A 43,923-nucleotide genomic window follows, 5' to 3' on the forward strand; every position below is an offset into this window, starting at 1 on the left:
CTCATAACCTGAAGGCCGCAGGTTCAAATCCTGCCCCCGCAACCAAAATATCCACGCTAGATCAACAGCTTAAGAGCCGCCCTCTCGGGCGGCTTTTTGCGTTCTCCCACGCGGGTCAACAATAGGTCAACAAACGGACGGATTCCGCGTGCGAAAACAGTGGGATAGTGGCCACGCAGGATCAGCAACGCGCGAAAACCGCAGAAGAGCCCGCTCAATCGGCTTGAGGGTGGTAAATCCCTAAAAGGAATGTCTCGCCTCTGAGGTGATCACCGAGATCGGCATAGATGTCGGTTCAGGAAGCAAGAGCTGCTGGTCTAAAAGCTAGCAAGTCGCAGTCGGTTACCTCAGCAACTGGGCAAAATGCGTTAACGCCTCCAATGGCGTTGAATAGCAAGAGCCGGAGACTTGTCTGAGCTTCGGGCTCGTCGACGATCTTGCTGCTCACGACATCAGCGTGGGCGTTTCGATCTTCCAGCGGTGTGTCGACTATGCAGCAAACCTGTTCGAGACTTTCCTGTGGTCTTCTGACGGCGGCGGCAGTGAAGTCGACAACCCCGAGAACGCCGCCAAACTCGGCGTGCTCATGAAGCTGGTGTTCATACAAGAGTTGAGCGCTGAAGTTCAATTCAGCTCGGGAAGCATACCCAAGTCGACATGTTGACATGCCAGACTTGAAACACCTCTTGAAGATGCTCGACGTTATCGACTTCTTTGGAGACCGCTTAAGGTCGATATCCGACCGCGACACTGCAAAATAGCGGAGTCGCTCTTCGTCCTTAATTGGCCCAAAACCTCCAGGCGCGGCATCAGCCGACTCACATCCACATTGCGGAAAGGACGTTGCCATATGAGCGACGTCACCATTCTCTTTCCACCAGTCGAGATACGCTCTTTTCCGTTCGCCTTCTGTCACGAAAGCCTACGCAGCTAGAAAATTAAACTTTTGGAAAAACTGGATAACGTCTGTCGTTGAGGCAGTGTTCAGCTTTCCAGCTGCAACGATAGTGCTTCCATTGACGATAGAGAAGGCGGCGACGTGATCTTTACCGAGGAAATCAAGCGCTCCCACGGCCAAACCTTCTTCGCTAAGAACCTCTAAGCTGATTTTGCCATCGTCGTCGACTTCAACACATGGAGCAGACAACTCACTCGGCCAAGCCTGAGCCACCACAATCGCGTCGTCGATTGAAGCCGAAACGGACGCCGCGTGTTCGGCCGCAGTAAGAGGCAAAGCGCGGATACGAAGCGTCCGGAGATCTTTCAAGACCTCATCTCGCGCCTTTGCGAAAGAGTCGTCAGTGAGTAGCGCCTTTGCCGGCTCATTGCTTGCGACGGTAGGCGCTGGCTGGAAAGAACCGAAAAGGCTCTCAACGCTCACAGGGGCAGGTCTGTAGGTGCCCATGTCACCCCAAAGACCTGCGCGTTCTTGCCACTTCATTGAGTGGTCGTTCAAGAGATCAACAGCAGCGGGCGACACAGCAGCTAGGCCGGTCATGCCGCCGAATGCAATTGCTCTCCAGGGATCGACCAGACGGGTTGCAGTCGCTGTCATTGAAGATAATCCGCGAGATTGAGGCCGATGTTGTTTCTTTGCGCCTCGGCAAGCGACGACCCGAAGAGAGCAAGACTGCGACGATGCAGATGCTCAAGGGTGGTCTTGCAATTCTGCACGTTATCGATCGCTTTCGCTGCTCTAAGCTCGACAAGCGTGAAAATGTTACAGTGGCGCCGAGGTCCTTCTGCAGATGGTTCGTCGATTACGTCTATGTTGCGATTTACGAGAACTACGTTCTCGTTATGATTCTCAAACCATCCGGAGTGCGAATGCCAAAGCGCAGCGCCGGTAACCGCACTCTCGGGAATCACCGGGTCAACCGTTACCAAAAGATCACGAAGATTCGCGCTTGCAGGTTGGCCGTCGAAAACAAAACGATCCCAGTACTCGAGCTTTATGCTGCTGATGTCGACGCTATCTAGCGCGATCGATAGAGACGATTCAAAAACGTCCCAAAACCGAGTGGCGAGGTTTTCCCATCGACCATATTCTGTCGACATGTAACCAAAGACGCCATCACGAAATCCGGCCTCTTCGGTGAGTACCCCAGCGGAGCTTCTCTTCAAAACCCAACCGTTCTGAGCAATCTCAGGGACGATAGGTCCGGGCTGCACTGAGATCATGAAGCCTTGAATCGTGCTTTCCGCACGAAGAAGTTGCTCAAACCCAAGTTCTTGGAATTTTGAAGTCGCCGGTGCAGCAGCCTTTGTCAGAATCTTGTCGGTCAGAGGGCTGTTGAACTGCACAAGGATGCGCACACGGTCGATCGCGTGCGCTTCATGTATCGGCTTCCAACCCATCGGTCTGCTCTTCCAATCACTATTGTGGCTCTTGTGCCATCTCCGGCGACAGGTGTCACTCCTTTTCCTTGACAATTCAAGAAGGCACCGCTCCCAGCCGCTGCGCAGTGCAACCGAAACATGGTAGTTCGGGCAGGAATTTGCAAGGAAGTCACCATCTCTGGGGCTTCGAGGCTTGGCTGACTTGATTAGACCTGCTTGGTCTCCCTAACCACATACCCCGCCACGAAGTTCACCGCCCCCTGCGCCAGCGCAAGCCCGCCCGCGACGAGGGACGCCCCCACCTCCCCACCACAGGCCTCGGACAGCCCCGGCAGCCAGGGCGCGATGATCGCGGCCACGATCGGGCCGAGCAGGCTCGTCCAGCCAACTGCGGCCATCTTGCGGGTGGGGCGAAGAGTGGGCTGATTGATCAGGTTCATGATGGTCTCTCCTTGGGTGGTTTCAGGCGCGGTTGATCCAGGTGCGCACGACGAAGCCCGGGCAGGCTTTGGCGGCGTGGTCGTTGTGACCGGTGATGCGGGTGATGGCGGTCTCGGCGCGGATGGCCGCGATCAGGCCGCGCAGGGCCCGATCCTGGGCGTTGGTGAAGTTCCGATCGAAGGGATCGGTTGCGGCCGAACCGGCGCCGCCGATCAGGCAGATGTGGATCACGCCGCGATTGTGGCCTTCGACCCCGGCGCCGATCTCGGTCTCGGCGCGGCCTGGCAGGATGGCGCCGTCGCGATCGATCAGATGGTGGTAGCCGATCTTGCGCCAGCCGCGTTCTTCGCGGTGCCAGCGGTCGATCTCCTTGCGCTTCGCTGTGAAAGGCTGTCCCCGCATCCAGTCGGGGTGGGTGGCAGCGCAGTGGATGACGATCTCGTCGACGGGATAGCGGGCGCTGCCCTGGAAGATCATGGGCCCAATCGGCGCTGCGGCCGGAGGCTTCAGGTTGCGGATAGCACCGCCCTCGGCCGCTACGGCCTTAAGGGCGGCATCGGTGCGCGGGCCGAAGAGGCCGTCGATCGCACCGGTGTAATAGCCGAGGCGCGCCAGCGCCATTTGCAGCGCCTTCAGCGCATCGATCTGGTCGTTCATGGGTTTGGTCCTTTCGGGTAAAGAAAAACCCCGCCGGAAGGGCGGGGCGCGGGGTGGTCTGGGCGGGGTTCAACTGGCAGCTGGTGGGTCCGGTGGGGGGGGGTGCGCCTCCCGGGCGGCGGCCAGTTCGGCGGCGAGAAGGGCGCAGCGCTCGGAGAGGATCGCGATCTGCTGGCGCAGTTCGGCGACATAGGCGGTGGATGCGGCGGCGGACATGGAGGCTCCTTTCAGGGTCAGAAGTCGGTCTCGAGGTAGAGGCCGGTGCATTCAAAGGCGACGGCCGCGGCGGTTGCGCCGTTGTTCAGGAACAGGCGCGGGGCGAGGAAGGTCGCGGCCTGAGGCAAGTCCGTCGCGACTTCCTGTTCGAAGACGGCGCCGGTCAGCTCGTTCACCGCGCGCAGCCAGATCGAAGTGCCTGCGGCCGGGCACCAGATCGTCAAAGTCAGCAGGCCACCGGTTACGACCGGAAACCCAGCCCCGAGATCCACGAGGGTCGGCGCGCCCGTGGCGTCATTGCTGACCAGCTGCCAGTTCGTGTGCGTGCCGCGCTGGAAGCCGAGGCCGATCGCCTCGACCAACGCGGAAAGGGTTGTGGTCACGGCGAGGGCGGCGACTGACGACAACAGCCCGAAGAAGCCCATTCCGGTGGCCTGCAAGGTTGTCAGGCTGATCCGGGCGACAAGAGTGAACCCTCCGAGGCCCGCGGCATTGCCCCGCCAGCAGGTTGTGACGGCCGAGCGCTGATCACAGACGGAATCCACCACTGCGGCCGAGGTGACCCGCCAGCGCCGGGAACTGGACAGAAGCGATCCCGCCGCCAGAGCGGGGTGGCTGACCGTGCCGACGCTGGTCAAGGCGATGCCTTGGGCGGCGATGGTCGTAGCCGAGACCGGCGCCCAGGCCCCGATCCGGTTCAGGCCCATATGGGGCTGCAAGGGGAAGTCACGCCCGGAGGGCCGGACTACCTCCAGCCAGGGCGCGCCCGCGCGCTGCCGTCCGTAGAGGGCAAGCTTGCCTGCCGGGGGCGAGGCGGGCACGGCCGAAAGGCCGGGGATCACGATCGGCGCAGGGAACTCGGCCCGGCCTGTCGCACGATCAATCACAAAGGCATCGAAGAAGGCCGAGCCGTTGGGCGATACCTTCAACGTCACATCGTCGGTTCCCAAGAGCCCAAACAGGGCCCGTGCCGAGAAGCCGGTCTTCAGGGCAAGGCTGGCATCATTCCCAGCCGCGGCCTTGTTGATCGTGGTCTCATGCGACCCGCCCGCATTGTTCAGCAGCGTCGCTGCCGCGTTCACGCTGAGCCGGTTTGTGGCATCGGGCGAGGCACCGCCGAGGCCCAACCCCAGCGCGGTAACGTTCGCCGCGGCCGCGCCGATCGCCGTGACGCTGGCCGCAAAAGTGACGGTGGGCGTGTTGATGATGGTGCTGCCCAGCGCCCCGGCGGTGGTTGACCCGAGGTTGATGACGGTCGTCGACCCGGCCGCGCCGCCGGTGCCGAGGTTCACGGTCTTGGTGACGCCGTTGGTCGTGCCGCCGGTGCCGATGCCATAGGTTGCCGTCGTCGTTGCCGTGCCGATCGTCACGGCCGCGTTCGAGAACGTCGTCGCCCCCACAAAGGTCTGCGCCGCATTGCCGAGATGGGCGAGCGTGGCCGACAGGTTCGGTAGGGTGAAGGTGCGAGTCGTGCCCGTCGACAGGCTTGAAAGATCGAAGGCCGCGAGCCGCGTCGGATCGGCATCGTCGGCGAGGCGAAACAGGTTGTCCGGGAAGGGCAGTGCCGCCTGCCGCACCCAGGCGCCGCCAAGAAAGGTCAGGGCGGCATCTGTCGCGCGATCCCAGACGGACCAGCCTTCCGCGGGCGGATAGAAGGCCCAGGCGCCATCCTGCCAAGCGGCAATCGCGAAGGCTTGGCCTGCCCAAGCACCCGTGGGGCTGGGGCCCACGACATAGCGGGCGCCATCGACTGGCGATCCGGGAGGAGTGTTCAGCCCGTTGCTTTCGACGGCAGGTTGCACGAGGGCATCGAGGGCGCGGAAGGCCTCGTTGACGGTGATGTGCTTCTGCGCCTGGTTCGCCTCGAGGAAGGTGAGGCGGATGTTCGGGGTGTCGGCCATGGGGGCGCCTTACATCTGGGTGGGGGATCAAAGGGTGATGTCGAGTATCGAGCCGCGGCCCAGCGCGCCGGTTTGCGCGATGCGCACAGAAAGGGTGCCGGAAACCGGGGCGCCGAAGTCGGCAATTTGCATGGCGGCCATGTAGGTGAAGGCAGGGGTGCTGAGACCTGAAACGGTTCGCATCACCACCGCCCCATTCAGGATGTCGAGCTCGTAGCCCTCCGCCGCCTCGCCCAGCGGCACTTCGGTCAGGGCCCAGTTATCGCCCGTAAAGGCGCGGGTGCGGCGGGTCCAGCTAAGCGCGATATCGCCGCCGGGCAGGTTAATCCGCTTGGCGTGACAAGGCCGCCAGGGGCGCAAGCCGCGGGCCGTGGGCGCGAAACTGACCGCCAAGTTCGCCGGGTCGCCTGCTGGTTTGCTTGAGGCCCCGATCCGCCAGTTCCAGGCCGCGCCATAATCAGCGCTGCCGATCGGCAGGGGCTTGACCCCGCCGTCCAGCACGACGACACGCGCCCCGGCCGGGGCTGGGTTAGCAATCGCGTCCTCGGTGCCAAGTAGCCCGCGGAGCAATCGGGTCAGGCGCCAGCGCCCAGGCGATTGCAAGCTGGCGGTCGCAAAGCCAACGATCTCCCAGAGATCAGGCGCGGTTTCGATCGCGACCCAGTTCGTGCCGGAGAAGACGGCCGTATCGCTGACGCTGGCGAACTGGCCTGCAATCATATCGATCCATAGCTCGTTGCCGCGGTCAAAGCGGTTGGTGGGCCCGGCATAGAAGGGAAAAGCCAGGGTGCCGAACCAGCCCGGTCGCGAAATCGTCGTCAGGACCGCGAACCCGTCTGTCGTGGCCGATCGCCAGACCGCTGCCGTGCCATACCAAGGGGCGGCGTGGGCCGCGGCATAAGGCTGCCAGTCGGGGAAATCCTCCGACAGCTGTGGCAGGTTCACCAGCGCCACAAGCGGTGGGCCATAGACCGCCTTCGCGCCGGAGGTCGCGCCCCGATCAGCACCCGGCGCCAGATCGTAAATCGCCCGATCCGATCGGCGGGCTTCCACCCGCCGCCCAGCGCCGTCGGTGATCGAGGTCAGGGCGAATTCGATCAGGCGATTGTCGTGATCGAGCAGGATCACATCGGCCGGGTCCAGCGCCAAGCGCGATGGCGGCAGGGTGAAGCTCGCCTTCTCGCGGCCGACCCAAGCCTCGAAAAGGGCGCGACGTACCCCGCGTTCGGCGGTGCCACTGGTCGAGGCGATCGGCAGTTGTTCCGCCGAAATCCGTGCCGTGTCGACGGTGATCCGCCGGGCTTCGACCGTTATGCCTGCGAATTCCTCGTCGCGGGCCATCAGGCGCCATTTGAGGGCGAGGGGCAGTTCGGTCTCCTGCGCCCGGGTCAGTTCCAGATCCTCGGCCTCGCGACTGGCGGCGACGAGGCTGTCGAGGATGATCGTGGCCACCGGCCGTTGCCCCCGCATGCGAAAGCGGATTTTGCCCTCGGCCTCGAAGGCGTCGAAGCCGAAAAGCCGGGCAAGGGTCTCGATCGAGGCGCGGGGGCTTTCGATCGCATTGACCGCAAAGCCCGGCACCGACCCGGCGAGATCGATCACATCAAGGTCTGCTGGGGCCAGCCCAGCGCGGGCGCAAAGCTCAGCGACGAGCTCGGCGAGGCCCGTGGCCCCGGCGCGGCCGGTGAGCCAATGCCCCAGCCGCCAGTTCTCGGCATCGGACCAGACATCACTGCGGGCGGGGAAGGCCGGGAAGGGGCGTGCATCCCATGTCCAGAGCGCAATCTCGGCGGCCTCGATCATCCGGCCGGAGTAAAGGCTGGCGGCGGGGTTGTTGGCCGGGTTCGCCCAATATCCGATCAGGGCTTCGGCATAGCGGCGCTGGATGAACTCGTCGGGCCAACCGCGCGAGAAATGCGGCAGCAGGGATTCCGAGGATTTGGGATCGACAAAGACATTCGGCTGGTTGGTGCCGCGATCGACGCAAGGCGCACCGGCTTCGGTGAAGCGGATCGGCTTTGATCCGGGCACCCAGGCGGTGGGCCCGTCGCTTTCCGCGCCACCGGGTCGGTTGATGTGCGGCTGGCTCCACCAGTTCCGCAGATCCTTGGGTCGGAATACCCAAGGCTTGCCTGCGCCATCTGTGATCGGGGTGCGGACTTGCGCCAGGCGGTCTGCCGAGGAGGCATAGAACCAGTCGTAGCCCTCGCCGCCCTCCACGTTGGCTTGCAGATAGGCGGTCTGCTGCGGGCCTTGCCACCCGGCCAGGGCATCGAGGTGATTGTCGCCATCGCGCCAATCTGAAAGCGGCAGGTAATTGTCGATCGCAACGAAGTCGACGTGCGGTGAAGCCCAGAGCGGATCGAGGTGGAAGAACACGTCGCCCGAACCGTCGGCGGGCTGATGGCCGAAGTATTCCGACCAGTCAGCGGCATAGCTGACCTTGGTGGCAGGCCCGAGGATGGCGCTGACCTCGGCGGCCAGCTGCACGAAGGCGGTGACGGCCGGATAGGTCGAGGCGCCGGAGCGGATTTGCGTCAGCCCACGCATCTCGGTGCCGATCAGGAAGGCATCGACGCCCCCGGCCGCGGCGCAGAGGTGTGCATAGTGCAGGATCATCCGGCGCAGACCCCAATCGCTCGGGCTGCCCGTGAAACTCACCGTTGTGCCCGATACCGCGAACTGCCCCGGGGTGGCTGGGCCGAAGAAGGCAGCAACCTGCGTCCCTGCCGCCGCCGTCTTGTCGACAGTTCCGGCAAACCCTGCGGCCGGGGCGCAGGTGATCCGCCCGCGCCAGGGATAGACCGGCTGGCCGGGCGCGGTGCCGTTTGGCGAATAGGGGTTCGGCAGCGTATTGGTGGCGGGGATATCCATCAGGATGAAGGGGTAGAAGGTAACGCGCTTGCCGCGGGCCTTCAGTTCCTGAATGGCCTGCACGACGGCGGCATCAGTGGGCGTGCCGCCATAGGCTGGGCCGCCATCCACCGAAGAAACGACGTGCGCCGCGGCGCGGGTCACGCCATTTGCCCGCCAGATCATCGGGGTGGTGGTCTTGGTGGTGGATTCGACGCCCGGCTTGATCTGGCAGGACCCGGCGCGCAGGTCAGTGCCGAACCAGGACACGACGAGGGAGACGGCTTCGCACTCCGGTAGCGCGGCATCCAGCCGGTTCAGCGATGCCACCAGATCAGGCAAGCCCTCGACGCTGTTCTCGTTCTCCGGGGTGGAGGTGCCATTGCCACCTGAAGAGCCCCAAAGGCCCGGGGCCGCCGTGGTGCGGGTGACGGTCTCGGTCGCATAGACGAACTCGCCTGCCGACGGGATCAGGTTCACTGCCTTCACCAGTCGTTCCATGGCGCCCGGGTCCGGGGAAGGCCGGATCACCTCGAAGGAGAGCTGGGGCAGGCGGTTGCCGAAACTCTCGAGCGCCAGATCCTCGAAGACAACATAGGCCACGCCGCGATAGGCCGGGGCCTGCCCAGCGCCTTCCTTTGCCTCGATGAAGGGATCGGGCATTTGGGCCTCAGAGCCGAGATGCACCCGGATCACGGCGCCCGGCACATCGAAGGGTTTGCCGTCGGCCCAGATACGGCAGACGCCACCGATCGGGCCCTCACAAAGGGCCACGGCGAAGGAGGCATAGTAGCGATAGCCTTCGGTTACGACCTTGGGCCCGCCGCCTTTGCCGCCGCCTTGGGTCTGACGGAACTGTTCCTCGCGGAAATCCGTGGCCCAGATGATGTTCCCGCCCAGCCGCATTGTGCCGTAAAGCCGCGGGATCACGGCGCCCTCGGTGGCCGAGGTTAGGCGCAGATCGTCCAGCTTCGCGCCTTCGATGCGCTGGTCGGGGGCAAGCGAGCCGATGATCAGGCTGTCGATGACGGAGCCTGCGAACGACCCAATGGCGCCGCCGATCGTGGCGGCGCTGAAACCGAGAAAGGCACCACCGAAGGCGCTGCCGATCGCGGAACCGGCAGCGGCGAGGAGCATGGTTGCCATAGGGATCAGCCTGGAAAGAGGAAAGCCGCCACGGCGCGACGGCGCCATGGCAAGGTGAAGGGTTCGCGGGTGACGCCGGTGGTCTCGCGGGCGTGGATGAGGGCCAGCTGGTCGGCAGGCCCCGGCACGAGGATGCCGCAGTGCTTGGCTGGGCCGTTTGCCACCATGCGGAACAGGATCAGGGCGCCAGGTTCAGCCGCGCCCACCGGGATCTCGATCAGGAAGGCCCGGGCAGCATCCCACATCACTTCCCGGCCGCTGCTCTCGCCCCAGTCGCGGGTGTAGGGCGGCGGGGCGACGGGTTCCGCCCCATGCAGATTGCGCCAGATACCGCGGGCGAGGCCAAGGCAATCGGTTCCGAGACCCCGGGCAGAGGCTTGATGCAGGTAGGGTGTGCCGAGCCAGCTTTCCGCGATCGTCACCACGCGGGCGGGATCGGCCGGGGCGCGGACAGGCTCCTGCGAGGGCGCATCCCCACCGCCAAGCGCGCGATGTTTGCCCATTCTAGCCATCGGCGAGGGGGCGCAGCGGCGCGCCGGAGTTGGCGTCGGTCTCGTTCGGGTAGCGGGTGACCAGATCGTCGCCGGGGATTGAAGGGAAGCCGCGGAAGTTGATCGCATTGCCGAACCGGTCGCGGCAGGTGGCGTGGCGCTTGTCGCAGCCTGCGGTGATCGCAAAGGCGTCGCCCGGTGCGATCGGGCGCACCGGAGCTTCCATCAGGGTAATCGTGGCCGTGCCGCTGGCCAGCGTGTGGCTGGCCACCTCCGCCCGCCGCCCCGCATTGGCGCCGGAGGTCCATTCCACCACCCCGAAATCGAACCAGCCTGAAGCAAAGGCCCCAAGGCCTGTCGCGACGGTAAACCGCCGGTCGCCGATCGTGGCCATGACGGACCCTGTGCCGCGATAGACCGGGCCGGTCAGGTTCACGCCGCAGCGGGCATCGCCCAGCGTCGCGTCGCAGAAATACTGGAATGTCCGGCCGACAGGCTGGTTCAGAAGATGCGCCAGAGCCCGAACCTCGGCCGTGAAGGCGTGCCGCCCCCGCCTGATCTCGCCGATGCTGCCGCGGCGCATCAGGACGCGCTGGCTGACCGCCTGCCAGTTCACCAGCCAAACCTCGACCGCTGCATTGTCCCAAAGCCCGTCGGCGATATCGGTCTCGGTGATGCGGTCTGACCGCAGCGCGCCTTGCACGTCCTGGGCGTCGACCGACAGATCGCCCAGGCTTCTGATCTCGCTGGCCGCGAAACCCGTCTCGGGCTCGAAATTGGTCCCCGCGAAGGCCAGCACCCGGTCATGATCGGTGAAGCCGAAGACGGCGCCATCGCGCCTCTGAAGGCGCCAGCACCAAGCAAGAGTGGTCGTGCCTTCATCCAGATGCGCCTGGAAACCTGCGGGCAGGGTCTTCATGGATTGCGGTCCTGTTGTTCGAGGCGGCCGACGGCGGCGCCGATGCGAGCGATGTTCTCGTCGAGGCGGATCATGCGTTCCTCGATCACGGCGATCGCGCGCAGGGCCTCGGCCACATCGCGGATTTGCTCGGGGCGGATCATGGCCAGATCGTCGAGCTGCCGTTCGATCATCGCGACGCGGGTGTTGATGATCCCCGCCCACCAGATTGCCGCGCCGCCTTGGGCCGAAAGGGCGAGGGCAAGTGAAACGTAGGCGACGAAGCCCATCGAGTTGCGGTCCTTGGGCGGGGTCATCGGCGCACCTCGATCAGCGGAATGGAGGGGATGGAGCCGGTACGTTCGATGTCGAGCGTGACCGGCAACTCGTCGGTGTCGAAGCGCACCGGCACGTCAAATTCGAACCCGGCGCGGATCACCGCGCCGGTGGTGGGGGCCACGGTGAAGGTGATGATCCCGGTCGTCGTGTTGACCGACCAGCCCGAACCCTGCGCGACCCCGTTCAGCGAAACGGTGACACTGCCCGCCACGGGCTTAAGGATCGTTCGCGCCCAGGATTGCGCGCCGGAGGTATAGGTCTTCACCAGCTGAAACACCGTCGTGCTGCCGTTGCCGGTGCCGATGATCTGGTCGGTGGGCGCGGGCGCGGCCGAGGGCAGGCAGGATTTGTAGTCCGACCAATCCTTGAACCGAAACGCGTGCAGGCGGCCATTGCGGGCCTCGAAGAAGGCGACAACGGCCGCCAGATCGTCGGCCCGGCGCACGCCATAGGAGACATCGTAGCGCCGCCGCGAGTTCGCCCAGGAGGCGTTCCTCTCCTCGTCGCCGGATGCCAGTTCGACAATCCGGGTGCGCCGTTCCGGCCCGCCCTTCGCGCCGCGGCTGATCCCGTCCGGAAATCTGATCTCGTGAAACGCCATTCAGCTGCTCCTTCGGCCATAGGCCACGGCTCGGGCGATGTCGGAGGCGACTTGCGCGCGGGAGGCGCGGAAGCTCTCGGCATCGCGGGCAAAGATGTTGACGGTGGTGCCCGCCCCGCCTTCCCAGGCGCGGGTCTCCGCACGGTTCAGGACACGTTCGCCGCGCAGAAGGACGGCGGCGTATTCGTCGGAGCCGAGGCCCATGCCGCCGCCATTGTGGAAACGCGGGGCGGCGGCGAGGGCGGCGGCGGGGATCATCATGCTGGAAGGCCCCGGCACCCGGCCGCCGGAATGATAGACCCCGGCCGAAACCGATCCGCCGCCGATGCCGCCCAGCGCGCCGCCCAGCGCTGAGGCGAGGGGGCCGAAGACGAAGCGGCGGAAGGCGATCTTGGCGAGATCGGCGATGATCGAGGTCGCCAAACTGCTGAAATCCAGCTTTCCCGTCCGAACGAACTCGGCGACGGCCTCTTCCCCAGCGCGGAAAGCCGAGGTTATCGCTTCGCCGACACTGCCGCCCCAGTTCGCGGCCTCGGCGGCGTAGGTGGAGAGCGCTTCGCTGACCGCCGCCCAGCCGGTCGCCGCGACATCGGCTGCGGCAGCCACTTCCTCGGCCGTTTGCAACGGGCCCCCGCCGCCGCCCGCGCCCCCGGTCGCCGGATCGTCGGGCGTGATCGAGATTTGCAGCGCCCGATCTCGGACGTCGTTGAAGTATTCCGACAGCGGCGAGCCCGTGACGATGCCGCGGATTTGGGCGGCCAGCGCTGCGCGACGTTCGGCATCCCGGGCGGCATAGGGGTTCGCCACGCTATCGATCCGAAACGTCGCCGGGTCCAATGTGGACAAGGCGGGATCAAGGCCGACGGCTTCTAGGGCTGCGTTCGCCGCCTCGGCCAGGGCGTTGATCCCGGCCAGCGCCTTCTCGATCATCCAGTTGACGGCATCGATCACGGCATTGGCAGCACCGACTGCCAGGGCCCCGACCGCATCCGGCACGCCTTGGAAGGCATAGGTCGCACCTGCGGCTGCGACCTTGAAGGCGTTGATGACGAGGTCGCCCATCCAGATGACGCCGTCGACGATCCGCTCCCAGGCCCAATCGGCCCAGGCGACGGCATTGTCCCACCAGCCCCGGATCGTGTCGAAGACCGGCTTGCCGATCTGGTAGACGTTCTCTGCGAAGACCTGCCAGGCCGCCCGCGCCACGTCCGTGAAACTCACCTGCGCGCCGGTGGTCTCGTTGATCTCGTTGCGCATCCCCGCAATCGCGGCCGAGCCCAGCGCCACGGCGGCCGTCACCAGCGGGAAGCGCCCGGCGACTTGCAAGATGCCTTGGCCGAGGGTGCGCGCCATGCCGCCCAGATCGCGGAAAAGCGCTCCGACCCCGCCGTTCCCGAACCCGTAAATCTGAGAAATCTGGCTGCCCTGCTGGGCCATGACCATGAAGGGATTCATGCCGCCCGCCAGCGACACGCCGATATCCTGAAGCTGGAAGGACAGGTTCGCCATGCGGTGGCTGGCGCTGCGCGTGGCCGTGCTCATCCCGCCCAGCGCGGTGGTGCGCCCCTTGATCGCAGCGATGCTGGCCAGCGTCGCCTGCCGCTCGCGGGCAATCGCGGCCGTCATCTCCTCCGCGGAAATCGCCCCGACCCGGTGCGCTTGCCGGATCTCGGTCAAGGTGCTCCGGTAGTCGCGTACCACAGCAAAAAGCGGGTTGTGCTTTGCCCGCAGGTCATCGAGCGCCCGGCCATAGGCCGCCACATCGGCCGCATCGCGCGCCATGCCGCCAGAGACGCCGGTCGATCGGTTGACGGTGTTCATGACCGAGCCCGATACGGCGCCAGCCTGGCGCAAGGCTGATGCCGCCCGGGCGGCACGGTCTGCGAGGTCCTGCATCTGGCGCATGGCCTCGCCTGCTGAAACCCCGGCCGCGTTCAACCCGGCCGCCGCACGGGGCCCCGCTGCCTCGATCAGCGTCAGCGCCCGTGCGCCTTCTTGGCCGATGCCGACCAGTTCGGCCTTCAGCGCCTGCCCGCCGGTCGCGACAAGGCGCACCGAGACCCGGCGTTCAGATCGGCCGGTCATGATCCAGTCTCGTCATGGTTTTGGGCTCTCACTTGGGCGTTGATGCCGCGGACGGCGAAGGGTTCGATCAGCGGCAGGAGCTCGGCCGCGATCAGCCGGTTCAGGCCCAACGCCTCGGCCATGGCCAAAGCGGCGGTCATGTCCCAGCCCACCACCCCGCCGGGGATGGCGCGGAACTGGCCGCGCAGGGACTGGGCGAGTTCCCAGACCTGCCAGGCCTCGAAGGTGCGAGGGCGGTGCAGATCAGCGGGGCAGGCCGGGCAAGGCTTTACGCATCCGGCGCAATAGCCTTCGCCCCCGCCGAAGTGCCATTCGGCAAGGGCGCGGAGGCGTTTCCCTCATCGGCCAGGATCAGGCCCTTGGCGACATAGTCGGTCTGGAAGCGCTGAAAGAGCGGGAAGAGGTCGAGAAGCGCGGCAACCGCCTCGGGCGTGGGCGGCACCGGATAGCCTTCGGCATTGCCGACGCCCTCCCAATCGAGGATCGCCAACGCCCCGATCGCTTTGGCCAAGGCGACGGCCACCTGATCGGCAGGGGCATCTTCTGGGAGGCTGGCGACTTGGCTGTCGCTGCGGGCGGCACCGATCAGTGCGGAGGTCAGAGGCGCCAGACGCAGGCGCACCCCGCCGCCGAGGTCGAGCCAGGCGGGTTCGGGCGAGAGGTTCAGGCGGATCATGGGAGGGCTCCTCAATAGCTGGTGGTCGTGTTGACAAGGACGGCGGTGCACATGCGGGCGGGCGACGTGGCCCGGGCTGCCTGCCATTCGAAGGTGGCCTGCACGCCCTGGGGCCCGTTGATCGGGATGCGGGGCCGCGGGAGATAGGCGGCGTGCACGGTGAAGGTGAGGGAGGCGTTTGCGCCCAGGCTCCAGGCAAAGACAAGTTCGCAGGGGTCACCGGCGATTGCCTGGTTCACCAGCGTGAGATCGGCGAAGCGCGCCTCGATCGATCCGGTGAGGGCCGCCATGGACGGGTCCAGCCCCTCGAGAAGCCCATCGTTGCGGATGGTGTCGATCCGGTCGAGGTTGTTGGCATAGGACACCTGCGCCGACACGATATTGCCCAGCGCCGCCCCGTTCCGCGTGATCGACCCCTGAAAATTGCCGAAGCGCTGCAAGGGAAGCGTTGCGTCCGTCAGCACACCGGCGGCCGTCGTGGCTGCAACCGTCTCGCCCCGGCCGATCAGGCCGACGGTGGCCGTCAACAGCCCCGAGCGCTGCGATTGCCACTGGATGCGGTCCGCGACGAGGCCGGAATACATGGCAAACCGTGGCACATCGGGCATCTGGGTCTCGATCGCCATGCTGGGCAGGGTGAAGCCGCCGGATTGAAAGGTGTGCGTTCGGGGCGTGGTGCCGGTCGTCACCGGTTGGCCGAAGATCGCCTTCAGCCAGAAACCGAGGTTCTCGGCGTCCATCGGAATGACGACATCGCCGTCGACATTCACCGCATCGCGGATCGGCGCCTGCGGATCGCGGCCGTAGCCAAGGAGTTCAGGCGACAGGAGCCCCTGTTCGGAGCCGAGGGTCGTCGTGGCAAAGGGCATCCGGCGATAGCCGCTGGCGGGCGGCGTGCCGTAAACGGATTCGAAGGCGAACGCGACTTGAGTCCGCGCGCCGGGCTGGCGGGCCATGGGTCAGTCCTTTCGGGGGTGGGATCGGATCAGAGAAGCGGGTCGGTCGTGGCGTAGGCGAGGATCACCGGAATCACCGCCGCCTTCAGACCCTCATTGCCGTCGATCGTCAGCAGCACCGGTTCGGGCGCTTCAGGCGTGATGTAGTCGCAGAGGCCGCCCAGTGTCCGGTCGGTGGCCAGCGCCGTGCCGATCGCCAGGCGTAGAGCATCGAAGGCAGCATCCCGTGCAGCCGGGGTGCCATCGACCACCACTTCGATCTCGGCCCGGTGTTCGTAGTAGTATCCGGGTGGCGATAGCCACACCTCCGGCGGCCCCGGATCACCATCGCGCAGGATCACCACCCCGGCGGCAGGCACCTTCTCGGGCAGGATCGCATTGCGCAGGACCTTCGTGCCGGGCGGCATCGTGCCGGACAATAGGATATGGAGCGACGCGAGCAGGCGCTCGGCCGTGGATTGCGTGGGCATGGATCAGGTTCCTGATTCAAGCTGTCGCTACGCGGAATGCCCCAATGTTAGCCATTCCGCGCAAGCCAGCCGATTGACAAGCTGAAGCGCTGGGTCACATTTGGTCAGCCTTCGGCCCGAGATGGAGAGATGAAAGTTGGCGTTTCCGAACACAAAGAGCGTGGCCTATTTTAACCCAAAGTCACAACTAGTATTTCTTAATGAGGCGAGTGCAGACGAAATTGAGGGCGCATTTCGAGCCAAGGATTTTTCCAGGTTGCGGCATGATATTTCAACGATTTATCACGAGATTACCCATTGGGCAGACACGGTCGGAACGATATGGGGCAATGATTATCTCAAAGCTGTGTATCGAGCATATGATGTGCTTCCAAGAACGAAAATCCCAGGAGCTGAAGCTGACTTTCACCGGTTTATTGACTTACACGATTTAGATAGAAAGCTGTCCTTCTCTGACTACTATCGGACAGTTAGGTCTGATGCTCGACCGCATTCGTTAAACGACCCTTGGAGGATTGCATTCTCCTCTGGCGTTGAGTTTAACACAAGTGGTCGGGCCGACGAGGCAAAGCCAATCATTTTCGTACGATTTGCTGATCGAATCTCAGAAGAGCAAATTGTCCGACAGCCGATTAGCGTTGCTGCCTTGCTAGAGACAACCGCCACCTGGTCCGAACTCTCTACGCAGTATCTCACCATTGGGGCACTTCCGAACGATGAAAGAATGGTGGAGAACGTATTTATCACAAGAGAGTATGGGGACAGACTCTATACGCCGGAGCTCACACTTTACTCTGCACCTGTCCATCTGCTTGCGCACTATACAGGCATCAAGAACGCAGTGGGCGCCTATCATTTAGGTGCACTGGTAGCACTGGTTTGCCTAAATCTGGTCCCCTCGCACTTTCGCAGGATGAAAGTCCCGGGTGGGTTGGAGGCATGGGGGCGACGGGTTGGCGCGTTCGTGCGTGGAGAAAGTCGGCCGTTTGCATTCAAGTGTATTTGTATGAATGCGCCAGGCATTTCGAAATCGAACAGTCCCATTGAGTGGCTTAATGCAGCCTTGGCAGCCAGCAACCTACCATCCTATGACGAGATCCTTGGCTATGCTGCCAATAGGCTAAAAGAGGATAGAGAGTTCTGTCAGGATGTGGAGATGGCCGGGCGGCAGAAGTACTTGAGGGAGCTTGGAGCCGATTGGCTGAACTGGAGGCGATCGAATGCAGACCCCGCGTTGGATTATAGACATCTAGATGATGATTCACTTATGACGCCCTTCATTTTTGATCGTGATGGGACCCCTTTTCGTATTCTTGGGAGTAAATTTGACGCCACTAGGTTTGATCCTGTCGACATGTATAATCGGGAGGCAAACCTCCACACCGAGATATTAAACTTCAGGCGTGCTTGTCGGTGATTGGCAGCGCTATGCACAGTAAGTTCCTGTAGCTTCAAGCACCCCACGCCCCCAAGATCGCCCCAGGCAGCCGCGCCGTGGCATCCCGAGCCAACCCATCAAGGTCCAGCTTCTTCGGCATCTTCACCTGCCGCAGCAGGAGGAACACCGGCACCGTCTGCGCGCCGGTCAGGATGCCATCGCGCCGCCGTCGACCACCCTTGGCTGCGGCAAGCCCGCGGCTGTTCACCCGCGCATCGTCGGCAACCAGCAGGCTTGGCCCATTCCTGCGATAGACGAAGCGCAGTCGCATGCCGGTGCGTTGTTCCCAGCGCCAGGGCGTGATGCGCTGGCGGCCGAGGCCGGTGAGGCCTGCGGCGGGAAGGGGGATAGCGAGCCAGAGTCCATCCTTGCCGCGGATCAGAACGCCGCCGTCGAAGGCGTGCAGAATGTCGGGCGCCTTGGTCCAGACGAGGCTGGCGGCGCGAAGGGATGTCCCCGATCGCGGAAAGTCGGCCTGACGCACGGAGTTGGCGAGGCGCGATCCAAGCCCCGATGCCCGAACCTGCCCCCGCCAGTCGTCGCGCAGGCCCCGCCCAGCGGCAAAGACGCCGCGGGTGACGGCGGCTTCGGCCTCTTGCAGGATCTCGGTGGCGATTGCGGCCAGATCGCCGTCGATGCTGGCGCTGATCTTCATACTTCCCGCGCCTCCGCCTTCCAGACATGGCGCATGGCGTCGCGCAGGGGTTCGCCCCGAACCTCATAGATCACGCCGCCGATCTCGAACGTGTCGCCCGGGGCAAGGGCGCCCAGCGCGGCACACTCGACATCGATCATCACGCTGTCGGTGACGAACCGGCCCTCGCCGAAGCTCATCACCGCATCCGGTCGCCGCAGCATGACGCGGACGGCGACCGGTGCGTCAGCCCCACCGGATCGCCATATCGCATCCTGCGCGAGGTTCGGATCGCGGAAGAGGGCGGCCGTGGCGTTGGCGAAGGCCGACATTTCAGGTCGCGCCCCCGTTCAGGCGCACGATCCCGGTGGTATCGCCCGCACCGCCAGCGACCGCCTGTGTGGCGATGCCGATCCGGGTGTTGCCGGTCAGGACGTTGGTCGTCCGGCTAGCCGCCGCATCCCAGTAGATCGTCTGACCGACCGTCCAGGCCTGCGAGGGGGCTTTGGGCAGTGAGAACACGCCCACTAGCCGGATGACGGCCGTTTCGCCGATCGCCGCCGCACCCTCGGCCACGCCGAAGATGCTGCCGACCAGCACGCCCTGGCCGGAGGCGATCACGGCCGCGGCGGTGATGTTGATGGTTTCGCCATTGGCGATGAAGTTCTTCATTGGGGTTCTCCTTCAGAGATGGGGTTCAGACGCCCGCGTTGCGGAAGAGGCCGCGCCAGTCGATGGCCTTGGCGGCGAAGTCGTGGCGGGCCTTGATCTCGATCCCGTCGACCTCGAAGCCGGAACGGGTCTCGGTGTAGACGCCCTGCTGGCCCTCGAGATAGGCGAACTCGATCGTGTCGATCCGCGACGGATCGGCAGCGAGGAACCAGGGGTCCGGCCCGGCGGCGGGGATCAGGCGGGCCTCTTCGATCGGTTCGAGGCGATTGGCGAAGGCATTGACCCCGGCCACTGCATTCGGGGTGGTGGCGGTGACGTTCTTCCGCGCCTCCACCGACCGCACGCCCGGCGGGGTGATGATGTAGCGCGGCAGGACGCTGATTTGGCGGCCTTCCAGCCCGCGCTGGTTGCCGAAGAGACGATAGGCCTCGGCGAGGGTCGTTTCCGAGATGGCGCCCGCGGTGCCGAGGTTGGCGTGGGAGGCGTGAAAGAGCGGGTTGCCGTCGGCCATGTTGGGATTGGTCGAGAAGATCGAATAGACGAGGTCGCTTTCCAGATCGGCCGCGGCAGCGCCGAAGGCCGAGGGGATGCGGGTGAAGGCGTCGAGATCGTCGTTGATCAGCGTCTGCCGGGTGATGCCCACAATCCGGCCATAGGTCACCAGCGCATAGACCTCACGGCTTTCGCCGATCGTGCCATAGGTGAACTCGCCCGATTCCGGCACGCGGAGCAGGTCGGGCGCGCCGCCGAGCTGGTTGCGGGCGACCGGCTTGAAGTCGGTGATCACGGCCTGCCGCGCCCAGGCGGTGAAGGTGCGGGGCGTGGTGTCATAGGCCGCGCGCAGGGTCTTGTTGGCGACATTGGCCAGGATCAGGGGGAAGTCGCTGGTCGAATGCAGGCCTGAACGGCCGATCAGGGCCTCCGTGGCGAGTTCCATCTTCGACAGGCCGCGCGTGGCGATGCCGCGCCGATCGAGGGCGTGGCGGGCCAGTTCGAGAAGGGTCAGGCCGCGGAATTCGCGGGCGCGGTCGGTCAACTGGGCCCGGCCCGGGTTGTGACGGTGAAGAAGCGCCTCGGACATGGCCTCGCGATAGGCGGCGTCGGCCGCGCCGGTGCCGCGGGCGGTAGCGGCCACAGGCTCCGAACCCCGTGCGGCGGGCGCATCGGCCTCGGCTAGCTTGTCGAGGATCGCGGCGCGGGCGGCATCGAGCGACAGGCCGCGGCGGATCAGATCGGCGGCGAAGCCCGCGCCCAGCGCGTGGCGTTCGCAAAGCGCCAGCACCTCGGCCGCGGAACGGTTCGCCTCCGTGCGAATGGCATCAGGGCTGGGCTCGGCCGCGGGCGGCGTGATTGGCGCGGCGCGGGTCTCCGCGGGGGCGTCAGTTTCGGGGATCTGGGTCTCGGGCATGGTGGTCCTCGTCTGGTTCGGGGAAAGGGCGGGCGCATCGGCCCGGGTGAGGAGGCAGGGGGTGAGGGTTTCGGGGCGGGGATCGGCACCGCGGATATGCGCCCCGGGATCGGCGGGCATCGCGACGGCGGAGATTTCCATCGGCTCCCAGTCAACAGCACGCCAAAGCTCGCGCTGCCCTTGGGCTTTGGTGATGCCGTACCGGTGGACGCGGTAGCCGACGGAGACGGCCGAGACCGTGCCATCCATGATCCGCTGGACGATCGGCGCGGCATCCGGCGCCGAGGTCAGCCGCACCCGGGCAAAGCCCTGGCCGCCCTCGATCCGGGCCGTGCCCGGCAAGACGGCGCCTACCACGGACTCCAGCCCCCAGGATCGGTGCGAATCCAGAAACGGGGCGCCTGCGTTCAGGCGGTCCATCCGCACCGCGCCGGGCGTGACGACCAGTTCCTCGTCATATTCGACGACATCATCCCAGCCCTCATAACGCCGCCGCTGAACGGTTGCGCCGGTCGTCCAGATCACGTCGATGGTCATGTCGTCGCCCTCGCCACGGACAAGCCGCAGAGAGGCCTCCCGCGTGATCAGCGGGAGGTTTCGGGTCTCTGGGGGCATGGTGATTACCTTTCGTCGGGGGGCGGGCTGCTACCGCCTGCGTCCACGGCTTGCGCCAGACCTGCGCGGCTGACGCGGCGCGGATCGGCATCGAAAATCAGGCCCAGCTGATCGAAGAGGGCGGCGTATTTCTGCCATTCCTCGACCACCTCGCGCGGGTCATAACCGCGCCGGGCGATCTGCTGGGCAGGGGTGGAGAAGCCCGCACGGACCTCCAGCAGATCGGCGGTCACGTCCTGCAGCGGGTTCACGCTTTCGAACCGGGGCGGGGCCCATTCGACGGCGATCTCGGGCTGGGGCAGGGCACCGGCGGTCCAGGCGGCCTCCATTACCCAAGCCCAGATGCGCTGGCAGAACATCGGGATCACGACCTGCCATTGCACGGCCTCGACCATCCGGCGGAATTCGTGCAGGCCGACACGTGAGGAGGCGAAGTTCACCTGACTGAGATCGCCGGTCATCAGCTCGTAGGGCACGCGGAACCCTGCCGAGATGATGTGCTGCTGCACCCGGTTCCATTCGTAGATGCCCGAGGTCGAGGCGGGCGTGTTGAACTTGATGTCCTTGCCGTTGCGGACATAGCCGATCAGGCCGGGTTCGAACTGCTCGATGCGGTTGCCATCGGCATCCTGCACCACCGGCGCCATGGATTGCTGATCCTCGTCGGCGCCGAAGACGAAGCCCACCATCGAGGCCTCGATTTTCTTCCGCACCAGTTCCGCTGTTTGCCAGTCACCCAACTCGCGCAGGGCCCGCATCGCAGGCACGCCCCAAGGCACGCCGCGGTTCTGGACGCGCTGGCGTTCGAAGAGATGAGCGACGCCTTCTGCGCCAACTCGGAGCGATTCAAACCGGCGGCCAAAGACCGGCATGGCATCGCCCGGGTGATCGGGGAACATCCAGTAGCCCCGGCGGCGGCCCAGCGCGTCGTATTCGATCCCCTGGACGATCCGGCCGCCATCCGGCCGGTTGTCGAACTTGGCCCCGTCAAGGTGATCGGCCTCGTTAAGCTGGATCTGCACAGGGGCGGCCAGGTGGTCACTGGCCCGGCGGCGACGGCGGAGCGCAAACACCTCGCCGCCTTCGATCATCTCGCGCACGGCCAGGGCAGTGAGGCCGTGGAAGTCGGTGTGCCCGTCCGCATCGGCCCGCGGCGCCCAGCGCTTCCAAAGGTCGTCGGCCAGTTTGTTCAGCGCGGGATCGGCCGCCGCGGCCCGAGGCCGAATGCCAGTGCCGACGATATTCGAGACCAGAACCTGCACTGCCTTAGCCGCGAGGGGGTCATTGCGGACTAGATCGCGCATCCGGTCGCGCAGGGCGCCGCCCGCAACGGCGATTTCAGCATCAGCGGCCGTTGACCCCGCGCGCCAGCCATCCGTGCCGCGCCCGCGGGCGGCTGCGTCATAGCCCCGCCGCAGATTGGCGATCGCCACCCGGGCGGCATAGCGCCGTGCGGCCGTGCGGGGCGCGACGGTGGCCACGATCCGGTCGATCACGCCCCAAGGCACATCGGGCGGGGTGGGTTTCATATGCGGCCCCGGCTGAAGCTGGCCTTGCCCGCGACAGGGCGCGACCCGCCGGAACTGGTGGCCATCTGCCCTTCGATAAAGCGGATGCGGGCCAGAAGATCGGCAGCATTGCCATAGGTCAGGCGGCGCCCATCGTATTCCACCACCAAGGCGCCCGCGGCATAGGCCCGGCGCAGGGCATCGAGTTCGGCTTGCGAGAAGGACATCAGAGCCATTTTCCACGTCGGGGCCCGAGCCAGCCGGTTGGGCGCTTCGGGGCAGATTGCGGTTGTGGCCGGTCAGGCTGACCGGCCGGGGTGGTGGCGGGGCGGGCGGGCCCGATCTGTTCTTCCAGCGCTTCCCAGCGCGCGTTGTCCCAGCGATCGATCCCCATCAGCCAGGCGGCGGCGCGGGCGTAGACCCGACAATCGAGTGCCTCGTTGCGTTCGCGGGTCTGTTCCCATTCCAGCTTCTGATAGCCGGTGCGGGTCTTGCGGGTGACCAGCTGTTCCGAGGTCAGCTGCTTCACCCATTCGGCCGTCGTGCCCTTCGGGATATGGACGAAGCCCGCGGGCCAGTCGGCGCCCGTCGCCCGTTCCTCGTCGGTAGGTGCTGCCAGGCGGAGGAAGCGATAGGTCTCAGCCTTGAACACGGCCCCGGCCACTTTCCAAAGCCGGACCCCGCGGCGCAGCTTCCGGCCGCCTTCGGTGGTTTCGACATAGGTGGGGCCATCGACCGGCGTCGATCGGTCAAAGCCAGCCACGCCCTTGATCGCGATCACCTGCCCGTGGCCCGCCTGGCGCACCCAGGCATAGACCGCGTCGGTCGTGGCGCCATCGCCCGAGTCGATCGCCACCCGCGCCAGCGCCATTCGGGCGCCGGAGGCGTGTTCCCATGTCATGCCGAGGAATTCGTTGAGATCTGCCCAAACTTCGGCCCGGGCAGTGTCGCCTTCGAGGACAACGTGATCGACCAGCCAGGAGCGCAGGTTCCGCCCCCAGCCCCAGACGTCGATCTCGATCCGGTCGCGCTGGACGTCGATCCCGGCCGTCAGGATCAGTACGCCCACGGGCGCCCGGCCCAACTGCCAATCCTCGCGCCGCTCATAAAGCCGCTGCCAATCCGGCGCCTCGCCGCGTTCCGCCCAGGTTTCGCCGAGGACGGTGTTCTTCACGGTTTTCAGCGCAGAGTCATTGCCTTGGGCCTGATCCCAGCGCCGGGCGATCTCCTCCCAGGACAACCATCCCAGCGGCGAATAGAGCCCCGAGATGTGGAAGCCGACCACGCCCGCCGTCACGGCCGAGGCCTTAACTTCGGGAGCGGCCGTCGGCAGCCAGTCTGCCCCGTTTTCCTCGTCCATCATCCACGTCTTGTGCCGTTCCGGGATCGGCGCCTCGCAATGCTCGCAGAGATAGGCGGCAGTCTCTGGCCGCCCCTTCTCCCAGCGCAGCCTTTCGAACTTCAGCCATTGCAGCCCGCCGCAATGCGGGCAGGGGACGTGATAGCGGCGCTGGTCGGTCAATTCGAACTCCCGCTCGATCCGGCTGAGCCCCTTGATCGTGGGCGTCGAGGCCAGGAAGATTTTCTTGCGGTGGCCGAAGCTGTCGGTGCGGGCCTCGGCCAGCGCCACCGGATCGCCTTCGCCCTCAAGGTCGCCCGGATAGGCATCGACCTCGTCCAGAAAGAGCCAGCGCGCGGGCATGGACCGCAGGCCGACGGCCGAGTTTGCGCCGGTCAGCACCAACTGGCCGCCGGGGAAGCGCTTAGCCAGCACTGTGTTCCCGGCATCACGCGACCGGGCAGGCAGGACCAGCGCCCGCAGATCAGGGCTTTCCTCAATCAGGGGCTCAATCCGCTGCTGGCTGAGGCGCTTGGCCAGATCGGTCGTTGGCTGCACCGCCAGGATCGGCCCCGGCGCACGATGGATGCAGAAGCCGATCCAGTTATTCCCGGCCTCGGTCGCCCCAACTTGGGCGGATTTCATGAACACGACCCGTTGGGCCGGGTTGTTCGGCGACAGGGCCTCCATGATCGCCTTGAGGTAAGGCGTGCGTGACGTCCGGTAGGGACCGGCCTCGGACGCCGCCCGCGAGGACAGGATGCGGTGCCGGTCGGCCCATTCGGCCACGGTCTGGGCAGGATCAGGCGCCAGACCCCGCGCCCAGGCGATGGCGATATCCTCGGCCCCTTCGAAGCTAGCGAAGTTCAACTTTGACCTCCGACATCTCCGCCAGATGGCGGCGCAGGTAGCGCATCAGCACCTGTTCCACGGCATGGGGCTCGGCCCCGAGTTCGGCGGCGATGTCGGCCGCCACGCGGGGTGGCCAGTTCAGCCAGGCATCCCGCTCCCGCCTGGCCAGATCGAAGACCATCGCCGTGGCGCGGGCGCGATCGACGACCTCGCCCTTCATCTTCTGCAACCGCACCCGGGCGGTCTGCGCCTTCAGCACCTCGTTCGCCATCCGCGCCTTAACGAAGGACACCTCGCCGCCATCACCCGTGGCCGCCCCCGGGTCTGCCCCGGCTTCGGTCAAGGTTTCCGCCACGGCTGCGAAGGCTTGTCGCGGCACCGCTTTGGTGCCCGCGACTGCCCGGGTCGCCGCCGCCGTGCCGCGGCCCAGATCCCGGGCGTGGGCGCCGCGTTGCTTGGCCGGATCGGTCGAAGCGTCCCACATCGCATCGGCCTTGGTGGCATCGATCGTGCCGTCGGCCTCCGTCGTGATCCGCCCCGTGGCGATGGCCTTTCGCACGGCACTTTCATGCACCCCGCGCAAGGCGGCGTAGGCGCGCCGCGACAGCCCCATCTTGCGACATTCTCCAATTAAGTCAGTGATTTGGACTTGCTCTTCGGTCGGTCTCGGCAATGTCTGCGACACCTTGAAACGGAGGTTTCCGATGCCCGCCAAGACCCACGCCATCACCGGTCACGAGGCCAATTGCCTCGCCGCCGCCGACCATTTCATCGCCTGCCGCGGGTCCAAACCCGCGTCACGCATCCGCGCCCGCTTCGACCGGATCGATCAGGCCGAGGCCTTCGCCGCCACCTTCGGCGACAGCCGCACCATGATCTACGCGGTCACCGCCGAAGGCCGCTCGGCCCACATCAAGAACGCCTGAAGGAGGCCTCGATGTTTACCAACCTATCCGCCGTCCAGATCAACCGCCTCGCCCAGCGCTTAAGCGATGCGCCCTTGGGGCGCAGCGCCAGCGTGGCCGCGGCCGCCGAACGGTTCGAACGCCTGTTGGCCGCCAGGATCGGTGCCGAACGGGCGCCGAAAACCATCAAGGCAATCTTGACCGCCCCGGGCTTTGAGACCGCCGAGGCGCGACTGGTGGCCGAAATCGACGCCTGCGAAGCGGCGCCGCCGCCCCCGGCCGCGCCGGAACCGGCCAACGAGAAAGCCCCGACTTCCGAAACCGAGCCCGCCGCCGCGGCTACGCCGATCGTCGAAGCGACCGAAACCAATTCAGAACAGGCCGCCGCGCCTAGCGCACAGCGTCGCCGCCGGGATGCCGACATAGAGGCCAAGGCCCGGCAAGGCGAACTGCCCCCGCCGCCCGACTTCTCCGCCCCGACCCACGCCCGCTTCCGGGCCAAGCTGGCCGCGCTTATCGAATTGGCCGGGAAGGCCGACGCCACCGGCCTGCGCGCAGTGCCGATCAACCCGGTCTCGTCCAGCCCGAAGGCGCTGGCCCGCTATCGCGACCTCGCCGTGCTGGCCATCGAGGCCCGGGAGGGCAAGGCATGAAGATCAACCGCAGCTTTGAACCGGGCGACCGCTATCGCTATGATTTCGACCTTTGCACCTGCGCCCGAGGATGGGCGCAGGTTGATACCGCCCAAGACGCCTCGTGGTTCGGCACATGGGCCTCACCCGCCGAGCGCACTATCCTCAACTTCGCCGAGGGCGATGTTACCCGCACCGTCTGCGACACCAACGAAGAGTTCGCCACCGCCCTACGCGAGATCGATCGCTGGAACCGAGATCACGGCTACGGCCCAGCCCGGATCGACCCCGGCCTCCATCCGGCGCTGAAGGCGGCGTTTGAGGTGGTCGGGTTGGCGGACTTGCTTTGAAGCAACCTTGCCCTCAGGCAAAGTAAAGCACGACGCGCCACTACTTCAACTTGAGGGCCAATCCTTCCGGACTCTCGCCTGATTGAACCTTATGCCAAAGTTCCAGCAGGACTTTTCGATTGTCGGCAATCCATGTCTTGATCACACGATCGTACTTTGAACTCAGGTTACCGGCTAATCGGGTCCCATCGTCGATGGCATATGATGCGACATGGTATTGCTTCAGGTAATTAATGTGCACATGTGCTCGACCATGGTTGCGGTCGCCGTCCATACGAATTTGCAGTGGTTCGAGTTTCTTGACCAGGAACTCTATTCCACTGGAGGAACTCGGTCTGCTCATCAAATCGATAGTGGCAAGGCTGTCCTGAAGTGAGCGGGCGGCCTCCATAAGCTCAGTCTGCTGCGTATTCATTCTTTCAAAGCAACTCCAACAATGGCTTCCGATTTAGGAAACCGGCGAACATGGTTGGCGTCAAGGACTGGAAAGCGGCGCAACGTTCCAAAACAGCACCCGCCCTGGCCCGCGCTTCGCCAGGCACAGCTCCCAAGCCTTAGCGTCGTAATGCGGATCTGCCGGGAAGGGCGCGGCCTGCGCGGCGCGATCACTGAACTTGCGGGGATGGACGTGGATCGTGGCCCCGGCCACTTCGCGCGGGGTGAGGTCACGGCCGATCTGGACGACGTGGCGGCGGGCTTTCGGCCAGGCGGCGGCGAGGCCGCGGGCGAGGACGCCTGACCCGGCGGCGCACCAAACCTCTTCGGGATCGAAACCAGCCAGACGGGCGGCGGCGGCGATCGCCTCGACCGCGGCGGGGATTTCGGCGCCGAAGGGGATCAGGCTGGCACCGGTGTTGCGGCAGTATTCCCGGGCGCGGGATTGTACGACTGACAGATAGCCGGGGCTGATCGGCACAACCTTGGCGCCCAGGCGGGCGGCCTCTAGCGTGCGGGGATGCGGCCGGGTGCGGGCGGCGACGAAGATCGTCGCCCGTTTGCCAAGGCGCCGGGCAACGGTGGCGATTGCGGTCTGGGCTCCACCTTCGGGCGGGCTGGCATAGACCGCCTCCTGCACCCCGTCAAAGACGTGCGCGATGAAGCGCGCCTTGGTGCCGCCGGGGAAGAGGTCGTCGCGGAGAACGGCAATGCCGTGGTGCATCTCGAGGATCGGGGCGGTCATTGGTCGTCCTCCGGGTCGGCTTCGTCGTCGGTGTCCGGCCCTTCGATGTCGCCGAACTCGACTGGCCCGCAGACCTCCGTCGCTTTGCGGGGATCGCCCTTGCAGAACACCAGAACATTCTGGTGGGTTCGGCCGAGCTTGCGGGCGGCGGTGAACTGGCGGCCCACGCGGATCGGCAACGAGCCCACGGCCGTAACGAGGATCGCGTCGTTGTAGAAGCGGGCGCCTGCGGCCTCGAAAGCTTCGACCGTCAGGCCGGGCAGGTTGACGAAGAACCCGTCGGCATCGCGGACATCGCCGATCACCCAGACGGCGAAGCGGTTCGGCCGAAGGCGGGCGACGGCCTGGGCGATGATCTCGCCCTGGGCCTTCAGGAAGTCGGCCAGGGGCATGGTGGAAAGGTCCGAGGGGTCATCGGAGTAGCGTTCGAGGTTCCAGTAGGGCGGGCAGCTGAACACCAGATCGGCCTCGATGCCAGCGGCCAGCCGGGCGAGATCGCGGGAATCCCCGGCGATCCAGCGCGGGGCCGGGCCGCCCGCCAGATCGGCCTGCGCCTGGTTCGCGGCCACCTGTTCGGCGCGGAGTTCGATCCCGACGTAGGGGCGGCCAAGGCGGGCGGCGACAATGCCGCGGACGGAACCGCCCGCGAAGGGGTCCAGCACCGTGCCGCCCGGCGGGCAGAACCAGCGATAGGCGATTTCGCAAAGGACGGGATCGAAGATCGACGTACCCGAGGCCGTGGGCGCGTCTGATGCGGCGTAGTGATCGGCCAGGAATTCTTCGGTGGTCAGTTCCCGGCCAAGCTCGGCCTCCTTGGCGCGCTTCTTGGCATAGAAGGAAGGGTCACCCGAGGTGTGGGATGGCATGAGCACCCCTCCATTCTGCGGGGCAGGTTGCCCTGCGCCGACCACATGCTCGCCACGCATCAGGTCTTGGCCGAAGGTGCGGGCGGGGCCCTTAGCCATGGGCGGCCTCTTTCCGGGTGCGCTTGCCTTCCTTGTGGCGATAGTGGTCGATGTCCTTGTGGATCGGCGCTGGATCGGCCCTGCCCATGCCGGGGACGGCGGGGAAGGATTTCTCGCCCGACCAGCCGCGATCGAGGGGGCGAGGTGCGCCGCCGGGGGCAGCCCCACGGCCGAGTTCGGAGCGGATACCCAGATCCAGCCAGGCGCGCTTGCGGTCCTGCCACCAGCCCTTGCGGGCCTCGAAGACCGAGAATGGCGGGATGCCGAAGCGTTCGGCGAGGTTTGCCGAGGGGGCCGGTGCCGCCGCGCCGCCAGTGGAGGTTTCGCCCTGGGGGTCTCCTTCACCGCCGCCGATTCCGAAGCCCTCGAACCCGGCCATGATCTCGTCGAGTTCGGTCTCGTCGAAGCCGATCAGGTCCAGATCGAAATCCGCCTCACGCAGCGCCGCCAGTTCCGACCGCAGCAGGTCGTCGTCCCACCCGGCGTTTTCGGCGATGCGGTTGTCGGCGATCACCAGCGCCCGGCGCTGGGCTTCGGTCAGATGGTCCAGCACGATCACCGGAACTTCGGTCAGGCCCAGTGCCTTCGCGGCCATCAGGCGGCCGTGGCCTGCGATGATCACCTCGTCCTCGCCGATCAGGATCGGGTTGGTGAAGCCGAATTCGGCGATCGAGGCCGCGATCTGGGCGATCTGATCCTCGCTGTGGGTCCGGGCGTTGCGGATGTAGGGGACCAGCCGGTCAACCGGCAGCATCTCGATCTGAAGCACGGGGAAGGGCCTTTCGAAGAGGGCGGCGGCGAGGTGCGGCCTCAGGTGCGCACCCGCGCACCCAAAGCGCGCACCCGAAGCGCGCGGACCCAGATTTTTGTTCTGTCACTAGCGGTTAGATGCGCCTAGGCCCCCCGCATACGCCTCCCTTCCGGGAGAACCTAACGCGGGGGGCCTGCCGGGAGCGGCGGCGGGAGCAGGGGTGATGGCGTCGAGTGAAGCGATCCATCGCCTGCACCCTTCGCCATCTTGCCTCTTTTATGCGTCAAAACCCGGGAAAGTGTCGCGCCCGAAGTTCGACGGATCGGGCCGGTTGTCCTCGGTGTCCGCGCCGCTTTCGCGCGGGGTTGTGCGGGTGATTGCGGTAAGGGGTTTTGCGCCCTTGCCTTTGCCCTTTGATTTATCGAGCTTTTCCAGCTTCTTCGAGATGGTCAGAAGGGCGGCCACCCAGCGCCGCCAGGCGGTCGATCGCACCACACCAGCGCGAACGCAGACCTGCCGCCAGCGGGCACCCTCGGCCCGGAGCCAGACAATCCGGGCGTCCTCGGGGTCGAGGAGGAGCAGCCAGTCAAAGCATTCCTCCATCCGGCTGATGGCAGCGGCGCTGGGGATCACCCGCATCGGGCGCTCGGGCGTGTAGCCGTAGGCGTGGCGGGCATCATGCTCCACCGGCGGCCAGGAGCTGCCATAGCCGCGGGGGCGGTCTTTCTCGGGCAGGTTCCGCAGGGTGTAGGCGGCTTCCTCGAGGCGATCCTCGATCTCGCGGGGCGTCAGGCGCAATGGTGGCTCCTTCGGGTCAGGGGGCAGGGCTAGTAGATTTGGTGGGCGCGCAGGGTGGCCTCGGTGACAAGGCCCGCCCGCAGCAGCGCATCGCGCTGGGTGTTCGTGACGGCGCTGGGTGGCACGTAGCTGCCGGAGTTGATCCAGGCGGCAAGGCGCAGCAGGTGTTCGGGAATGCCGCCCTGGGTGCTGGGCGCCACGGCAGGGCCGCCGGTCGCAACGGCAGGGGCAGCGCCAGCTTCACCAGCAACTTTCGGCCGTGCCGCCTGCGCGATCCGTCGGGCATGACGCGCCGCGATCGCCTGGCTGAAGTATTCCCTCGTCCGGATCGGACTGCCTCGGGGCTTGTCCGTCCGTTCGGTGATCACCGGCAGCACGTCCAGTTCGAGGTCGTAGCCCGCTTTCAGCCAGGCGCCGATCGTGGCCGTGGTAGCGGTGATCGCCGCCCGCGCCGCCGGTGCCATGCCTTCGCCGCAGGCGGCAAGGCAGGCGGCCTCTGCCGCGTCCAGATTGGGGCTCTCGTCGTCAGCGCAAACCTCGGCCCGGGCCTCGCGCGTCGCGCCCGCGTCACGCGCGGTAGTAATTACTGGTTCTTTACTTACAAGGTTAGTGTCCAGATTCTGGACATGGCTTTTCGCGAAATCTGGACATGGCTTTTGCCCATTTCCATGTCTGGATTCTGGACATGGGTCGGGCCGATTTTCGGCCGCCAGCGGCAGTTCCGCCTGTGCCGAAAACTCCGGTTCGAAGGCCAGGAAGTACCGGGTTGATTGCCGCCGGTGGGTGCCCTCGGAGTGGCGCCGTTCGCGGCGGATCAGCCCGGCCTGTTCCAGCTTGTCGAGGTGGGTGTTGAGGCTGGCACGAGAGATTTCGGCATCGGCCGCCAACTGGTCCTGCGACGGGAAGCACCCGTAATCCGGGTTGTGCCGGTCGCAGAGATGCCAGAGGACGAGCTTGGTCGCAGGCGCCAACCCGCGCTGCTGGATCGCCCAGTTGGTGGCACGATGGCTCATAGCGCGGCCGTCACCATGAGGCGTTTGACGATCGCCTCCATCAGCGCGATCCGCAGGTGCGCGTCGTCCTGGCGCATCTTCCCGGCCCGAACCCGCGCCCAGTAGAACTGGCGCCGGAGGTCAAGTTCGCGCTGGGCCTCGGCGATCAGGGCAGAGACGGGAAAGCGGCCTTCAGGGGTGATTTTGGTCATCGGCGCCCCCATTTCAGCGCCGCCCGGCCACGGCCTTGTGCTGGCCGGTCTTGCGGGCTTCCTGCTCTTTCAGCCAGTCGCGGACGGCCTCCTTGCGGTAGAGCACTTTGCGGCCAACCCGCACGCAGGGCGGCCCCACGCGCCGGGTTTCCCAGCGCTGCAACGTGTCGACCGACAGGGCCAATTGCCGGGCCAGTTCCGCCCGGTCGAGCCAGCCATCGAGCAGCGCCGGATCGGCGCCCGCATCCTTCAAGGGATTGGTATCCATAAGTTTCTCCTCGCGCCGCCGCCCCGGGGATCGGGGGCCGGTCATCGGCCAGGAGAGGCAAGCACGGGGCAGGGACCGGCGAAGAGGCGGAAACCGGCGGAAAGGAAAAGGGAATTACGCCGCTCCCGTTCAACCGTGGTTCAACCCGCAAAAGGCGTGCTGCAACCGGCTTGATTGGCGACAGGTTTATGACAATCTGAAGGGGAGCAGTTCACAACAGATTCGCCGAAACGTCGCCGCGCCCGGAAGGGCGAGGTGCACGGCCCCTGTGCGTTCAGGGGCTGGAGAAAGGAGGGCGGTAACGGGGGGCAGGTAATGGCGTTTGTCGCCCGGAATTTCTATTCAGTTCTCGAGACATCCTTCCGCTGGGAGTGCAGTCAGACCGAGATCGTCGAACTGGCGATGGCCGAGAAGATCGACCTCGTCATCGCCCTGCCGAATGTCCGGTTTGACGATGGCAGCGAGGCGCGGATCGGCGTGATCGAGGGTGGTGCTGTGCGCCCCTTGTTCCGGGGCTATGGCCTACTCGAGGAGTTTGTCTTCATCCGTCAGGCGCGACCTGCGAACTGCGGCTGGAAGCGGATCGAGGAGCCCAAGGAGGGCATCCGCGTCATGGCGCCGGATGTGCTGATCACCGCGGCCGAGGTGGAAAGGTTCGAAGACGAAAACAACCTGGTGCGGAAGGTCGTGTCTGGCCCGGGCGCGCAATCCCGCTACGATTGGGACGGGTTCTACTGTGAGATCATCTGCCGGGTTCAGGAGGACGGCCTGCCTGCAAAGCAGAAAGACCTGATTGACGAGATGTTCAACTGGTTCCTGAGCAAGTCGGTCAACGGGGACGCCCCTGACGAGTCGACGATCCGCAAGAAGATCAGAGGCTTCTGGGGCAGGCTTCGCCCCGAATAGCCCCCACACCGCCCAGCGCCGCCTTGACCGGCGTAATCCCCCGGACCTTTCCGCCGGTTTCCGCCTCTGGCCGGTTTGGCCCGAATGAGACATTGCTCCGCGCCGCGGGTCGTCGCTGACTGCGGGTGAAAGGAGCGTCGCATGAAGGCAAAACTCTCAGAACGCGTTGTAAAGGCTGCGGAAATCGGCAGCCGCAAGTACGTCCTCTTCGATGAGGATACCCCGGGCTTTGGGCTCTGCGTCTACACGACCGGGCGGAAGGGCTTCGTGCTGATCTACCGCATCGCGGGCCAGCAGAAGCGCTTCACCATCGGGGTCTGGCCGACATGGTCGGTCACCGCCGCCCGGGATGAAGCCAAGCGCCTGATCCGCGAAATCGATCGCGGGGAAGACCCGCTAGATTCCCGCAAGGCCGCCCGCGGGGCGCCAACGGTCAAGGAACTGGCGGAGCGCTTCATCGAAGAACACCTGCCGAAGCTCGCCCCGACCAACGCATCGGACCAGAAGAGCATGCTGGAAAAGCTGGTTTTGCCGGAATGGAAGAACCGAAAGGTGGCGGACATCACACCCACCGACGTCGATCGCCTGCTGACCAAAATCGCGGCCGGGCGGGCCCGGCCCTCGAAGAAGAAACCGACCCAGAAGCGGCGAAAGAAACTGGCCCCGCCCAAACCGACGCCGGTGCGCGCCAACCGGGCGGGGGAAATGCTGCGCAAGATGTTCAATCTCGCCATGCTGTGGAAGATGCGCACCGACAACCCGGCCTTCGGCTTCCGCCGCCGCCCCGAGGTTGCGCGCGACCGGTTCCTGTCCTGCGAAGAGATCGAACGCCTGGCCAACGCCCTGGCCGTCGATGAAGATCAGCGCGCGGCCAGTATCATTCGTCTCTGCATGCTGACCGGTGCCCGGCTGGGCGAGGTCCGCACCGCCACCTTCGACCAGTTCAACCTCGACCTCGCGATCTGGACCAAGCAGGCCGCCTACACCAAGCAGCGCCGCATCCACCGCGTACCGATCTCGCATGAGGCGGTCGCGTTGATCCGCTTGCGCCGTGAAATCGTGCCGAAGGGCTGCCCGTTTCTCTTCCCCGGCGACGTGCCCGATCAGCCGGTCGGCGATCCCAAACGCTTCTGGCCGAAGATGCAGAAGGTCGCGCAGATCCCCGACGTCCGCATCCACGACCTGCGGCACACCTTCGCCTCGCTGCTGGTCTCCGGCGGAGCATCGCTGGAAATGATCGGCCGTCTCCTCGGCCACACTCAGATCGGCACCACCCAGCGCTACGCCCACCTGATCGACGCGCCCCTCCGGGCCGGGGTCAACGCCGTCGGCGAGATGCTGAAGCCGAGGTTGCGCGTGGTGGGGGAGTAAGGGGCGCCACTGTCAGAGCACGGGAAACATACCACCATAACGCGACTGGCGACGCCTTTGAGCGTTGCCGCGCGGTCTGAATTCCGCTTATGCTAGTGTATCAAGGCACTTATCCGATTTACCGCTGTAACGGTGCGTCGCGCTGCGAGGACAGGACCGCATGGAAAAGCGATCGCTCAGTGAGCGTGACATTTGTACCAAGTTTATCACGCCCGCGCTGCGCAAGGCTGGCTGGGATGAAGTCACGCAAATCCGAGAAGAGGTCAGCTTTACCAAGGGGCGCATTATTGTTCGGGGCAAACTGGTAAGCCGCGGAAAGGGAAAGCGCGCCGATTACATTCTGTCGGTAAAGCCGAATATTCCGATCGCGATCATTGAAGCCAAGGAAAACTCCCTGCCAGTTGCCGCGGGTATGCAACAAGGGCTTGAGTATGCTGAGACCTTGGGAATTCCGTTTGTATTCTCATCGAACGGTGACGGTTTCGTGTTTCATGACCGCACGGGGCTGAGCCCAGTGCCAGAAACGACGCTCGCGCTGGATGAATTCCCTTCACCTGCTGACCTTTGGGCGCGCTACCGGGCTTGGAAAGGGCTATCCGACGAAGCCGCTGCGGTTACATTGCAAGATTACTTCGACGACGGTAGCGGGAAGTCTCCTCGCTATTATCAGGTTAACGCGGTGAATGCGGCGATCGAAGCCATTGCCAAAGGACAAGATCGTGTCCTGTTGGTGATGGCGACAGGGACCGGAAAAACCTATACGGCCTTCCAAATCATTTGGCGGCTTTGGAAGGCTGGCCAGAAGAAGCGCATCCTGTTTCTGGCGGATCGGAACGTGCTGATCGATCAAACGATGGTCAACGATTTTCGGCCATTCGCAGGCATTATGGCAAAGCTCTCGACCCAATCGAAAACGATTGAGCGGGCGGATGGCACCCTCACCGATCTGACGCTGGCCATGGACAAAAAACGCCGGATCGACACGTCCTATGAAATCTATCTGGGCCTTTATCAGGCGATCACAGGCCCGGATGAAAGCCAGAAGCTTTACAAGGAGTTTTCGCCGGACTTCTTCGATCTCATCGTCATCGACGAGTGCCACAGAGGCAGCGCCGCAGATGACTCTGCCTGGCGCGAAATCCTGGATCACTTTTCCGCAGCGACTCAGATCGGCCTGACTGCCACGCCCAAGGAAACCGAGTATGCCTCGAACATCGATTACTTCGGGGCGCCGGTTTACAGCTATTCTCTGAAGCAAGGCATCCGCGATGGCTTCCTTGCCCCATACAAGGTTATCAAAGTCCATATCGATCGCGACGTTCAGGGTTATCGCCCGGTTCAAGGCCAACTGGACCGTGACGGCGAAGAAGTCGAAGATCGCATCTACAACACCAAGGACTTCGATCGCACGCTGGTGCTTGACGACCGCACCAAGCTTGTCGCCCAGAAGGTCACCGACTTCCTGAAGCAAAGCGGCGACCGGATGGCGAAGACGATCGTCTTTTGTGTCGATCAGGAACACGCCGCCCGCATGCGCCAGGCGCTGATCAATGAAAACGCCGATCTCGTGGCCCAGAACCATCGCTACGTCATGCGGATCACGGGGAATGACAAGGAGGGCCTCGATCAGCTTGGCAACTTCATTGATCCCGAAGCTGCCTATCCAGTGATCGTGACCACGTCGCGCCTGTTGTCCACCGGCGTCGATGCTCAGACCTGCCGCCTGATCGTGCTTGACCGCGAGGTCGGGTCGATGACCGAGTTCAAGCAGATCGTAGGCCGCGGCACCCGGGTGCATGAAGACACCCAGAAGCTATACTTCACCGTGATGGATTTCCGCGGTTCGACAAGCCATTTCGCTGACCCGGAGTTCGACGGCGAGCCGGTGCAAATCTATCAGCCCGGCCCGGATGATCCGATTACCCCGCCGGACGACGCGCCCCAGACGGGGGATGATGGTGAGCCCCTTTCGCCTGAACCCGGCACTGACGAGACTGTTCTGATCGATCCGGCGGGTCCCGTGGCTGGGGCTAGGCCGACGGGCAATCCTATCCGCAAGGTCTATGTGGACGGGGTAGGGGCCCAGATCGTTGCTGAACGGGTCGAATACCTTGATGAAAGCGGCAAGCTGGTCACGGAGTCCTTGCGCGACTACACACGAAAGGCCTTGCAGAAGCAGTTTTCCAGCCTCGATGCCTTCCTGAAGCGCTGGAACAGCGAACAGCGCAAAGAGGCTGTGATTGAGGAACTGGAAGCCGAGGGACTGCCGCTGGATATGATCGCGGCCGAGCTTGGCCGTGATCTCGATCCCTTCGACCTGATTTGCCACATTGCCTTTGACGCCAAACCGTTGACCCGGAAGGAACGGGCCGAGAACGTCATAAAGCGCGATGTCTTCACGAAGTTCGGCCCCCAAGCGCGCGCCGTTCTGGAAGCGCTTCTAGCCAAGTACGCCGATGAAGGGGTGATGAACCTCGATGACCCCGGCGTGCTGAAAATCGCCCCCTTCAGCGGGATGGGAAGCGTAGTTGAACTCATCCGCGCATTTGGGGGAAAACCCGGGTTCGAACAGGCCGTCCGTGACCTTCAGGGCGCGCTCTATGACATCGCAGGGTAGCGTATGGATACCATTGGAAATCAGACAATTTGGGGTTTGCTGGACGATGAAAGTGACCCCAGATCAGTGTCAAACGAGTCAATAAGGCGAAGTTCGGGTCACTTTGTGAGTTCTTATGTTGATCTGGCCCAAAAGATTGCGTCGCTTCAGTTCTTGAATCGCGAGCATGTCCTATTGTTTCGGGGGCAGAAGTCAGATTACAAGAATGCCTCTGGCCTGACGACAATAAAGCCAACGATCTTTCGTGCTATCTCTACAATGAAAGTTCCATCTCGGCACAGCCTTCAGAATCGGTTCTCGCAGTTGAAGAAAGCAGAAGAGGTTCTTGTCGAAAGATACCGAGACTTGGAACTTGTTGGGGCCGATCGACTCTCAAGATACAGGCTTCTTAGATGGTCGATCCTGCAGCACTATGACGTTTGCCCGACACCCCTTCTGGATGTTTCCCAGTCACTGAGGATTGCAGCTTCGTTTGCTACGAGCGACGGGGCAGACGAAGGGTATGTTTACGTTCTTGCGGTTCCGAATCTCAGCGGCGCTGTAACGGCCAGCTCCGAGGCTTCGATGCAAATCGTCCGCCTGTCCAGTGCGTGTCCACCATCGGCGATGCGCCCACACTTCCAAGAAGGTTACCTTCTCGGAGAATATCCTGAAATTGGTGATGTGCCACCTTTCGGCCAGTATAAACACGCTGAATTGGACTTTGGACGAAGGCTCGTGGCCAAGCTCCGATTCAACCCCAAGACCTTCTGGAAGAGTGATGCGTTTCCGCCAGTGTCCCTTAAGGCTCTCTACCCGACTGGCAAGCGTGATCCTCTTGAACAACTAATGATCGATCTGAAAGTTGAGATCGAAGGAGACCTTCTTTGAGCGTCCGCACCCTCGTAAAATCCATTCAGGACATCATGCGCAAGGACACCGGCGTCGACGGTGACGCCCAGCGCATCAGCCAGTTGTGCTGGATGTTCTTCCTCAAGATCATCGACGATCAGGATCAGGAACTGGAACTGACCAAGGACGCCTACACGTCGCCCATTCCGGCCGATCTGCAGTGGCGCGCCTGGGCGGCTGATCCCGAAGGCATCACCGGCGAGGCGCTGCTCGACTTCGTCAACCTCACCCTCTTCCCGCGGCTTAAATCCCTGCCCACCGCTGCTGGCCCCCGCGCCAAGGTTGTCCGCGACGTGTTCGAAGACGCCTACAACTACATGAAATCCGGCCAGCTGATGCGGCAGATGATCAACAAGATCAACGAGGTGGATTTCAACAACCTGACCGAACGGCAGCACTTCGGCGACATCTACGAGCAGATCCTGAACGACCTGCAAAACGCCGGAAACGCGGGCGAATACTATACCCCGCGCGCCGTCACCGCCTTCATGGTCCAGCAGATTGACCCCAAGCCCGGCGAGATCCTGTTCGACCCCGCCTGCGGCACCGGCGGCTTTCTGACCTGCGCCATGCGCCACATGCGCGACGCCTACGTCAAACGGCCCGAGCATGAGGCGCTGATGCAGGCCTCCCTCCGCGCTGTGGAAAAGAAACCGCTGCCCCATATGCTTTGCGTCACCAACATGCTGCTCAATGGGGTGGAGGAGCCGAACTTCGTCCGCCACGATAACACCCTTGCCCGCCCGCTGGTCAGCTGGACCAAGGATGAACGCGTTGACATCGTCCTGACCAACCCGCCCTTTGGCGGCAAGGAAGAGGACGGGATCGAGGGCAACTTCCCCACCTTCCGCACCCGCGAAACCGCCGATCTGTTCCTGGCCCTGATCATCCGCCTTCTGAAACCCGGTGGCCGCGCCGCCGTGGTGCTGCCCGACGGCTCGCTCTTCGGCGAAGGCATCAAGACCCGGCTCAAGGAACACCTGATGGAGGAGTGCAACCTGCACACCATCGTGCGGCTGCCGAATTCGGTCTTCAAACCCTATGCCTCCATCGGCACCAACCTGTTGTTCTTTGAAAAGGGCACGCCCACGCAGGACATCTGGTATTGGGAACACCGCGTGCCCGAGGGGCAGAAGGCATATTCGATGACCAAGCCGATCCGGCTGGATCATCTGGCCGACTGCGCCGCATGGTGGGGCGGGGCAGGGCGGCAGGGGCGGGTCGAAGGCCCCCAGGTGTGGAAGGTCTCGGCCGCCGAGATCAAGGCGCGCGGCTATAACCTAGACGTCAAGAACCCCCACGCCATTCAAGAAGAACACGACGATCCCGAAATCTTGCTGGCCGAACTGGACGCCGCCGAAGCAGAAGTTGCTGCGATCCGTGAGCAGTTGAAGGCGATCCTTACCGAGGCGCTTGCAGAATGAACGCGCAACGACTCTTGGCCGCGTTCTCCAAGATCGGAGACGATCCCGACCGGATTCAGCAACTGCGCAAGATTGCTGTGGCGCTGGCGATCTCTGGCAAGCTTGACAACGGCGCAGCCTCGATGACGCCGTCCGAGGTCCTTAATGCTGTAAACCGCGTAAAGGCAGCTTTGGCAAAACGGGGGGCAATTCCAAAGCCGAAGCGCATGGAAGAGGTAACTGCCGAGCAACTTCCCGCAGATTTCACTGATCCAGCAAGGTTTGCCCCGCTGGGTGAACTGGCCCGTATCGAAAAGGGACTGACAGGCATCCAGCAAGCACAACCAGGTGAATACCCGCTTGTTGTGACCTCGGCCGAACGGTCGACTTGCGACCACTTCGACTTTGAAGGGGCGGCTGCGATCATCCCCTTGGTGTCATCTACCGGCCACGGGAATGCGAGCATCAACCGGCTTCACTATCAGGAGGGCAAGTTCGCGCTGGGCACCATCCTTGTCGCAGTTTTCCCTTACGACCCGGCGTTGATGTCTGCGCGCTTTCTTTTCGAGTACCTGTCCGCGTTCAAGGAAGAGCTGCTTGTCTCAAGAATGACGGGGACCGCGAACGTCACGCTGAGCGTGGGCCGAGTGGCTGAGGTGCCGGTTCCGTTGATCTGCCCCGAGGTCCAACGGAAGGTCGATGAACTCATGGCGCTGTGTGACCAGCTAGAGGCGGCGCGGGCGGGGCGAGAGGCGGTGCGGGATCGGCTGACCGCCGCGACCCTTACCCGCCTGACCGCCCCCGAGACGGATGCGAGAGACTTCGCCACCCACGCCCGCTTTGCCCTGCAAACCCTCCCCACCCTCACCACCCGCCCCGACCAGATCAAAACCCTCCGCCAAACCATCCTGAACCTCGCCGTGCGGGGAAAGCTGGTCGGGCAAGATTCTGCAGCAGAAGCAGTGGTCCAAAAGTACCGAAGTGAAGATCAACACCCTTTGCTCCCGGATAACTGGTATACTCTCAACTTTGGAAAATTCTGCGATATTGAGGGGGGAAACCAACCGCCTAAGAGCCAATTCGTTGATACGCCGAGAGAAGGCTATGTTCGCCTATTCCAGATACGCGACTTGGGTGAGCGCCCTGTTCCCGTTTACATTCCAGTTTCGACTGCGCGGAGCTTGTGCAAAAAGGGCGAGATCCTGATTGGGCGTTATGGTGCTTCGGTAGGGAAAATCTTCTGGGCAGAGGACGGTGCCTACAACGTTGCAATGGCCAAATTCATTTGGCCAGCGGATGCTTTCATTGCGCCATTTGCGTACTTGTTGTTGAAATCAGAGTTCTTTCAGGGCCCTTTGCTTGGTGCATCAAGGTCGGCACAAGCAGGGTTCAATAAGGGTGATCTGTCTGCAATCAACTTCCCCCTCCCGCCCCTCGCCGAACAACACCGCATCGTGGCCAAGGTCGATGCCCTGATGACGCTCTGCGATCAGCTGGAAGCCAGCCTCACCACCGCCACCACCACCCGCTCCCGCCTCCTCGAAGCCCTGTTGCACGAGGCGCTGGGCGGGGCGCCAGGCGATCAAGCCGAGGCCGCCGCATGACAAGCATTCGCGCGGTTCATCGGTTCTTCCCCGTTGGCCAAGGCCTTTTCGTTTCTGGGTCCGTGGAGTTCTGGCCCCCGCCGCTAGTCGGACGCCGGAACATTCGAAATCCTGGCCAACCACCAAGGATGGCGGCTGGTTCCTATCGCTGGGTTTACGATTGCGGAACGAGCTCTGGCAAGCACCTGGTCAGCAATGCGATTGATCGCCTCAGAGCAATCAGCGGTGGTGCGAGGCTCGATCTACTGACGCTGTCCCATTTCCACAACGACCACATCAGTGGAGTAGTGGAGCTCCTGAAGAAGGTCGGCGCAAGCACAGTCATGCTTCCTTGGGCGCCGCTTTGGTATCGCCTCGTGATCGGTTTTGACCAAGGAATGACTGCGGGCGACGTGGAGATGCTATTTTACATCGATCCGGTCGCCTATCTCGAGCAAAGCGCAGGCGATGGGTTTGATCGTGTGGTGTTCGTTATGCCGTCAAACGACAGAGGGCCACCTTTCCTGATTGACCCTACCGGTCCGCTTACTTTCCCAGAAGAATTTGAAGATAGGGTGAAGGACGAGGGACCAGGAGAGCCAGCATCTTTGGACGAGTTGGAGGTCTCAGGGGGGCGATGGCCGTCTCGGGTAAAGACATTGAGGCCGGGTCAATCGGTGCCTGTGTTTCAAGGTCTGTGGGAATTTGTTCCATATAATGATCCGGCAACTCAGCCAGCCGATCCTCATGGCTTCGCAGCGATCGTGGAGGGCTATCGCAAGGACCTTCTCGCCGGTGATGACGATGTACGAGATCAAGCACTGAAGGACTTGAGGAAGCACTACGAGGCAACTTTTGGGCGGAGTGTGATGAACAATGTCAGCTTGATGCTTTACGGGGGCGCCGTGGGGCCTTGGCGTCAGGTTCGTTATTCGGAGAAGCACTACCTGCAGTTCCGACAGGTTTCCTGTCAATCGGACCGTCATGCTAAAAACGCGAAAGGGGCAATCCTTCTTACAGGCGACGGGGTGCTGAACGCTGCCAAAAAATGGGATGATCTCGAAGATTACCTCGATGCGAAGCGCGTGACGCGCACGGCCGTATTTCAAGTTGCCCACCATGGGGCGCGGGCGAACTGGTATGACGGACTTGCGGTGCGCGCAGTCCCAAGAACTAGCGTGTTCAGCTCTGACCCGGCCCATTCATACGGGCACCCCCATGCAGAGGTGCTGCGCGACTTCTGGTCCTTCCACCCAGTTCAAGTGGATCAGCATTCTGGGTTTTCGACGCACATCGTGCTGGATCGGTGAGATGGTTATGCAATTGGTCAGAAGCGAGAAATTTGATGAGTGATATCAAACTGTTCCGCATTGCCTCTGGCGCCGTGACCGAACTAGCAGGAACGACCGACACGGTCGAGAAATCCGTGCAGGTCCTATTCGAGAAGAACCTTGAGTCGCTGCTTGGTGTCCGCTTCCTGGCCACGGAATACACGACCACCCATGGCGGCCGGATCGACACGCTGGGCCTAGACGAGAACGGCTGCCCGGTGATCCTCGAATACAAGCGGGCCAGCAACGAGAATGTCATCAACCAGGGGCTCTTCTACCTCGACTGGCTGATGGACCACCGCAAGGATTTCCAGTGGCTGGTTATGGAGAAACTGGGCAAGGCCGCCGCCGACGGCGTCGACTGGTCCGCGCCGCGGCTGATCTGCATCGCGGGCGACTTCAACCGGTATGACGACCACGCTGTGAAGCAGATGCAGCGGAACATCGAACTGATCCGCTACCGCCGCTTCGGTCCGGAGCTTCTGATGCTTGACCTTGTTGCGGCGACCTCGACCAAGGGTGTGTTCATCGACACCAAAGGTAGTGTGCCGGATGGCGGGGCAGGGGGCGGCAATAAGTACAAGACGATCGGCACCGTCCTGCAGGAACTTGATCCCGGGTTGTTGGACCGTTTTGAAGCCTTGCGCGCCTACTTGATGGCACTGGGTGACGATGTTCATGAAACCACCCTGCGCTTCTACATCGCCTTTAAGCGGATCAAGAACTTCGCCTGCGTCGAGTTTCGGCCCTCAACCGGCAAGATTCTGATGTTCGTGAAGGTTGACCCGTCGACGGTTCAGCTTGAGCCGGGCTTCACCCGCGATGTCTCCAACCTTGGCCACTTCGGAACCGGCGACCTCGAGATCACGCTCTCGAAGGCCGAGGATCTGGAGAAGGCGAAGCCGTTAATCGAACTCAGCTATGGTGCGTCATGACCGGCGAGGCACCAGTCTTCGCCCGGGCGATCGGCATCGACTACTCGGGCGCAGAGACGGCCAACTCGAGCTTGAAGGGGTTGCGGGTCTATATGGCCGACGTGGGCGAGGTGCCTCAGGAGGTTGCCCCGCCGCCCTCACCGAAGCGCTACTGGACGCGGCGCGGGATCGCGGAATGGCTGGTCGAACGACTTGCCGAGGACATCCCGACGGTCGTCGGCATCGATCACGCCTTTTCGTTTCCCCTCCGCTACTTCGAGGTCCATGGCCTCCTGCCAGACTGGCCCGCTTTCCTCGATGATTTCCAGCGGCACTGGCCGACGGATGCCGATCATACCTATGTCGATTTCGTGCGCTTCGGCACGGCCGGGAACGGCGCAGCGCGCGAGGGAAGCCGCCGCTGGCGCCGCATAACGGAAGAGCGATCGCCCGGGGCCAAATCGGTATTTCACTTCGACGTCCAAGGGTCCGTGGCTAAGTCCACGCATGCTGGAATCCCTTGGCTACTTCATATCCGACGTGCGCAGGGCGATCGAGTTCACTTCTGGCCCTTCGATGGCTGGGACGTGCCGGTGGGAAAGTCGGTGGTCCTCGAGGTTTACCCACGACTTTGGAGCGCGGGTTACCCGGTTGAGGATCGCACACCGGATCAACACGATGCCTACAGCGTGGCGGCCTGGCTATCGACCGCGGCTGCAGACGGGGGTCTTCTGAAGGCAATGAAGCCCGAGCTGTCGCCGCCCGAAATGGCCGTGGCACAGGTCGAGGGCTGGATACTGGGAGTCCCCTGGGCGCCAACGAAAAAGGCCAAGCCCACCGCCAAGCCTGCTGCGAAGGTGGGACGCGGCAGTAGTGGCGGCAAGACGACCAAGGCAGGCTACGTGAACAAGAACGGCCAGGAGGTTGTGCAGGCAACCGATCTGCCGGGCAACGACCACAACCAAGTTGTCTACGTCTTGCGTTGCGGAAGCTGCGGTCATCGATATGGGGCGAATGGATCAGACATCTGGCAGCGGAAGTGTCCTGCCTGCGGGGGCGGTGCAGCGGGGTTGGCATTTTGACGAGTTCGGCCGTGGGCGGAGGTTTCGGGTCAACAATAGGTCAACCTGTCGACCTACCTCGTTCACGGTTTGGGCAGCAGCCGCATCCGCCAGTTGCGGTTGAGAGCGGCAAGGTAATCAAGCGAGATCAATGGGTTGGGCCGTAAGTGGTTGATATCTAAGGATCAGATGTTCTCTTTTTGGTCCGCCTCATAACCTGAAGGCCGCAGGTTCAAATCCTGCCCCCGCAACCAAAA

45 protein-coding genes are annotated in these 43,923 nt (G+C 64.0%); 13 read left to right on the forward strand and 32 right to left on the reverse strand.

The features are described from left to right. Positions 1–922 precede the first annotated feature (922 nt). The 16 genes from E7811_RS17315 to E7811_RS17380 all read right to left on the reverse strand — a co-directional run bounded on the left by E7811_RS17315 (position 923) and on the right by E7811_RS17380 (position 16,070). The gene (locus E7811_RS17315) at positions 923–1,555 is read right to left on the reverse strand and encodes a hypothetical protein (protein WP_136395944.1); all 633 of its coding nucleotides are present in this window, start codon (positions 1,553–1,555) and stop codon (positions 923–925) included. Then, positions 1,552–2,358: a TIGR04255 family protein gene (locus E7811_RS17320; RefSeq protein ID WP_136395945.1), complete on the reverse strand. Its 807-nt coding sequence runs from the start codon at positions 2,356–2,358 to the stop codon at positions 1,552–1,554. Before E7811_RS17320 ends, E7811_RS17315 begins: the two co-directional genes overlap by 4 nt. A gap of 188 nt (positions 2,359–2,546) precedes the next feature. Then, positions 2,547–2,780, reverse strand: a complete 234-nt coding sequence (locus E7811_RS17325; protein ID WP_136395946.1) for a hypothetical protein — start codon at positions 2,778–2,780, stop codon at positions 2,547–2,549. A 22-nt stretch (positions 2,781–2,802) separates the two neighbouring features. Beyond that, positions 2,803–3,438: a peptidoglycan recognition protein family protein gene (locus E7811_RS17330; protein ID WP_136395947.1), complete on the reverse strand. Its 636-nt coding sequence runs from the start codon at positions 3,436–3,438 to the stop codon at positions 2,803–2,805. Positions 3,439–3,507: 69 nt separating this feature from the next. Beyond that, positions 3,508–3,654: a hypothetical protein gene (locus tag E7811_RS17975; protein ID WP_168733082.1), complete on the reverse strand. Its 147-nt coding sequence runs from the start codon at positions 3,652–3,654 to the stop codon at positions 3,508–3,510. A 17-nt stretch (positions 3,655–3,671) separates the two neighbouring features. Next, a complete protein-coding gene (locus E7811_RS17335; protein WP_136395948.1) occupies positions 3,672–5,555 on the reverse strand; it encodes a DUF2793 domain-containing protein in 1,884 nt (627 codons plus the stop codon). Positions 5,556–5,582: 27 nt separating this feature from the next. Next, positions 5,583–9,554 (reverse strand): baseplate multidomain protein megatron, encoded by a 3,972-nt coding sequence (locus E7811_RS17340; protein ID WP_136395949.1) that lies wholly within the window; start codon positions 9,552–9,554, stop codon positions 5,583–5,585. Between the two features lie 5 nt (positions 9,555–9,559). Then, positions 9,560–10,057, reverse strand: coding sequence for a peptidase (locus E7811_RS17345; protein WP_246020520.1), 498 nt, complete (start codon positions 10,055–10,057; stop codon positions 9,560–9,562). 1 nt (position 10,058) lies between these two features. Continuing rightward, positions 10,059–10,964 (reverse strand): DUF2163 domain-containing protein, encoded by a 906-nt coding sequence (locus E7811_RS17350; RefSeq protein WP_136395950.1) that lies wholly within the window; start codon positions 10,962–10,964, stop codon positions 10,059–10,061. Next, a complete protein-coding gene (locus E7811_RS17355; RefSeq protein WP_136395951.1) occupies positions 10,961–11,260 on the reverse strand; it encodes a hypothetical protein in 300 nt (99 codons plus the stop codon). Before E7811_RS17355 ends, E7811_RS17350 begins: the two co-directional genes overlap by 4 nt. After that, positions 11,257–11,883: a DUF2460 domain-containing protein gene (locus tag E7811_RS17360; RefSeq protein ID WP_136395952.1), complete on the reverse strand. Its 627-nt coding sequence runs from the start codon at positions 11,881–11,883 to the stop codon at positions 11,257–11,259. The genes E7811_RS17355 and E7811_RS17360 overlap by 4 nt, the downstream gene beginning before the upstream one ends. Further along, the gene (locus tag E7811_RS17365) at positions 11,884–13,788 is read right to left on the reverse strand and encodes a phage tail tape measure C-terminal domain-containing protein (RefSeq protein WP_211092139.1); all 1,905 of its coding nucleotides are present in this window, start codon (positions 13,786–13,788) and stop codon (positions 11,884–11,886) included. Positions 13,789–13,964: 176 nt separating this feature from the next. Next, entirely contained in the window at positions 13,965–14,123 is a 159-nt protein-coding gene (locus tag E7811_RS17980) for a DUF7697 family protein (protein WP_449353880.1), read from the reverse strand. Positions 14,124–14,236: 113 nt separating this feature from the next. Further along, positions 14,237–14,644, reverse strand: a complete 408-nt coding sequence (locus tag E7811_RS17370; RefSeq protein ID WP_136395953.1) for a hypothetical protein — start codon at positions 14,642–14,644, stop codon at positions 14,237–14,239. An 11-nt stretch (positions 14,645–14,655) separates the two neighbouring features. Then, positions 14,656–15,600 carry a phage tail tube protein gene (locus E7811_RS17375; RefSeq protein ID WP_136395954.1) on the reverse strand — a complete coding sequence of 315 codons (945 nt, stop codon included), beginning with the start codon at positions 15,598–15,600 and terminating at the stop codon, positions 14,656–14,658. Between the two features lie 29 nt (positions 15,601–15,629). Continuing rightward, positions 15,630–16,070, reverse strand: a complete 441-nt coding sequence (locus tag E7811_RS17380; protein ID WP_136395955.1) for an acyl-CoA transferase — start codon at positions 16,068–16,070, stop codon at positions 15,630–15,632. Positions 16,071–16,206: 136 nt separating this feature from the next. On the opposite strand from E7811_RS17380, the gene E7811_RS17385 reads away from it, so the two are divergent. Next, positions 16,207–17,487 (forward strand): hypothetical protein, encoded by a 1,281-nt coding sequence (locus E7811_RS17385; RefSeq protein WP_136395956.1) that lies wholly within the window; start codon positions 16,207–16,209, stop codon positions 17,485–17,487. 34 nt (positions 17,488–17,521) lie between these two features. Here the strand turns inward: E7811_RS17385 and E7811_RS17390 are convergent, their stop codons facing one another. The 8 genes from E7811_RS17390 to E7811_RS17425 are packed head-to-tail and all read right to left on the reverse strand — an operon-like array spanning position 17,522 to position 25,149. Beyond that, a complete protein-coding gene (locus tag E7811_RS17390; protein WP_136395957.1) occupies positions 17,522–18,163 on the reverse strand; it encodes a DUF6441 family protein in 642 nt (213 codons plus the stop codon). Further along, positions 18,160–18,474, reverse strand: a complete 315-nt coding sequence (locus tag E7811_RS17395) for a head-tail joining protein (RefSeq protein ID WP_136395958.1) — start codon at positions 18,472–18,474, stop codon at positions 18,160–18,162. The genes E7811_RS17390 and E7811_RS17395 overlap by 4 nt, the downstream gene beginning before the upstream one ends. Position 18,475: 1 nt before the next feature. Then, positions 18,476–18,814, reverse strand: coding sequence for a DUF2190 family protein (locus tag E7811_RS17400; protein ID WP_136395959.1), 339 nt, complete (start codon positions 18,812–18,814; stop codon positions 18,476–18,478). Positions 18,815–18,839: 25 nt separating this feature from the next. After that, positions 18,840–20,837: a prohead protease/major capsid protein fusion protein gene (locus E7811_RS17405; RefSeq protein ID WP_136395960.1), complete on the reverse strand. Its 1,998-nt coding sequence runs from the start codon at positions 20,835–20,837 to the stop codon at positions 18,840–18,842. Positions 20,838–20,842: 5 nt separating this feature from the next. Beyond that, positions 20,843–22,366, reverse strand: coding sequence for a phage portal protein (locus E7811_RS17410; RefSeq protein WP_136395961.1), 1,524 nt, complete (start codon positions 22,364–22,366; stop codon positions 20,843–20,845). Beyond that, a complete protein-coding gene (locus tag E7811_RS17415; RefSeq protein WP_136395962.1) occupies positions 22,363–22,572 on the reverse strand; it encodes a phage head-tail joining protein in 210 nt (69 codons plus the stop codon). The genes E7811_RS17410 and E7811_RS17415 overlap by 4 nt, the downstream gene beginning before the upstream one ends. Continuing rightward, positions 22,572–24,554: a phage terminase large subunit family protein gene (locus E7811_RS17420; RefSeq protein ID WP_136395963.1), complete on the reverse strand. Its 1,983-nt coding sequence runs from the start codon at positions 24,552–24,554 to the stop codon at positions 22,572–22,574. Before E7811_RS17420 ends, E7811_RS17415 begins: the two co-directional genes overlap by 1 nt. Then, positions 24,541–25,149 carry an elements of external origin gene (locus E7811_RS17425; protein ID WP_136395964.1) on the reverse strand — a complete coding sequence of 203 codons (609 nt, stop codon included), beginning with the start codon at positions 25,147–25,149 and terminating at the stop codon, positions 24,541–24,543. The genes E7811_RS17420 and E7811_RS17425 overlap by 14 nt, the downstream gene beginning before the upstream one ends. A gap of 91 nt (positions 25,150–25,240) precedes the next feature. On the opposite strand from E7811_RS17425, the gene E7811_RS17430 reads away from it, so the two are divergent. Genes E7811_RS17430 through E7811_RS17440 form a run of 3 tightly spaced genes read left to right on the forward strand, consistent with a single transcriptional unit; the run spans position 25,241 to position 26,423 of the window. Further along, positions 25,241–25,462, forward strand: coding sequence for a hypothetical protein (locus tag E7811_RS17430; RefSeq protein WP_136395965.1), 222 nt, complete (start codon positions 25,241–25,243; stop codon positions 25,460–25,462). Between the two features lie 11 nt (positions 25,463–25,473). Then, complete coding sequence (locus E7811_RS17435) at positions 25,474–26,094, forward strand: hypothetical protein (protein ID WP_136395966.1); 621 nt, start codon at positions 25,474–25,476, stop codon at positions 26,092–26,094. Then, positions 26,091–26,423: a hypothetical protein gene (locus E7811_RS17440; RefSeq protein ID WP_136395967.1), complete on the forward strand. Its 333-nt coding sequence runs from the start codon at positions 26,091–26,093 to the stop codon at positions 26,421–26,423. Before E7811_RS17435 ends, E7811_RS17440 begins: the two co-directional genes overlap by 4 nt. 40 nt (positions 26,424–26,463) lie before the next feature. Here the strand turns inward: E7811_RS17440 and E7811_RS17445 are convergent, their stop codons facing one another. The 8 genes from E7811_RS17445 to E7811_RS17480 all read right to left on the reverse strand — a co-directional run bounded on the left by E7811_RS17445 (position 26,464) and on the right by E7811_RS17480 (position 31,589). After that, positions 26,464–26,838, reverse strand: a complete 375-nt coding sequence (locus E7811_RS17445) for a DUF4160 domain-containing protein (RefSeq protein ID WP_136395968.1) — start codon at positions 26,836–26,838, stop codon at positions 26,464–26,466. 60 nt (positions 26,839–26,898) lie between these two features. Beyond that, positions 26,899–27,603 carry a pyridoxal-phosphate dependent enzyme gene (locus E7811_RS17450; protein ID WP_136395969.1) on the reverse strand — a complete coding sequence of 235 codons (705 nt, stop codon included), beginning with the start codon at positions 27,601–27,603 and terminating at the stop codon, positions 26,899–26,901. Then, the gene (locus tag E7811_RS17455; RefSeq protein WP_246020522.1) at positions 27,600–28,469 is read right to left on the reverse strand and encodes a site-specific DNA-methyltransferase; all 870 of its coding nucleotides are present in this window, start codon (positions 28,467–28,469) and stop codon (positions 27,600–27,602) included. Before E7811_RS17455 ends, E7811_RS17450 begins: the two co-directional genes overlap by 4 nt. A gap of 91 nt (positions 28,470–28,560) precedes the next feature. Further along, positions 28,561–29,337, reverse strand: coding sequence for a ParB/Srx family N-terminal domain-containing protein (locus E7811_RS17460; protein ID WP_136395971.1), 777 nt, complete (start codon positions 29,335–29,337; stop codon positions 28,561–28,563). Between the two features lie 258 nt (positions 29,338–29,595). Beyond that, positions 29,596–30,117 (reverse strand): DUF6362 family protein, encoded by a 522-nt coding sequence (locus tag E7811_RS17465; RefSeq protein WP_211092140.1) that lies wholly within the window; start codon positions 30,115–30,117, stop codon positions 29,596–29,598. 29 nt (positions 30,118–30,146) lie between these two features. Then, positions 30,147–31,130, reverse strand: a complete 984-nt coding sequence (locus E7811_RS17470; protein WP_136395972.1) for a helix-turn-helix domain-containing protein — start codon at positions 31,128–31,130, stop codon at positions 30,147–30,149. Next, positions 31,127–31,321 (reverse strand): hypothetical protein, encoded by a 195-nt coding sequence (locus E7811_RS17475; protein WP_136395973.1) that lies wholly within the window; start codon positions 31,319–31,321, stop codon positions 31,127–31,129. Before E7811_RS17475 ends, E7811_RS17470 begins: the two co-directional genes overlap by 4 nt. A 13-nt stretch (positions 31,322–31,334) precedes the next feature. Further along, the gene (locus E7811_RS17480; RefSeq protein ID WP_136395974.1) at positions 31,335–31,589 is read right to left on the reverse strand and encodes a helix-turn-helix transcriptional regulator; all 255 of its coding nucleotides are present in this window, start codon (positions 31,587–31,589) and stop codon (positions 31,335–31,337) included. A 315-nt stretch (positions 31,590–31,904) separates the two neighbouring features. Between E7811_RS17480 and E7811_RS17485 the strand changes: the two genes are divergently transcribed. The 9 genes from E7811_RS17485 to E7811_RS17525 all read left to right on the forward strand — a co-directional run bounded on the left by E7811_RS17485 (position 31,905) and on the right by E7811_RS17525 (position 43,687). After that, on the forward strand, positions 31,905–32,495 hold the full coding sequence (locus E7811_RS17485; protein WP_136395975.1) for a hypothetical protein: 591 nt from the start codon (positions 31,905–31,907) through the stop codon (positions 32,493–32,495). A gap of 141 nt (positions 32,496–32,636) precedes the next feature. Beyond that, complete coding sequence (locus tag E7811_RS17490; RefSeq protein ID WP_136395976.1) at positions 32,637–33,866, forward strand: tyrosine-type recombinase/integrase; 1,230 nt, start codon at positions 32,637–32,639, stop codon at positions 33,864–33,866. 160 nt (positions 33,867–34,026) lie between these two features. After that, positions 34,027–36,483 carry an EcoAI/FtnUII family type I restriction enzme subunit R gene (hsdR, locus tag E7811_RS17495; protein WP_136395977.1) on the forward strand — a complete coding sequence of 819 codons (2,457 nt, stop codon included), beginning with the start codon at positions 34,027–34,029 and terminating at the stop codon, positions 36,481–36,483. A gap of 3 nt (positions 36,484–36,486) precedes the next feature. Next, on the forward strand, positions 36,487–37,353 hold the full coding sequence (locus E7811_RS17500; protein ID WP_136395978.1) for an FRG domain-containing protein: 867 nt from the start codon (positions 36,487–36,489) through the stop codon (positions 37,351–37,353). Then, complete coding sequence (locus E7811_RS17505) at positions 37,350–38,798, forward strand: class I SAM-dependent DNA methyltransferase (RefSeq protein WP_136395979.1); 1,449 nt, start codon at positions 37,350–37,352, stop codon at positions 38,796–38,798. The genes E7811_RS17500 and E7811_RS17505 overlap by 4 nt, the downstream gene beginning before the upstream one ends. Next, positions 38,795–40,381: a restriction endonuclease subunit S gene (locus E7811_RS17510; protein ID WP_136395980.1), complete on the forward strand. Its 1,587-nt coding sequence runs from the start codon at positions 38,795–38,797 to the stop codon at positions 40,379–40,381. Before E7811_RS17505 ends, E7811_RS17510 begins: the two co-directional genes overlap by 4 nt. A 128-nt stretch (positions 40,382–40,509) precedes the next feature. Next, on the forward strand, positions 40,510–41,670 hold the full coding sequence (locus E7811_RS17515; protein WP_136395981.1) for a ComEC/Rec2 family competence protein: 1,161 nt from the start codon (positions 40,510–40,512) through the stop codon (positions 41,668–41,670). A 35-nt stretch (positions 41,671–41,705) separates the two neighbouring features. Continuing rightward, entirely contained in the window at positions 41,706–42,626 is a 921-nt protein-coding gene (locus E7811_RS17520) for a DUF5655 domain-containing protein (RefSeq protein ID WP_136395982.1), read from the forward strand. Then, positions 42,623–43,687: a hypothetical protein gene (locus tag E7811_RS17525; protein WP_211092141.1), complete on the forward strand. Its 1,065-nt coding sequence runs from the start codon at positions 42,623–42,625 to the stop codon at positions 43,685–43,687. The genes E7811_RS17520 and E7811_RS17525 overlap by 4 nt, the downstream gene beginning before the upstream one ends. Positions 43,688–43,923 lie beyond the last annotated feature (236 nt).

Source organism: Aliigemmobacter aestuarii (assembly GCF_004799285.1).
Classification (GTDB): domain Bacteria; phylum Pseudomonadota; class Alphaproteobacteria; order Rhodobacterales; family Rhodobacteraceae; genus Aliigemmobacter; species Aliigemmobacter aestuarii.

What these genes read in the sequence shown, in the direction of transcription:
- E7811_RS17405 (WP_136395960.1), bottom strand. Translation starts at nt 20,837, where the DNA reads ATGCCCCCAGAGACCCGAAACCTCCCGCTGATCACGCGGGAGGCCTCT.
- E7811_RS17480 (WP_136395974.1), bottom strand. Translation starts at nt 31,589, where the DNA reads ATGGATACCAATCCCTTGAAGGATGCGGGCGCCGATCCGGCGCTGCTC.
- E7811_RS17415 (WP_136395962.1), bottom strand. Translation starts at nt 22,572, where the DNA reads ATGTCCTTCTCGCAAGCCGAACTCGATGCCCTGCGCCGGGCCTATGCC.
- E7811_RS17360 (WP_136395952.1), bottom strand. Translation starts at nt 11,883, where the DNA reads ATGGCGTTTCACGAGATCAGATTTCCGGACGGGATCAGCCGCGGCGCG.
- E7811_RS17390 (WP_136395957.1), bottom strand. Translation starts at nt 18,163, where the DNA reads ATGAAGATCAGCGCCAGCATCGACGGCGATCTGGCCGCAATCGCCACC.
- E7811_RS17430 (WP_136395965.1), top strand. Translation starts at nt 25,241, where the DNA reads ATGCCCGCCAAGACCCACGCCATCACCGGTCACGAGGCCAATTGCCTC.
- E7811_RS17355 (WP_136395951.1), bottom strand. Translation starts at nt 11,260, where the DNA reads ATGACCCCGCCCAAGGACCGCAACTCGATGGGCTTCGTCGCCTACGTT.
- E7811_RS17455 (WP_246020522.1), bottom strand. Translation starts at nt 28,469, where the DNA reads ATGCCATCCCACACCTCGGGTGACCCTTCCTTCTATGCCAAGAAGCGC.
- E7811_RS17350 (WP_136395950.1), bottom strand. Translation starts at nt 10,964, where the DNA reads ATGAAGACCCTGCCCGCAGGTTTCCAGGCGCATCTGGATGAAGGCACG.
- E7811_RS17395 (WP_136395958.1), bottom strand. Translation starts at nt 18,474, where the DNA reads ATGTCGGCCTTCGCCAACGCCACGGCCGCCCTCTTCCGCGATCCGAAC.
- E7811_RS17370 (WP_136395953.1), bottom strand. Translation starts at nt 14,644, where the DNA reads ATGATCCGCCTGAACCTCTCGCCCGAACCCGCCTGGCTCGACCTCGGC.
- E7811_RS17445 (WP_136395968.1), bottom strand. Translation starts at nt 26,838, where the DNA reads ATGAATACGCAGCAGACTGAGCTTATGGAGGCCGCCCGCTCACTTCAG.
- E7811_RS17345 (WP_246020520.1), bottom strand. Translation starts at nt 10,057, where the DNA reads ATGGGCAAACATCGCGCGCTTGGCGGTGGGGATGCGCCCTCGCAGGAG.
- E7811_RS17330 (WP_136395947.1), bottom strand. Translation starts at nt 3,438, where the DNA reads ATGAACGACCAGATCGATGCGCTGAAGGCGCTGCAAATGGCGCTGGCG.
- E7811_RS17485 (WP_136395975.1), top strand. Translation starts at nt 31,905, where the DNA reads ATGGCGTTTGTCGCCCGGAATTTCTATTCAGTTCTCGAGACATCCTTC.
- E7811_RS17315 (WP_136395944.1), bottom strand. Translation starts at nt 1,555, where the DNA reads ATGACAGCGACTGCAACCCGTCTGGTCGATCCCTGGAGAGCAATTGCA.
- E7811_RS17515 (WP_136395981.1), top strand. Translation starts at nt 40,510, where the DNA reads ATGGCGGCTGGTTCCTATCGCTGGGTTTACGATTGCGGAACGAGCTCT.
- E7811_RS17400 (WP_136395959.1), bottom strand. Translation starts at nt 18,814, where the DNA reads ATGAAGAACTTCATCGCCAATGGCGAAACCATCAACATCACCGCCGCG.
- E7811_RS17425 (WP_136395964.1), bottom strand. Translation starts at nt 25,149, where the DNA reads ATGGGGCTGTCGCGGCGCGCCTACGCCGCCTTGCGCGGGGTGCATGAA.
- E7811_RS17440 (WP_136395967.1), top strand. Translation starts at nt 26,091, where the DNA reads ATGAAGATCAACCGCAGCTTTGAACCGGGCGACCGCTATCGCTATGAT.
- E7811_RS17490 (WP_136395976.1), top strand. Translation starts at nt 32,637, where the DNA reads ATGAAGGCAAAACTCTCAGAACGCGTTGTAAAGGCTGCGGAAATCGGC.
- E7811_RS17365 (WP_211092139.1), bottom strand. Translation starts at nt 13,788, where the DNA reads ATGCGCCAGATGCAGGACCTCGCAGACCGTGCCGCCCGGGCGGCATCA.
- E7811_RS17475 (WP_136395973.1), bottom strand. Translation starts at nt 31,321, where the DNA reads ATGACCAAAATCACCCCTGAAGGCCGCTTTCCCGTCTCTGCCCTGATC.
- E7811_RS17525 (WP_211092141.1), top strand. Translation starts at nt 42,623, where the DNA reads ATGACCGGCGAGGCACCAGTCTTCGCCCGGGCGATCGGCATCGACTAC.
- E7811_RS17510 (WP_136395980.1), top strand. Translation starts at nt 38,795, where the DNA reads ATGAACGCGCAACGACTCTTGGCCGCGTTCTCCAAGATCGGAGACGAT.
- E7811_RS17410 (WP_136395961.1), bottom strand. Translation starts at nt 22,366, where the DNA reads ATGAAACCCACCCCGCCCGATGTGCCTTGGGGCGTGATCGACCGGATC.
- E7811_RS17375 (WP_136395954.1), bottom strand. Translation starts at nt 15,600, where the DNA reads ATGGCCCGCCAGCCCGGCGCGCGGACTCAAGTCGCGTTCGCCTTCGAA.
- E7811_RS17520 (WP_136395982.1), top strand. Translation starts at nt 41,706, where the DNA reads ATGAGTGATATCAAACTGTTCCGCATTGCCTCTGGCGCCGTGACCGAA.
- E7811_RS17325 (WP_136395946.1), bottom strand. Translation starts at nt 2,780, where the DNA reads ATGAACCTGATCAATCAGCCCACTCTTCGCCCCACCCGCAAGATGGCC.
- E7811_RS17320 (WP_136395945.1), bottom strand. Translation starts at nt 2,358, where the DNA reads ATGGGTTGGAAGCCGATACATGAAGCGCACGCGATCGACCGTGTGCGC.
- E7811_RS17435 (WP_136395966.1), top strand. Translation starts at nt 25,474, where the DNA reads ATGTTTACCAACCTATCCGCCGTCCAGATCAACCGCCTCGCCCAGCGC.
- E7811_RS17450 (WP_136395969.1), bottom strand. Translation starts at nt 27,603, where the DNA reads ATGACCGCCCCGATCCTCGAGATGCACCACGGCATTGCCGTTCTCCGC.
- hsdR (WP_136395977.1), top strand. Translation starts at nt 34,027, where the DNA reads ATGGAAAAGCGATCGCTCAGTGAGCGTGACATTTGTACCAAGTTTATC.
- E7811_RS17500 (WP_136395978.1), top strand. Translation starts at nt 36,487, where the DNA reads ATGGATACCATTGGAAATCAGACAATTTGGGGTTTGCTGGACGATGAA.
- E7811_RS17470 (WP_136395972.1), bottom strand. Translation starts at nt 31,130, where the DNA reads ATGAGCCATCGTGCCACCAACTGGGCGATCCAGCAGCGCGGGTTGGCG.
- E7811_RS17380 (WP_136395955.1), bottom strand. Translation starts at nt 16,070, where the DNA reads ATGCCCACGCAATCCACGGCCGAGCGCCTGCTCGCGTCGCTCCATATC.
- E7811_RS17335 (WP_136395948.1), bottom strand. Translation starts at nt 5,555, where the DNA reads ATGGCCGACACCCCGAACATCCGCCTCACCTTCCTCGAGGCGAACCAG.
- E7811_RS17340 (WP_136395949.1), bottom strand. Translation starts at nt 9,554, where the DNA reads ATGGCAACCATGCTCCTCGCCGCTGCCGGTTCCGCGATCGGCAGCGCC.
- E7811_RS17975 (WP_168733082.1), bottom strand. Translation starts at nt 3,654, where the DNA reads ATGTCCGCCGCCGCATCCACCGCCTATGTCGCCGAACTGCGCCAGCAG.